The sequence below is a fragment of the Pseudomonas sp. GW823-FHT02C02 genome (assembly GCF_058797635.1).
The window spans coordinates 295,616-352,481 of sequence record NZ_JBXAJV010000005.1 but is presented as its reverse complement, the minus strand read 5'-3'; the positions used below and the strand labels follow the sequence as shown (position 1 = coordinate 352,481).

The 56,866-nt window shown below is 59.4% G+C and carries 53 protein-coding genes (2 of these 53 cut by a window edge); 20 read left to right on the top strand and 33 right to left on the bottom strand.

The window, feature by feature from the left end; translation table 11 throughout:
- The 13 genes from lpxA to rpsB all read right to left on the bottom strand — a co-directional run.
- Window positions 1-722 carry the 5' portion of an acyl-ACP--UDP-N-acetylglucosamine O-acyltransferase gene (lpxA, locus tag AC1ROI_RS11605; protein ID WP_010462807.1) on the bottom strand. 55 nt of this gene lie to the left of the window's left edge, so 722 of the gene's 777 nt are visible here — the first part of the coding sequence; it begins with the start codon at window positions 720-722; the stop codon falls past the left edge of the window.
- The gene (fabZ, locus tag AC1ROI_RS11600; protein WP_008154051.1) at window positions 719-1,159 is read right to left on the bottom strand and encodes a 3-hydroxyacyl-ACP dehydratase FabZ; all 441 of its coding nucleotides are present in this window, start codon (window positions 1,157-1,159) and stop codon (window positions 719-721) included. The genes lpxA and fabZ overlap by 4 nt, the downstream gene beginning before the upstream one ends.
- A 108-nt stretch (window positions 1,160-1,267) precedes the next feature.
- Window positions 1,268-2,323 carry a UDP-3-O-(3-hydroxymyristoyl)glucosamine N-acyltransferase gene (gene lpxD, locus AC1ROI_RS11595; protein ID WP_010462810.1) on the bottom strand — a complete coding sequence of 352 codons (1,056 nt, stop codon included), beginning with the start codon at window positions 2,321-2,323 and terminating at the stop codon, window positions 1,268-1,270.
- Window positions 2,324-2,326: 3 nt separating this feature from the next.
- A complete protein-coding gene (locus AC1ROI_RS11590; RefSeq protein WP_010462812.1) occupies window positions 2,327-2,830 on the bottom strand; it encodes an OmpH/Skp family outer membrane protein in 504 nt (167 codons plus the stop codon).
- A gap of 45 nt (window positions 2,831-2,875) precedes the next feature.
- Entirely contained in the window at window positions 2,876-5,266 is a 2,391-nt protein-coding gene (gene bamA, locus AC1ROI_RS11585) for an outer membrane protein assembly factor BamA (RefSeq protein WP_010462814.1), read from the bottom strand.
- A 74-nt stretch (window positions 5,267-5,340) separates the two neighbouring features.
- Entirely contained in the window at window positions 5,341-6,693 is a 1,353-nt protein-coding gene (rseP, locus tag AC1ROI_RS11580) for a sigma E protease regulator RseP (protein WP_102595522.1), read from the bottom strand.
- 53 nt (window positions 6,694-6,746) lie between these two features.
- On the bottom strand, window positions 6,747-7,937 hold the full coding sequence (gene ispC / locus AC1ROI_RS11575; protein ID WP_102595523.1) for a 1-deoxy-D-xylulose-5-phosphate reductoisomerase: 1,191 nt from the start codon (window positions 7,935-7,937) through the stop codon (window positions 6,747-6,749).
- On the bottom strand, window positions 7,934-8,740 hold the full coding sequence (locus AC1ROI_RS11570; RefSeq protein ID WP_010462821.1) for a phosphatidate cytidylyltransferase: 807 nt from the start codon (window positions 8,738-8,740) through the stop codon (window positions 7,934-7,936). The genes ispC and AC1ROI_RS11570 overlap by 4 nt, the downstream gene beginning before the upstream one ends.
- Complete coding sequence (gene uppS, locus AC1ROI_RS11565) at window positions 8,740-9,495, bottom strand: polyprenyl diphosphate synthase (protein WP_010462822.1); 756 nt, start codon at window positions 9,493-9,495, stop codon at window positions 8,740-8,742. Before uppS ends, AC1ROI_RS11570 begins: the two co-directional genes overlap by 1 nt.
- Before the next feature lie 13 nt (window positions 9,496-9,508).
- Entirely contained in the window at window positions 9,509-10,066 is a 558-nt protein-coding gene (frr, locus tag AC1ROI_RS11560; RefSeq protein WP_010462824.1) for a ribosome recycling factor, read from the bottom strand.
- Complete coding sequence (gene pyrH, locus AC1ROI_RS11555) at window positions 10,063-10,806, bottom strand: UMP kinase (protein ID WP_003172271.1); 744 nt, start codon at window positions 10,804-10,806, stop codon at window positions 10,063-10,065. The genes frr and pyrH overlap by 4 nt, the downstream gene beginning before the upstream one ends.
- Window positions 10,807-11,015: 209 nt before the next feature.
- Complete coding sequence (gene tsf / locus AC1ROI_RS11550; protein ID WP_010462832.1) at window positions 11,016-11,879, bottom strand: translation elongation factor Ts; 864 nt, start codon at window positions 11,877-11,879, stop codon at window positions 11,016-11,018.
- Between the two features lie 190 nt (window positions 11,880-12,069).
- Entirely contained in the window at window positions 12,070-12,807 is a 738-nt protein-coding gene (gene rpsB / locus AC1ROI_RS11545; RefSeq protein WP_007907989.1) for a 30S ribosomal protein S2, read from the bottom strand.
- A gap of 373 nt (window positions 12,808-13,180) precedes the next feature.
- Between rpsB and map the strand changes: the two genes are divergently transcribed.
- The 4 genes from map (at window position 13,181) to AC1ROI_RS11525 (ending at window position 19,153) form a co-directional block, all read left to right on the top strand.
- The gene (map, locus tag AC1ROI_RS11540; RefSeq protein ID WP_010462836.1) at window positions 13,181-13,963 is read left to right on the top strand and encodes a type I methionyl aminopeptidase; all 783 of its coding nucleotides are present in this window, start codon (window positions 13,181-13,183) and stop codon (window positions 13,961-13,963) included.
- A gap of 50 nt (window positions 13,964-14,013) precedes the next feature.
- On the top strand, window positions 14,014-16,716 hold the full coding sequence (locus tag AC1ROI_RS11535; RefSeq protein ID WP_010462838.1) for a [protein-PII] uridylyltransferase: 2,703 nt from the start codon (window positions 14,014-14,016) through the stop codon (window positions 16,714-16,716).
- A gap of 122 nt (window positions 16,717-16,838) precedes the next feature.
- Window positions 16,839-18,038 carry a succinyldiaminopimelate transaminase gene (gene dapC, locus AC1ROI_RS11530; protein ID WP_102595804.1) on the top strand — a complete coding sequence of 400 codons (1,200 nt, stop codon included), beginning with the start codon at window positions 16,839-16,841 and terminating at the stop codon, window positions 18,036-18,038.
- A gap of 371 nt (window positions 18,039-18,409) precedes the next feature.
- Window positions 18,410-19,153, top strand: a complete 744-nt coding sequence (locus AC1ROI_RS11525; RefSeq protein WP_102595803.1) for a M12 family metallopeptidase — start codon at window positions 18,410-18,412, stop codon at window positions 19,151-19,153.
- Between the two features lie 23 nt (window positions 19,154-19,176).
- Here AC1ROI_RS11525 and AC1ROI_RS11520 read toward each other — a convergent pair whose 3' ends face one another.
- On the bottom strand, window positions 19,177-20,811 hold the full coding sequence (locus AC1ROI_RS11520) for a Na+/H+ antiporter (protein WP_102595805.1): 1,635 nt from the start codon (window positions 20,809-20,811) through the stop codon (window positions 19,177-19,179).
- A gap of 211 nt (window positions 20,812-21,022) precedes the next feature.
- On the opposite strand from AC1ROI_RS11520, the gene AC1ROI_RS11515 reads away from it, so the two are divergent.
- From AC1ROI_RS11515 to AC1ROI_RS11500, 4 genes are all read left to right on the top strand, one after another.
- Window positions 21,023-21,385, top strand: a complete 363-nt coding sequence (locus tag AC1ROI_RS11515) for an ArsC family reductase (RefSeq protein WP_010462846.1) — start codon at window positions 21,023-21,025, stop codon at window positions 21,383-21,385.
- Window positions 21,386-21,418: 33 nt separating this feature from the next.
- A complete protein-coding gene (dapD, locus tag AC1ROI_RS11510) occupies window positions 21,419-22,453 on the top strand; it encodes a 2,3,4,5-tetrahydropyridine-2,6-dicarboxylate N-succinyltransferase (RefSeq protein WP_102595802.1) in 1,035 nt (344 codons plus the stop codon).
- 161 nt (window positions 22,454-22,614) lie between these two features.
- Window positions 22,615-23,820, top strand: a complete 1,206-nt coding sequence (locus AC1ROI_RS11505; protein ID WP_102595801.1) for an aminotransferase class V-fold PLP-dependent enzyme — start codon at window positions 22,615-22,617, stop codon at window positions 23,818-23,820.
- On the top strand, window positions 23,817-24,221 hold the full coding sequence (locus AC1ROI_RS11500) for a SufE family protein (protein ID WP_102595800.1): 405 nt from the start codon (window positions 23,817-23,819) through the stop codon (window positions 24,219-24,221). Before AC1ROI_RS11505 ends, AC1ROI_RS11500 begins: the two co-directional genes overlap by 4 nt.
- Before the next feature lie 88 nt (window positions 24,222-24,309).
- On the opposite strand, the gene tcdA is transcribed toward AC1ROI_RS11500, so the two are convergent.
- Entirely contained in the window at window positions 24,310-25,122 is an 813-nt protein-coding gene (gene tcdA / locus AC1ROI_RS11495; RefSeq protein ID WP_010462854.1) for a tRNA cyclic N6-threonylcarbamoyladenosine(37) synthase TcdA, read from the bottom strand.
- 217 nt (window positions 25,123-25,339) lie between these two features.
- Between tcdA and AC1ROI_RS11490 the strand changes: the two genes are divergently transcribed.
- From AC1ROI_RS11490 to AC1ROI_RS11475, 4 genes are all read left to right on the top strand, one after another.
- The gene (locus tag AC1ROI_RS11490) at window positions 25,340-27,931 is read left to right on the top strand and encodes a glycosyltransferase (RefSeq protein WP_010462855.1); all 2,592 of its coding nucleotides are present in this window, start codon (window positions 25,340-25,342) and stop codon (window positions 27,929-27,931) included.
- A 196-nt stretch (window positions 27,932-28,127) separates the two neighbouring features.
- A complete protein-coding gene (dapE, locus tag AC1ROI_RS11485; protein ID WP_010462857.1) occupies window positions 28,128-29,279 on the top strand; it encodes a succinyl-diaminopimelate desuccinylase in 1,152 nt (383 codons plus the stop codon).
- Window positions 29,279-30,088, top strand: coding sequence for a putative RNA methyltransferase (locus AC1ROI_RS11480; RefSeq protein WP_010462859.1), 810 nt, complete (start codon window positions 29,279-29,281; stop codon window positions 30,086-30,088). The genes dapE and AC1ROI_RS11480 overlap by 1 nt, the downstream gene beginning before the upstream one ends.
- A 75-nt stretch (window positions 30,089-30,163) precedes the next feature.
- Entirely contained in the window at window positions 30,164-30,541 is a 378-nt protein-coding gene (locus AC1ROI_RS11475) for a hypothetical protein (protein WP_010462860.1), read from the top strand.
- Between the two features lie 121 nt (window positions 30,542-30,662).
- Here the strand turns inward: AC1ROI_RS11475 and AC1ROI_RS11470 are convergent, their stop codons facing one another.
- On the bottom strand, window positions 30,663-30,872 hold the full coding sequence (locus AC1ROI_RS11470; protein WP_010462862.1) for a cold-shock protein: 210 nt from the start codon (window positions 30,870-30,872) through the stop codon (window positions 30,663-30,665).
- A gap of 167 nt (window positions 30,873-31,039) precedes the next feature.
- Here AC1ROI_RS11470 and plsB point away from each other — a divergent pair, with 167 nt between their 5' ends.
- Genes plsB through AC1ROI_RS11455 form a run of 3 tightly spaced genes read left to right on the top strand, consistent with a single transcriptional unit; the run spans window position 31,040 to window position 34,712 of the window.
- Window positions 31,040-33,541 carry a glycerol-3-phosphate 1-O-acyltransferase PlsB gene (gene plsB / locus AC1ROI_RS11465; protein ID WP_102593517.1) on the top strand — a complete coding sequence of 834 codons (2,502 nt, stop codon included), beginning with the start codon at window positions 31,040-31,042 and terminating at the stop codon, window positions 33,539-33,541.
- 54 nt (window positions 33,542-33,595) lie between these two features.
- Complete coding sequence (locus tag AC1ROI_RS11460) at window positions 33,596-33,994, top strand: YbaY family lipoprotein (RefSeq protein WP_010462866.1); 399 nt, start codon at window positions 33,596-33,598, stop codon at window positions 33,992-33,994.
- A 28-nt stretch (window positions 33,995-34,022) separates the two neighbouring features.
- Window positions 34,023-34,712 (top strand): DUF4197 domain-containing protein, encoded by a 690-nt coding sequence (locus AC1ROI_RS11455; RefSeq protein ID WP_010462869.1) that lies wholly within the window; start codon window positions 34,023-34,025, stop codon window positions 34,710-34,712.
- A 69-nt stretch (window positions 34,713-34,781) separates the two neighbouring features.
- On the opposite strand, the gene AC1ROI_RS11450 is transcribed toward AC1ROI_RS11455, so the two are convergent.
- The 3 genes from AC1ROI_RS11450 to AC1ROI_RS11440 form a co-directional block, all read right to left on the bottom strand.
- Window positions 34,782-35,171 carry a DUF6124 family protein gene (locus tag AC1ROI_RS11450; protein WP_077748318.1) on the bottom strand — a complete coding sequence of 130 codons (390 nt, stop codon included), beginning with the start codon at window positions 35,169-35,171 and terminating at the stop codon, window positions 34,782-34,784.
- Between the two features lie 546 nt (window positions 35,172-35,717).
- Window positions 35,718-38,783, bottom strand: coding sequence for an efflux RND transporter permease subunit (locus AC1ROI_RS11445; RefSeq protein WP_010462873.1), 3,066 nt, complete (start codon window positions 38,781-38,783; stop codon window positions 35,718-35,720).
- Window positions 38,784-38,789: 6 nt separating this feature from the next.
- Window positions 38,790-39,890, bottom strand: coding sequence for an efflux RND transporter periplasmic adaptor subunit (locus AC1ROI_RS11440; RefSeq protein ID WP_102593519.1), 1,101 nt, complete (start codon window positions 39,888-39,890; stop codon window positions 38,790-38,792).
- Window positions 39,891-39,983: 93 nt separating this feature from the next.
- On the opposite strand from AC1ROI_RS11440, the gene AC1ROI_RS11435 reads away from it, so the two are divergent.
- Entirely contained in the window at window positions 39,984-40,628 is a 645-nt protein-coding gene (locus AC1ROI_RS11435; protein ID WP_102593520.1) for a TetR/AcrR family transcriptional regulator, read from the top strand.
- Between the two features lie 108 nt (window positions 40,629-40,736).
- On the opposite strand, the gene AC1ROI_RS11430 is transcribed toward AC1ROI_RS11435, so the two are convergent.
- Window positions 40,737-41,519, bottom strand: coding sequence for a class I SAM-dependent methyltransferase (locus tag AC1ROI_RS11430; protein WP_010462878.1), 783 nt, complete (start codon window positions 41,517-41,519; stop codon window positions 40,737-40,739).
- A gap of 93 nt (window positions 41,520-41,612) precedes the next feature.
- On the opposite strand from AC1ROI_RS11430, the gene AC1ROI_RS11425 reads away from it, so the two are divergent.
- Window positions 41,613-42,233: an energy transducer TonB gene (locus tag AC1ROI_RS11425; RefSeq protein WP_077748315.1), complete on the top strand. Its 621-nt coding sequence runs from the start codon at window positions 41,613-41,615 to the stop codon at window positions 42,231-42,233.
- Window positions 42,234-42,249: 16 nt separating this feature from the next.
- On the opposite strand, the gene AC1ROI_RS11420 is transcribed toward AC1ROI_RS11425, so the two are convergent.
- The 7 genes from AC1ROI_RS11420 to ppc form a co-directional block, all read right to left on the bottom strand.
- On the bottom strand, window positions 42,250-42,945 hold the full coding sequence (locus AC1ROI_RS11420; protein WP_102593521.1) for an extensin-like domain-containing protein: 696 nt from the start codon (window positions 42,943-42,945) through the stop codon (window positions 42,250-42,252).
- A 2-nt stretch (window positions 42,946-42,947) separates the two neighbouring features.
- Window positions 42,948-43,769 carry an isocitrate lyase/PEP mutase family protein gene (locus AC1ROI_RS11415; protein WP_102593522.1) on the bottom strand — a complete coding sequence of 274 codons (822 nt, stop codon included), beginning with the start codon at window positions 43,767-43,769 and terminating at the stop codon, window positions 42,948-42,950.
- Between the two features lie 33 nt (window positions 43,770-43,802).
- Complete coding sequence (locus AC1ROI_RS11410) at window positions 43,803-44,663, bottom strand: DUF72 domain-containing protein (protein ID WP_102593523.1); 861 nt, start codon at window positions 44,661-44,663, stop codon at window positions 43,803-43,805.
- Window positions 44,663-44,968, bottom strand: coding sequence for a hypothetical protein (locus AC1ROI_RS11405; RefSeq protein WP_010462890.1), 306 nt, complete (start codon window positions 44,966-44,968; stop codon window positions 44,663-44,665). Before AC1ROI_RS11405 ends, AC1ROI_RS11410 begins: the two co-directional genes overlap by 1 nt.
- Window positions 44,969-45,246: 278 nt before the next feature.
- Entirely contained in the window at window positions 45,247-45,921 is a 675-nt protein-coding gene (gene tsaB / locus AC1ROI_RS11400; protein ID WP_010462892.1) for a tRNA (adenosine(37)-N6)-threonylcarbamoyltransferase complex dimerization subunit type 1 TsaB, read from the bottom strand.
- 93 nt (window positions 45,922-46,014) lie between these two features.
- Entirely contained in the window at window positions 46,015-46,662 is a 648-nt protein-coding gene (gene adk, locus AC1ROI_RS11395; RefSeq protein WP_010462894.1) for an adenylate kinase, read from the bottom strand.
- Window positions 46,663-46,951: 289 nt separating this feature from the next.
- Entirely contained in the window at window positions 46,952-49,582 is a 2,631-nt protein-coding gene (gene ppc, locus AC1ROI_RS11390) for a phosphoenolpyruvate carboxylase (RefSeq protein WP_077748312.1), read from the bottom strand.
- Between the two features lie 214 nt (window positions 49,583-49,796).
- On the opposite strand from ppc, the gene AC1ROI_RS11385 reads away from it, so the two are divergent.
- From AC1ROI_RS11385 to lptF, 3 genes are all read left to right on the top strand, one after another.
- Complete coding sequence (locus tag AC1ROI_RS11385) at window positions 49,797-50,141, top strand: pilin assembly protein (protein ID WP_102593524.1); 345 nt, start codon at window positions 49,797-49,799, stop codon at window positions 50,139-50,141.
- Between the two features lie 376 nt (window positions 50,142-50,517).
- Window positions 50,518-50,931 (top strand): DUF4398 domain-containing protein, encoded by a 414-nt coding sequence (locus AC1ROI_RS11380; protein WP_010462902.1) that lies wholly within the window; start codon window positions 50,518-50,520, stop codon window positions 50,929-50,931.
- Between the two features lie 55 nt (window positions 50,932-50,986).
- Window positions 50,987-51,775, top strand: a complete 789-nt coding sequence (gene lptF, locus AC1ROI_RS11375) for a lipotoxin F family OmpA-related lipoprotein LptF (protein WP_102593525.1) — start codon at window positions 50,987-50,989, stop codon at window positions 51,773-51,775.
- Between the two features lie 196 nt (window positions 51,776-51,971).
- On the opposite strand, the gene AC1ROI_RS11370 is transcribed toward lptF, so the two are convergent.
- From AC1ROI_RS11370 to lysS, 6 genes are all read right to left on the bottom strand, one after another.
- Window positions 51,972-52,301 (bottom strand): PA3694 family proteiin, encoded by a 330-nt coding sequence (locus tag AC1ROI_RS11370; protein WP_010462905.1) that lies wholly within the window; start codon window positions 52,299-52,301, stop codon window positions 51,972-51,974.
- Window positions 52,298-53,212, bottom strand: a complete 915-nt coding sequence (locus tag AC1ROI_RS11365; RefSeq protein WP_102593526.1) for an alpha/beta hydrolase — start codon at window positions 53,210-53,212, stop codon at window positions 52,298-52,300. Before AC1ROI_RS11365 ends, AC1ROI_RS11370 begins: the two co-directional genes overlap by 4 nt.
- A 146-nt stretch (window positions 53,213-53,358) precedes the next feature.
- A complete protein-coding gene (locus AC1ROI_RS11360; protein WP_010462909.1) occupies window positions 53,359-54,636 on the bottom strand; it encodes a flavohemoglobin expression-modulating QEGLA motif protein in 1,278 nt (425 codons plus the stop codon).
- Window positions 54,637-54,672: 36 nt separating this feature from the next.
- On the bottom strand, window positions 54,673-55,233 hold the full coding sequence (locus AC1ROI_RS11355) for a hypothetical protein (protein WP_102593527.1): 561 nt from the start codon (window positions 55,231-55,233) through the stop codon (window positions 54,673-54,675).
- 157 nt (window positions 55,234-55,390) lie between these two features.
- Window positions 55,391-56,107, bottom strand: coding sequence for a TetR/AcrR family transcriptional regulator (locus AC1ROI_RS11350; protein ID WP_010462913.1), 717 nt, complete (start codon window positions 56,105-56,107; stop codon window positions 55,391-55,393).
- 102 nt (window positions 56,108-56,209) lie between these two features.
- A protein-coding gene (gene lysS / locus AC1ROI_RS11345; protein ID WP_010462916.1) for a lysine--tRNA ligase crosses the window boundary here: on the bottom strand, window positions 56,210-56,866 show its end. It continues 846 nt past the right edge of the window; only the last 657 of its 1,503 coding nucleotides appear in the window; its start codon lies off the right edge, out of view — the gene reads right to left on this strand; the stop codon is at window positions 56,210-56,212.

The following is a 56,866-nucleotide window of genomic DNA, read 5'->3' as shown; positions in this document are numbered from 1 at the left end:
TCCGGGAACTGGTCCGAAGGTTCGGCCAATTCGGTGAGTGCCTGCTCAACCGTCAGGCCTTGGCGGTAAACCACCTTATAGGCACGACGCAGGGCGTGGATCGCGTCTTCGCTGAAACCACGACGGCGCATGCCTTCGAAGTTCATGCTACGGGCTTCGGCCGGGTTGCCGAACACCGTGACGTAGGCGGGAACGTCCTTGCCAATGGCGGTACCCATGCCGGAAAAGCTGTGGGCGCCGATGTGGCAATACTGGTGAACCAGGGTAAAGCCGGACAGGATAGCCCAGTCTTCAACGTGCACATGGCCAGCCAACGCAGTGTTGTTGACGAGGATGCAGTGGTTACCGATGACACTGTCGTGGCCGATGTGGGCATAGGCCATGATCAGGTTGTGATCGCCCAGGGTCGTTTCCGAACGGTCCTGAACCGTGCCACGGTGAATCGTCACGCCTTCACGGATGATGTTGTGGTCACCGATGACCAGACGTGTTTCTTCGCCTTTGTATTTCAGATCGGGCGTGTCCTCACCTACCGAGGAAAACTGGTAGATGCGGTTGTGCTTACCGATTCGGGTCGGGCCCTTGAGAATCACATGCGGCCCGATCACTGTCCCCTCGCCGATTTCCACACCTGCGCCGACGATCGACCATGGGCCGACCTCGACACCTTCAGCCAGAACGGCCGTCGGATCGATGATTGCGCGAGGGTCAATCAAACTCATAGTTTGCGTTCCGCGCAGATGATTTCAGCGGAGCAGACTGGCTTGCCATCGACCGAAGCCTGGCACTCGAACTTCCAGATCTGACGCTTGCAGCTGATGAAACGGGCTTCGAGGATCAATTGATCGCCTGGAGTGACGGGCTGGCGAAAACGCAGCTTGTCGGAGCCGACGAAGTAGTAGAGCGTGCCGTCGGCAGGCTTCACGTCGAGCATTTTGAAACCAAGGATACCGGCAGCCTGAGCCATCGCTTCGATGATCAGTACGCCCGGCATGATTGGATGCGCGGGGAAGTGACCATTGAAGAACGGTTCGTTGATGCTGACATTCTTGTAGGCGCGAATGCGCTTGCCTTCCACATCCAGATCCACGACCCGATCCACCAGCAGGAACGGGTAACGGTGAGGCAGGTATTCGCGAATCTCGTTGATGTCCATCATTTCGGGGGGAAGCCTATGTAAAGATTGGGAGCGCGCGACTGACGCGCACCCCTCTAGCAAATCAAGGAGGCAGTCTAGCGGCTGTGCACACTTGATATGGAAATGGTATCAGCCATCTGATGAAGCATTACCGTCAGGGGTCACGTCCCCTACACGCTTTTCCAGCTGTCGCAGACGTCGCGCGATGTCATCGAGCTGACGGATACGGGCCGCGCTTTTGCGCCATTCGGCGGCTGGTTGCATCGCCGTACCGGAAGAATAGGAACCCTTTTCGGTAATCGAATGGGTCACCATGGTCATCCCGGTGATAAAAACGTTGTCGCAAATTTCGATATGCCCCACCAGCCCAACGCCCCCGGCGAGCATGCAATGCTTGCCGATTTTGGTGCTGCCGGAGATCCCCACACACGCGGCCATGGCGGTGTGATCACCAACCTGTACGTTGTGGGCGATCTGAATCTGATTGTCGAGCTTCACACCGTTACCCAGTACGGTATCGGCCAGCGCACCGCGATCGATAGCGGTATTCACGCCAATCTCCACATCATCACCGACCAATACACCGCCGATCTGGGCGATTTTCTGCCAGACACCTTTCTCGTTGGCAAAGCCGAAGCCTTCGCCACCCAGCACGGCACCGGACTGAATCACTACCCGCTTGCCGATGCGCACGTCGTGGTACAGCGTGACCCGCGGGGCCAGCCAGCCGCCTTCGCCGACTTCGCTACGGGCACCGATGAAGCAATGCGCCCCCACGGTCACACCGGCAGCAATACGCGCGCCGCTTTCGATCACCGCAAAGGCACCGATGCTCGCAGCCGGATCAACCACTGCGTCCGCGGCCACTACCGCTGTCGGATGAATACCGGCCGGCGCCTTGGGCTTGGGATCGAACAGATGGGAAATACGCGCATAGGCCAGATACGGATCAGGCACCACCAGCGCATTACCGGCATAACCTTCAGCGTCAGCGGCCTTCAGCAACAGCGCTGCAGCCCGGCAGTCCGCCAGGTATTTTCGGTATTGGGGGTTTGCGAGAAAGCTCAACTGAGCTGGGCCAGCCTCTTGCAAAGTGGCTAGCCCAGTAATTTCTTTCTCCGGGTCGCCACGTAGCGTGGCGCCGAGGAACTCGGCCAACTGGCCGAGCTTTATAGTCGCTGTCATGGATTACTTCAGCTGATTCATGCGCTCGATAACCTGGCGAGTGATGTCGTACTGAGGTTTGACATCAATCACTGCGCCACGCTCGAAGACCAGGTCAAAAGCACCTTTCTTGATGACTTCTTCCACAGCGCTGTCCAGTTTCGGCTTGAGCTGCTTCAGCATTTCACGGTCGGCAACGGCTTTGGCTTCGTTCAGCTCCTTGGACTGGAACTGGAAGTCGCGGGCCTTTTGCTTGAACTCGAGCTCAAGGCGTTCACGCTCGCCTTGCTGCATCTTGTCGCCGCCAGCCATCAGACGGTCCTGGATGCCTTTGGCGCTGCTTTCCAGCGTCTTGAGCTTGGACAGTTGCGGACCAAACTTCTTCTCGGCGTCCACGGCGTATTTCTTGGCCGCGTCGGATTCCAGCAGGGCCATCTGATAGTTCAGAACGGCGATTTTCATGTCGGCAAAAGCCGGACCTGCTACCAGTACGGTCGCCAGGAGAACCAATTGAGTCAACTTACGCACGATGTACTCCTACAAAATCCATTGTCGTTATTTTGGGGCAGACGCTTAGAACGTCTGGCCGAGAGAGAATTGGAACACTTGAGTCTCAGCGTCATCCGGTTTCTTGATCGGCATGGCCAACGCGAAGCTCAGAGGACCCAGTGCGGTGACCCAGGTCACACCCACACCGACAGAGCTCGCAACGTTGCTCAAGCTGATGTCGTTGCACTCTGTTTGAGAGGTCGAACCGACATTGGCGTTTGTCGTTTTGTCGCACTTGGAATCGAATACGTTACCCACGTCCCAGAATACCGAAGTACGCAGGGAACGCTGATCCTTGACGAATGGCAGCGGGAACAGCAACTCGACACCACCCTGGATCAGAACGTTACCACCGAACGGCAGCGGATCCTGGTCCGGGTCGGCGAGTGTACCGGCGTTACCCGTTACAGCCTGACCACGGCTAGGTGTACTGCGCGGCCCCAGGGTACTGTCCTTAAAGCCACGAACCGAGTTGAAACCACCAGCATAGTAGTTTTCATAGAACGGCAAGCCGTCGGTCGAACCGTAACCGTCGCCGTAGCCCAGTTCGGTGTGAAGACGAACGGTGTAGTTTTCGGTGATTGGCTGGAACAGCTGACCACGGTAATCCAGTTTAAAGAACGACAGGTCGCTACCCGGCGTCGTGGTTTCCAGAGTCAGACTCTGGGAATGGCCACGGGTCGCCAGCACACCTTTGTTCAAAGTCGACTCGGACCAACCGGCCGACGCTTTGAAGTTCAGGTAGCTGTCGCCTTCACGGTTAACGAAGTCGAAAATCTCGTCAACGGTGTACTGACCGGTCTTGATCTTGTCCTGTTGCGCGCTCAGGCCAAAGGTCAGTCGCGACGTCTCGCTGATCGGGTAGCCGACGTTGACGCCAGCACCCAGGCTGTCTACGGCATAGCTGGCTACGTCGACATCAAGGTCTTTGTAGTCAGTGGTGCGATAGAAAGCGTTGTAGCCCAGGCTCACGCCATCTGCAGTCCAGTACGGGTCGACATAACCGAAGTTATAACGGCTCTGGTATTCACTGCGGGTCAAACCGATGCTGACCTTGTTACCGGTACCCAGGAAGTTGTTCTGGGTGATCGAACCACCGAGGATCAGACCGGCGCTCTGAGCGAAACCGACGCTGGCGGTAATGGAACCGGAAGCCTGTTCTTCAACGCTGTAGTTCACGTCAACCTGGTCGTCGACACCCGGTACAGCCGGGGTTTCGACGTTGACTTCTTTAAAGAAGCCCAGACGCTCAAGACGGGTCTTGGATTGGTCGATCAGGTAGGTCGAAGCCCAGCCGCCCTCCATCTGACGCATTTCACGGCGTAACACTTCGTCTTCGGACTTGGTATTGCCACGGAAGTTGATGCGGTTGACGTAAGCACGCTTGCCCGGATCGACAGCAAAAGTGATGTCGACCGTGTGGTCTTCATCGTTCGGCTGAGGCACGCCGCTGACGTTGGCGAAGGTGTAACCCTCGTTACCCAGGCGACGGGTGATCAGCTCGGACGTGGTGGTCATCAGCTTGCGCGAGAACACCTGGCCTTTCTGAACCAGCAGCAGGGACTTGACCTGGTCCTCAGGGACTTTCAGGTCGCCGCTCAGCTTGACGTCACGAACGGTGTACTTCTCGCCTTCGTTGACGTTGACGGTGATGTAGACGTGTTTCTTGTCTGGAGTAATGGACACCTGGGTCGAAGCGATATCCATGTTGATATAGCCACGGTCCAGGTAGTAGGAGCGCAGACGCTCCAGGTCACCGGACAGTTTTTCACGGGCGTACTTATCATCGTTCTTGAAGAACGACAGCCAGTTGGTAGTCTTCAATTCAAACAGGTCGATCAGGTCTTCGTCAGGGAAGACCGTGTTACCCACCACGTTGATGTGCTGGATTGCCGCAACGGTGCCTTCGTTGATGTTGACCTTCAGGCCGACGCGGTTACGCGGCTGCGGCACCACTTCGGTGTCGACGGTGGCGGAGTAGCGACCCTGGGCGACATATTGGCGCTGCAGTTCGTTACGTACACCTTCGAGGGTGGCACGCTGGAAGATCTCGCCTTCGGCCAGACCGGATTGTTTGAGTCCCTTCATCAGGTCTTCAGTAGAGATCGCCTTGTTACCTTCGATCTCGATACTGGCGACTGACGGGCGCTCGACTACCGTGATGACAAGGACGTTGCCATCGCGGCCCAGCTGGATATCTTGAAAGAACCCGGTTTTGAACAGCGCACGAGTGGATTCCACCAGGCGACGATCATCCGCCTGTTCACCGACGTTTAACGGCAAAGCACCAAAGACGCTACCCGCGGAGACCCGCTGGAGGCCATTGACGCGAATATCAGAGATAGTGAAGGACTCGGCGTGAACTTCGGCGATCATCAATACGGTGAGAACCGCAGTTAGCAGCAGACGTTTCATGAAGTCCTTTCTTATTCCAACTGGCAATAAACAAACTGCCGCAAAATGCGGCAGATTCGCAATTCAGCGAAGTGTTACAGACGGCCCAAATCATTGACCAGAGCAAGCAACATCACCCCGACCACCAAACTGATACCGATCTGTATCCCCCAACCCTGCACCCGATCCGACAAGGGACGACCACGCGCCCACTCGATCAGATAAAACAACAAATGTCCCCCATCCAGTACAGGAATGGGCAACAAATTCAGAACCCCCAGGCTAATACTCAGATAAGCAAGGAAATTCAGGAAATCAGCGACACCCGACTGGGCAGAAGCGCCCGCCACTTTAGCAATGGTTATCGGTCCACTCAAGTTTTTTACCGAGAGCTCGCCGAACAACATTTTCTTGAGCGAATCGAGGGTCAGCACGCTCATGGTCCAGGTGCGTCGTGCACCCTCGCCAATTGCGGCCACGGGGCCATAACTGACCTCGCGAATCATCTCTGGTGGCCAATCGACCGCTTTCACCCCCGCGCCCAGATAACCGGTGGGCGCTTTGCTTTCGCCGCGAGCGGCCAAGGTCACAGGGACGTCGATTTGAGCACCATCACGCTCAACGCGCAGCATGATTTTGGTATCCGGATGCATACGGACCGTGTCGACCACCTGCTGCCAGTCATCAAGTGACTTGCCATCAAGTGCCAACAACCGATCACCGGTCTTCAGGCCCGCTGCCTGTGCCGGCCCTTTCGAATCAAGCTCAGCCAGCACGGGCGGCAACGCCGGACGCCAAGGGCGAATACCCAGCGAACGAATCGGATCCGGTTCGTCAGCACCCTTGAGCCATTTATCCAGCATCAGCTCACGGGGTGAATCCGCCGTGGAGCCCTGCTCACGCACCAGCAATTGAATAGAACCGCTCTCGCCAAGACGACGGATCAGCTGCAGATTCACTGCGGCCCAGCCAGAAGTTGGCTCGCCATCGATGGCAATAATTTCCTGACCAGCACCCAGACCGGCCTTGGCGGCGATACTGCCGGACTCGACCGCACCGATGACCGGCCGCACCTGCTCGCTGCCGAGCATGGCCAATACCCAGAAAAAAACCATTGCCAATAAAAAGTTGGCGATCGGTCCGGCAGCCACGATAGCAATGCGCTGGCGGACCGATTTGCGATTGAAGGATTGATCGAGCTGATCGGCTGGCACATCACCTTCGCGCTCGTCGAGCATCTTCACGTAGCCGCCCAACGGAATGGCAGCCACCACGAACTCTGTGCCTTTCTTGTCGTGCCAGCGCAGCAGCGGCATGCCGAAGCCTACGGAGAAACGCAGCACTTTGACCCCACAGCGACGTGCGACCCAGAAATGGCCAAACTCGTGGAAGGTGACCAGCACGCCCAGTGCAACCAGGGTGCCGACAATCATATAGAGCGCGCTCATCTACTTTCTCCGCAATCCTGTCCAATGCCGCATGGGTCAACGTATTGCAGCACTTACCGCCCGTGACGACTCAACCATTGTTCGGCGAGTACCCGCGCTTTCGCGTCGGCGGTAAACACCGCCTCGAGATCATCCACCGCAACGACCGGCTCAAGGCTTAACACTTCCTCGATGATACTCGCGATTTCCGGGTAGCGAACCCGCTCGTCGAGAAACGCCGCGACAGCCACTTCATTCGCCGCATTGAGCATGGCCGGCGCGCTATTGCCGGCTTCGGCAGCCTGACGCGCAAGGCGCAGGCAAGGGAAACGCTCTTCATCGGGCGCCTGGAAGTCCAGTCGCGCGATGGCAAACAGATCCAGTGGCGCCACACCAGAATCGATGCGCTCTGGCCAGGCCAGGGCGTTGGCGATCGGCGTGCGCATGTCAGGATTGCCCAACTGGGCCAGTACCGAGCCATCGATATAGTCGACCAGCGAATGAATCACGCTCTGAGGATGAATCACCACTTCGACCTGGGATGGCTTGGCGTCGAACAGCCAGCAGGCCTCGATCAACTCGAGCCCTTTGTTCATCATGCTGGCCGAATCAACCGAAATCTTACGCCCCATGGACCAGTTCGGATGAGCGCACGCTTGCTCAGGGGAAACATGCACCAGTTCGGCCATCGGTGTCTGTCGGAACGGACCACCAGAAGCTGTCAGCAGAATCCGACGCACGCCCACCGCGCCAAGTCCGCGGGCGAAATCCTGTGGCATGCATTGAAAAATCGCGTTGTGCTCGCTGTCGATCGGCAGCAGCACTGAACCGCTTTTGCGCACGGCCTGCATGAACAGCGCACCCGACATGACCAGCGCTTCTTTATTGGCCAGCAGAATCTTCTTGCCCGCCTCGACTGCCGCCAGGGTCGGACGCAAGCCCGCCGCGCCGACGATGGCCGCCATGACCGCATCGACCTCAGGGTCGGAAGCCACCTGACACAGCCCCTCCTCCCCAACCAGCACGCGGGTCGAGAGGCCTGCGGCGCGCAAGTCGACCTGCAAGGCTCGGGCAGCGCCCGCTTCCGGCACGACGGCAAACTGCGGCGTATGACGCACGCACAAAGCCAGCAGCTCACTCAGGCGAGTAAAACCGCTCAAGGCGAACACCTGATAACGCTCGGGATGGCGAGCGATCACGTCCAGGGTGCTCAGACCGATGGAGCCGGTCGCCCCCAGAACGGTAATTTGTTGTGGGCGGTTCACGGTGCAGCCATCCACAACAACACGGCAAAGACCGGGATCGCGGCCGTCAGGCTGTCGATGCGATCCAGCACCCCGCCGTGGCCCGGCAGCAAGTTACTGCTGTCCTTGATCCCCGATTGACGCTTGAACATGCTCTCGGTGAGGTCGCCCACGACCGAGATGAAAACGATCACTGCCGCACCGATCAGGCCCATCAGCATTTGCACGAAACTCCAGTCGCGCACAAAACCAACGATCGCCGTGATCACCAGACTCAACAGCAAGCCGCCGTACACGCCTTCCCAGCTCTTGCCAGGACTGACCTGCGGCGCCAGCTTGCGCTTGCCAAAGGCCCGGCCGGAAAAATACGCGCCGATATCGGCACCCCAGACCAGGACCATCACCGCCATGATCAACCAGTTACCCAAAGGTTGCTGCTTGATCTGGACCAGACCCTGCCAGGCCGGCAGCAGGATCAGCAAACCGATCACCAGCTTGCAAGCGGCGCTGGACCAGTGCTCGCTGGAACGCGGGTAGGTCAGCACCAGATACGTCGCCACACCCCACCAGAGCACCGAAGCGCCCAATACCCAGGGCGCGAGCCCCGGCAGGATGTGCATGACAAATAACATCAAGGCGACCACAACCGCGTAGGCCACGCGAATCGGCTGGGCGTTGAAGCCTGCCAGGCGAGCCCATTCCCACGCGCCGAGGGTCACGACCAGCCCGATGAACAGCGCAAAGCCTGTGCCTTCGAGCAGGAAAAACCCGCACAAAGCGATCGGCAGCAGGATCAGCGCGGTGATGATTCGTTGTTTGAGCATTAAACCCGGGCTCCAGCCTCGACCTGCTCGCTCGTTTTACCGAAGCGGCGCTGGCGAGAAGCGAAATCGGCCAGCGCGTTACGCATGGCGTCGTGTTTGAAGTCCGGCCAGAACAGGTCGGAGAAGTACAACTCGGCATAAGCCAGTTGCCAGAGCAGGAAGTTACTGATGCGGTGCTCGCCACCGGTGCGGATGCACAAGTCTGGCAACGGCAGATCGCCGGTGGCCAGACAGGTCTGCAACAGCTCCGGGGTGATGTCCTCCGGACGCAGGTGTCCGGCCTGAACCTCCCGCGCCAGACGCTGCGCGGCTTGCGCAATGTCCCACTGGCCGCCGTAATTGGCGGCAATCTGCAGGACAAAGCGGTTGGCACCAGCAGTCATCGCCTCGGCTTCACGCATGGCCACTTGAAGCTCGGGATGAAAGCGCGAACGATCACCGATGATGCGCAGACTGATGTTGTTGTCATTGAGGCGCTTGGCCTCGCGACGCAATGCCTTGAAGAACAGATCCATCAAGGCACTGACTTCATCGGCCGGGCGCTGCCAGTTCTCACTGGAGAAGGCGAACAAGGTCAATACCTCGACCCCGGCCTCGGCACACACCTCAATCACTGCGCGAACTGCATCCACGCCCGCTTTATGCCCGGCGACACCCGGCATAAAGCGTTTTTTCGCCCAGCGATTATTACCATCCATGATGATCGCGACATGGCGCGGCACCGCGGACGGCGCAGTCTGCTTAGTCTTTTCCATGAAAACGCGACCCTTATACGGCCATCAGGTCTTTTTCTTTCTGTGCCAGATGTGCGTCGATTTCAGCCACATACTTCTTGGTCAAATCGTCGATCTCGCCAGTGGCGCGACGCTCTTCGTCTTCGCTGATTTCTTTTTCCTTGACCAGATCCTTCAGCGAGCTGTTGGCATCGCGACGGATGTTGCGCACGGCAACACGGGCATCTTCAGCGACGTCGCGAGCCTGCTTGGTGAAACCCTTGCGGGTTTCTTCGGTCAGGGCCGGCATGGAGATCAGCAACAACTCGCCCAGGTTGGTCGGGTTGAGGTTCAGACCCGCACTACCGATGGCCTTGTCGACAGCACCCAGCATGTTGCGCTCAAAGGCCACGACTTGCAGGGTACGGGCGTCTTTGACGGTGATGTTCGCCACCTGCTTGATCGGGGTGTCGGAACCGTAATACGGCACCATCACGCCTTCAAGAATGCTTGGGTGCGCCTGGCCGGTACGAATACGGCCGAAGTTGTGCAGCAGCGATTCCACGGATTTTTTCATGCGCTCTTGAGCGTCTTTCTTGATTTCATTGATCATTGTTGGCCTTCCTCGATCAGGGTCCCTTCAGCGCCGCCATGCACGATGTTCAGCAGGGCGCCGGGCTTGTTCATGTTAAAGACGCGCAACGGCATCTTGTGGTCGCGGCACAGGCAAATGGCCGTCAAATCCATCACGCCCAGCTTGCGATCCAGCACTTCATCGTAAGTCAGATGATCGAACTTCTCGGCATGCGGGTCTTTGAATGGGTCAGCGGTGTAGACGCCATCGACCTTGGTCGCCTTGAGCACGACATCGGCGTCGATTTCGATTGCTCGCAAGCAGGCTGCCGAATCCGTAGTGAAGAACGGATTCCCGGTACCGGCGGCGAAAATCACCACTTCCTTGGCGTTCAGGTGACGCATGGCTTTGCGACGATCGTAGTGATCAGTCACGCCTACCATGGAAATGGCCGACATCACGATGGCCGAGATATTGGCACGTTCCAGCGCATCGCGCATGGCCAAGGCGTTCATCACAGTGGCCAGCATGCCCATGTGGTCGCCCGTTACCCGATCCATGCCGGCCGCGCTCAGCGCTGCACCGCGGAACAGGTTGCCACCGCCGATCACCAGACCGACCTGAACACCGATGCCGACCAGTTGGCCGACTTCAAGCGCCATGCGATCCAGAACTTTCGGATCGATCCCGAACTCTTCCGAGCCCATCAGGGCCTCGCCGCTAAGCTTGAGTAGAATGCGTTTATAGCGAGCCTGATAACCACTGCCCTGCTGAGCCATTGCGAATCTCTCCTGCGGCGTATTTTTAAAAATTCTTTGCGAGCTGTTTACAGCTGGCGTTCACTCTAGCTTGGCGCTGCTTCAGCGCCATCGGAACATGGCTTTGTAAGCCAGTTCCAAAGGGAAACCAATAAAAATTGGTGCCCCATCTGAAAAGAGGCTGCGCGCGTAAGCGGGCAGCCTCTTCAGGGCGACAGTTAAAAACCGTCTTATTGCTTGGCGGCAGCCAGCTGGGCAGCAACTTCTTCAGCGAAGTTGTCGACCGGCTTCTCGATGCCTTCGCCTACTTTGAAGTAGGTGAAAGAAACGATTTCAGCACCGGCTTTCTTGGCCAGTTCGCCGACCTTGATTTCAGGGTTCTTGACGAACGCCTGCTCAACCAGGCTTGCTTCAGCCAGGAACTTGCTGATACGGCCTTTGACCATGTTTTCAACGATGTTTTCTGGCTTGCCAGCGATCTTGTCAGCGTTGAGGGTCAGGAAAACGCCTTTTTCGCGCTCGACCGCTTCAGCGGAAACTTCCGATGGCAGCAGGAATTCAGGGTTGGTGGCCGCTACGTGCATGGCGATGTCTTTGGCCAGCTCAACGGTGCCGCCTTTGAGAACAACCGCAACACCGATCTTGTTGCCGTGCAGGTAACCACCAACAACATCACCTTCAACGCGAGCCAGGCGACGGATGTTGACGTTTTCGCCAACCTTGCCGACCAGGACCAGGCGATCGGCTTCTTGAGCTTCGATCAGCGGAGCGACATCAGTCAGCTTGTCAGCGAACGCTTTTTCAACGCTGGAAGCAACAAATGCCTTGAAGTCGTCTTGCAGGGCCAGGAAGTCAGTCTGCGAGTTAACTTCCAACAGAACGGCGGTTTTACCGTCTTCTTTAAGAGCGATAGCGCCTTCAGCAGCTACGTTGCCTGCTTTCTTGGCAGCCTTGATGGCGCCGGAAGCACGCATGTCATCAATGGCTTTTTCGATGTCGCCGCCGGCCTTGGTCAAGGCCTTTTTGCAATCCATCATGCCTTCGCCGGTACGCTCACGCAGTTCTTTAACCAACGCTGCAGTAATCTCTGCCATTTCAAAATCCTCTTGGATAGGTTTTCAACCATTCCACCCGATCAAACGGGCGATCAATTCTTCCCGACCCCATTTGTTAGCGGCTGCACGTTACAAAGGCTGTAGCTGCGCTGCCCACAAACGGTTTTCGAGGTGGCAAAAAGGGGGCCAAGCCCCCTTTTTGCTTACTGAGTCAACGCCAGGGCGTCAATTACTCAGCTGCAGCCGCCGGAGCTTCTTCAACGAACTGCTCGGTGCCGCCAGCAACGTGGTTGCGACCGCGGATGACTGCGTCAGCCATCGAACCCATGTACAACTGGATAGCGCGGATTGCGTCATCGTTGCCTGGGATGATGTAGTCAACGCCTTCCGGGCTGCTGTTGGTATCGACTACGCCGATAACCGGGATGCCCAGCTTGTTGGCTTCGGTGATCGCGATGCGCTCGTGATCAACGTCGATAACGAACAGAGCGTCTGGCAGACCGCCCATGTCCTTGATACCACCCAGGGAACGATCGAGCTTCTCAAGATCGCGAGTGCGCATCAGCGCTTCTTTCTTGGTCAGCTTGGCGAAAGTACCGTCTTCGGCTTGCACTTCAAGGTCACGCAGACGCTTGATGGAAGCACGGATGGTTTTGAAGTTGGTCAGCATGCCGCCCAACCAGCGGTGATCGACGTACGGCGAACCGCAACGTGCTGCTTCTTCAGCAACGATCTTGCCAGCGGAACGCTTGGTGCCGACGAACAGGATCTTGTTTTTGCCCTGGGCCAGACGCTCTACGAAAGTCAGAGCTTCGTTGAACATTGGCAGGGTTTTTTCAAGGTTGATAATGTGAATCTTGTTACGCGCGCCGAAAATGTACTTACCCATTTTCGGGTTCCAGTAACGGGTCTGGTGACCGAAGTGCACACCGGCCTTCAGCATATCGCGCATGTTGACTTGGGACATGATAGTTCCTTAATAAGTCGGGTTTGGCCTCCACGTATCCCAATGACCAACCAGCAGCATCAGCTGAAGGCACCCAGGTCATCGTGTCGACACGTGTGTGGATTTAAGCCTTTCGGGGTATCCCCGGAAAGCGGCGCATTTTATATCACAGGGATGCAAAAAACGGAACCCGGATTCTCAATTCCTGATGCGTGACTTCAACCGCGCACTTGGAATCGCCCAAGAATGCGCCAATCTATAGAGAGAAGCGATGCACAGAGGCTCAGATTTGCGCTGATCGTCTGTTAGAATTGCGTTTTTCAGGGCCGCGAAGATCGAACGCGCAATGCCCATTTCGTTTTAGCAAGCGCCATTGAGCGCAGAGAGAGCCTGTATGACCGTCACCCTCAAAACCCCCGAGGACATCGCAAAGATGCGTGTCGCCGGCAAACTGGCCGCCGATGTGCTGGAAATGATTGCCGAACATGTCAAGCCGGGGATCACCACCGAAGAGCTGGACCGCATCTGCCACGACTACATCGTCAACGAGCAGAAAGCCATCCCTGCCCCGCTCAACTACAAAGGCTACCCGAAGTCGATCTGCACCTCGATCAACCACGTGGTCTGCCACGGCATCCCGAACGAGAAGCCGCTGAAGGATGGCGACACCCTGAACATCGACGTGACCGTCATCAAGGACGGTTTCCACGGCGACACCAGCCGCATGTTCCACGTCGGCAGCGTGCCGGTCTGGGCCGAGCGCCTGTCGCAAGTGACTCAGGAATGCATGTACAAGGCCATCGAGATCGTCAAACCCGGCTGCCGCCTGGGCGACATCGGTGAAATCATCCAGAAACACGCTGAAAAGAACGGTTTCTCGGTGGTTCGCGAGTTCTGCGGCCATGGCATCGGCAAGGTGTTTCACGAAGAGCCGCAAATCCTGCATTACGGCCGCGCTGGCACCGGCATGGAGCTGAAAGCGGGCATGACCTTCACCATCGAGCCGATGATTAACCAGGGCAAGGCTGACACCAAGGTATTGGGCGACGGCTGGACCGCGATCACCAAGGACCGCAAGTTGTCGGCCCAGTGGGAGCACACCCTGCTGGTGACCGAGACCGGTTACGAGATCTTCACCTTGCGCGCCGATGACACCATCCCGCGCGTTTCGGCCTGATCCGAACCCAGGCAGCTCCCAGCCTTATAGATAGATAGGAAAGCCAATCGATGCCGCAGGTGGATCCCGAACTCTTCGACCGCGGCCAGTTCCAGGCTGAACTGGCCCTGAAGGCAAGCCCGATCGCGGCCTTCAAGAAGGCGATCCGCCAGGCCCGCGAGGTGCTCGACGGGCGCTTTCGCAGCGGCCGGGACATTCGCCGACTGATCGAGGATCGCGCCTGGTTCGTCGATAACATCCTGCAAAAGGCCTGGGAGCAGTTCAACTGGAGCGAAGACGCCGACATCGCGCTGGTCGCGGTCGGTGGCTACGGTCGCGGTGAGTTGCACCCTTATTCCGACATCGACCTGCTGATCCTGCTGGACAGCGCCGATCACGAAGTTTTCCGCGATTCCATCGAGCGTTTTCTGACGCTGTTGTGGGACATCGGCCTGGAAGTCGGCCAGAGCGTTCGCTCGGTGGACGAATGCGCCATTGAAGCCCGCGCCGACCTGACGGTGGTCACCAACCTGATGGAAAGCCGCACCATCTGCGGTCCCGAGCGCTTGCGCCAGCGCATGCTTGACGTCACCAGCACCGCGCACATGTGGCCGAGCAAGGAGTTCTTCCTGGCCAAGCGTGCCGAGCAAAAGGCCCGTCACCACAAATACAACGACACCGAATACAACCTGGAACCCAACGTCAAAGGTTCGCCCGGCGGCCTGCGGGACATTCAGACGATTCTGTGGGTGGCCCGTCGCGAATACGGCACCCTGAACCTGCGAGCACTGGCCGGCGAAGGTTTTCTGGTCGAAAGCGAAAACGCCCTGCTCGCCTCGTCCCAGGAGTTTTTGTGGAAGGTCCGGTACGCGCTGCACATGCTCGCCGGTCGTTCCGAAGACCGCTTGCTGTTCGACCACCAGCGCTCGATTGCCGGGCTGCTGGGTTTCGAGGGCGATGACGCCAAACAAGCCATCGAAAACTTCATGCAGCAGTATTACCGGGTGGTCATGAGCATTGCCCAGCTCAGCGACCTGATCATTCAGCACTTCGAAGAAGTCATCCTCGCCCCGGAAGACGAAGCGCCGCCGCAGCCGATCAACTCGCGGTTCCAGCTACACGATGGCTATATCGAAGCGCGCAACGACAACGTGTTCCGTCGCACGCCGTTCGCCATGCTCGAGATCTTCGTGCTGATGGCCCAGCAACCGGAAATCAAAGGCGTGCGCGCCGACACCATTCGTCTGCTGCGCGAGCATCGTCACCTGATCGACGACGATTTCCGCAACGACATTCGCAACACCAGCCTGTTCATCGAGCTGTTCAAGTGCAAGATCGGTATCCACCGCAACCTGCGCCGGATGAACCGCTACGGCATCCTCGGGCGTTACCTGCCGGAGTTCGGCTTCATTGTCGGGCAGATGCAACACGACCTCTTTCATATCTATACGGTCGACGCCCACACCCTGAATCTGATCAAGCACCTGCGCAAGTTGCAGTACACCCAGGTATCGGAAAAATTCCCGCTGGCCAGCAAGCTCATGGCCAAGCTGCCCAAGCCCGAGCTGATTTACCTGGCAGGCCTGTACCACGACATCGGCAAAGGCCGGCATGGCGACCACTCGGAAATCGGCGCGGTGGATGCCGAAGCCTTTTGCCAGCGCCACCAATTGCCGGTATGGGACACTCGCCTGATCGTCTGGCTGGTGCAGAATCACCTGGTGATGTCGACCACCGCCCAGCGCAAGGACTTGTCCGACCCGCAGGTGATCCACGATTTCGCCCAGGCCGTCGGCGACGAAACCCGTCTCGACTACCTGTACGTATTGACCGTGGCCGACATCAACGCCACCAACCCGACCCTGTGGAACTCATGGCGCGCCAGCCTCTTGCGCCAGCTCTACACCGAGACCAAGCGCGCCTTGCGACGCGGCCTGGAAAACCCGGTGGACCGCGAAATGCAGATCCGCCAGACCCAGAGCGCCGCCCTGGACATCCTGGTGCGCGGCGGTACCGACCCGGACGATGTCGAACAGCTGTGGTCGCAACTGGGCGATGACTACTTCCTGCGTCACACCGCCGGCGACGTCGCCTGGCACAGTGACGCGATCCTCCAGCAACCGGCCGATGGCGGGCCGCTGGTGCTGATCAAGGAAACCACCCAGCGTGAATTCGAGGGGGGTACGCAGATCTTCATCTACGCACCTGACCAGCATGACTTCTTCGCCGTGACCGTGGCCGCGATGGACCAGCTCAACCTGAACATTCACGACGCTCGGGTCATCACCTCCAGCAGCCAGTTCACCCTCGACACCTATATCGTGCTCGACACTGACGGCGACTCGATCGGTGATAACCCGGCGCGGGTCAAACAGATCCGCGAGGGTCTGACCGAAGCCCTGCGCAACCCGGACGACTACCCGACCATCATCCAGCGCCGCGTGCCGCGTCAGCTCAAGCATTTCGCGTTTGCGCCACAGGTGACGATCCACAACGACGCTCAGCGTCCGGTGACGGTGCTGGAGCTCAGTGCTCCGGACCGCCCGGGTCTGCTGGCGCGGATCGGCACGATCTTCCTCGAGTTCGACCTGTCGCTGCAGAACGCCAAGATTGCGACCTTGGGCGAACGCGTGGAAGACGTGTTCTTTATCACCGACGCGAACAACCAGCCATTGTCCGACCCGCTGCTGTGTACCCGCTTGCAAGATGCGATCGTTGAACAGCTGACCGTCAGTAACGAACCCGATATCAAATTGTCACGCATCAGTATCTGAACTCACAATTTTCCCCTGTGGGAGCGAGCCTGCTCGCGATAGCGGAGGGTCAGTCAACATCATCGTTTCTGACACACCGCCTTCGCGAGCAGGCTCGCTCCCACAATGAACGAGGCCCCCTCATGAACAACGCTCTGAACCAGTTGCAGCCCTATCCGTTCGAGAAGCTCCGCGCCCTGCTCGGCAGCGTCACGCCAAACCCGGAAAAGCGCGCCATCGCGCTGTCCATCGGCGAGCCGAAGCACCGTTCGCCAAGCTTTGTCGCTGAAGCCCTGGCAAGCAATCTGGATCAGATGGCCGTGTATCCGACTACCCTCGGAATCCCGGCCCTGCGTGAAGCTATCGCTGCATGGTGTGAACGCCGCTTCAGCGTTCCGACCGGCTGGCTCGACCCGGCGCGCAACGTGTTGCCAGTCAATGGCACCCGAGAAGCACTGTTTGCCTTCACCCAGACCGTGGTCAACCGTGGCGAAGACGCGCTGGTGGTCAGCCCGAATCCGTTCTATCAGATCTACGAAGGCGCGGCGTTCCTCGCCGGGGCCAAGCCGCACTATCTGCCGTGCCTGGACGAAAACGGCTTCAACCCGGATTTCGACGCTGTCTCGCCGGACATCTGGAAACGCTGCCAGATCCTGTTCCTGTGCTCGCCAGGCAACCCGACCGGCGCGCTGATTCCGCTCGACACCCTGAAAAAACTGATCGCCCTGGCTGACGAATACGACTTCGTGATCGCCGCTGACGAATGCTACAGCGAGCTGTATTTCGACGAACAGACACCGCCGCCGGGCCTGCTCAGCGCTTGCGTGGAACTGGGCCGCAAGGACTTCAAACGCTGCGTGGTGTTCCACAGCCTGTCCAAGCGCTCCAACCTGCCGGGCCTGCGTTCAGGTTTTGTCGCCGGTGACGCCGACATCCTCAAGGGCTTCCTGCTCTATCGCACCTACCACGGCTGCGCCATGCCCGTTCAAACCCAACTGGCCAGCGTCGCCGCGTGGAATGACGAAGTACATGTGCGCGCCAACCGTGCGCTGTACCGCGAGAAGTACGATGCGGTGCTGGCAATCCTCAGCCCGGTGATGGATGTGCAGCGTCCGGACGGTGGTTTTTACCTGTGGCCGAATGTTGAAGGCGATGACGAGGCGTTCTGCCGTGATCTGTTTGTGGAAGAACACGTGACCGTGGTGCCGGGTTCTTATCTGTCCCGTGCGGTTGATGGCTTCAACCCGGGCGCAGGCCGTGTACGCTTGGCGCTGGTTGCGCCACTGGCAGAATGCATAGAAGCCGCAGAACGCATCCGCGCCTTTATCACGCGCAATAAATAACACTGACACCCCGCGCCATACCCCATGGCGCGGGGCTTGTTTATAAAGCCGAACTCACCCCGTTACAGACATTCAAATTACTTGAATGCACTTCTTACCAGTAGCACTTCTGCATACTCGAAATAAAAGAAACCACCCAGTATATATAGCCACTCCTAAATATATAACCACGCAAAAAAACCTTTAACATTCACAACACACAACACAACACCATCAAACCAAAACATACTGAAACACCACAATATTCGCTACTTGTCTTTATATCGATTACTACTTATCGAACGCAGAACACATGTAACTGCCATGCGAGCAGTTTTTTTTGCGCCTTAAAAACATCAAAATATTTAAACACCCACAAGTAGCAATAATATATGAATATCCCAAAACCCTGCTGCCGCACTTACGGCCTCATCGATGCCGGCTCTACTACTAACACCTCCGAAGCACTCGATCACGAGGCTATTGGCAACTCCCTTTCCCGCACTACACGAAGCGTCGCGGCGCCCGCCAAATTCTGGACCAACGGCCAAACGCTGCGCATTGCTATCACACGCTATGACGAAGCCATGTTCCAGGCCGTCGTCGCCGCCATCAACCAATGGGCGCCCCACGTAAACCTGAACTTTGAATTCATCGAGCTGGACGATAACGACGAGTTGTATGACGGGGACATACGAATATTACTGTCTCACTTCAAAGATGGCGCAGGCAGCTCTGTCATTGGGACAGACGCACGAAACATTCTCCCGCACCTGCCCACAATGGTGCTGGGCACCGACTACCAGTCTTCTTTTTTCACGGTAGCTGCCATGCATGAGTTCGGCCATGCACTAGGGGTTGAACATGAACATCAGCATCCCGACGCGCCACTGGACTGGAATTTATCCGCTCTCTATCGCGAATTCAAAGAACACGGCTGGACCGAAGAAGAGATTTACCGGAATGTCCTGGAAAAATTTGATTACAGCCACACCCGGCAAACACCCTACGACCCGAAATCAATCATGCACTACGCCTTTCCTGCGAGTGTCATGTGGGACAAGGTCGAAGTCCCTCAAAACAACCAACTGTCCGAGCAAGATATCAAGTTCATCAGCTCGGTTTACCCACGCTGAAAACCGTCAGGTCGACCCTTCGCTCATGCCTTCACTTGACCCAGGTTGGCCTCACTCAAATCCAGCTCACCCAACACTTCTCGCAACACGTCATCACCAATCTGGTGATGACGACTGAGTTTGTACAACTCCAGGCGCTGCGCTCGCAGCGCCTTCAACCGCAGACGCCGCTCCAGCAAGTCCATCTGAAATGCCAATGCCTGGGCCTCGGCCGAGTCATTGAAGACCTCCAGTTGATGCCGATATTCGGACATGATCCGCGCTTTGAGTTCGACGGCCAACGCGGCCTCGGCCGCATCCGCAGGCTTGGCTTCCTCGACTTCCAGCGCATGAATCGCCGCTTCAGCGGTTTTGCGCCAGGCATCACGCACTTCATTGCGGCGCTTGTCGTCAGGGCTTTTTTCGATGCCGCGCAGCAACAGCGGCAAAGCGATGCAGGCGGAGATCAGGGACAGCAGAATCACCCCGGCGGCGATGAAAATCAGCAGGTCCCGCTCGGGAAACGCGTCGCCGCCCATCAGCAACGGCACCGACAGTACCCCCGCCAGCGTCACGGCGCCGCGCACGCCGCCGACCGTCAGCAGCCAGCAGGAGCGCGCGGTCGGCACTTGAGTCACTTCGCCTTTACCGCGCAGGCGTCGCAGCAAAACAGACAAGCGCCAGATGCTCTGCACCCAGACAAACCGCAACAAAAGCAGCACCAGAAAAATCGCCACTACGTCCAGACAGCGATACAGCAACGTCGGCCATAGCGAGGTTTCGTGGCTGACCACCGCCTTGATGATGTCCGGCAGTTGCAATCCCAGCAGCAGGAAGATCAAGCCGTTGAAAGCAAACTCAAGCAACGACCAGACGCTGCGGTTGAGCAATCGAGTGCTGGTCTGGCGCGGGAGCAGGTCGAGCCAGCTCTGCATCATCCCCGCAGCCACGGCGGACAAGATGCCGGAAGCGCCAAGACGCTCAGCCAGCACATAAGCCGCGAACGGCAGCAGCAACATGAACACCACATGCGTCGCCGGATCATCCCAGCCGCGAGCGATCATCCAGGAACGCAGGCGTCCCACCAGCCAGCTCAAGGCCACACCGACGGCCAGGCCGCCGAGCGCCACCAGCACAAAGGTCACACTGGCATTCGCCAGCGAAAACACCCCGGTCACCGCTGCGGCCAACGCAAACTTGAACGTCACCAGGCCCGTGGCATCGTTCATCAACGCCTCGCCTTGCAGCATGTGCATCAGCGGCGTCGGCAAACGGTTCTGGGAAATCGCCGAGACCGCCACGGCATCCGTCGGCGACAGCACGGCCGCCAGCGCAAAGGCCACCGGCAGTGGAATACTCGGTAACAACCAATGTATGAAATAGCCAGCGCCGACCACCGTAAACAACACCAGCCCCACCGCCAGGGTAAGGATCGGCCCGCGCAGGCGCCACAGTTCACGTTTGGGCATACGCCAGCCGTCGGAGAACAGCAGCGGCGGCAGGAACAGAAAGAGAAACAATTCCGGATCCAGCGCCACATGCAGACCCAGGGTCGGCCAGGCGAGCAACGCACCCGCGGCAATTTGCACCAAGGGCAACGGCAGCGGGATCACCCGTCCGATCAGGCGTGAAACGCCCACCAGCATCAGCAGGATCAGGACGGTGTAGGCGGTTTGCATAAAGCGCGGTTCCCAGGTAATCGACAGCATTGAAGTGCCATATTAGCCGCTTAGACTGCGGGCTGACCGTTGCACCAATGTCGCATCACCCTGAAACAGCGCAAACCCAGCGGGCTTACGATGACTAAACGACCGCGGCCGCCGCGAAACCGTCCGGTCATGGCATAATCCTTCACCTTTTATTTCCAGCACCTGCAAAGGGGGCAATTCCTTGACCGTTTCAAGCAAAACGTTGCACCTTTTCGGCATCAAAGCCTGCGACACCATGAAAAAGGCGCGCACCTGGCTCGATGAACACGCTGTCAGCTATGACTTCCATGATTACAAGACGGCCGGAATCGACCGTGAACACCTGACCCAATGGTGCGACGAGCACGGCTGGCAAGTGGTGTTGAACCGTGCAGGCACGACCTTTCGCAAGCTCGACGACGAACGCAAAGCCGATCTCGACCAAGCGAAAGCGATCGAACTGATGCTCGCACAACCCTCGATGATCAAGCGCCCGGTGCTCGATCTCGGTGACCGAACCCTGATTGGCTTCAAGCCAGATATCTACGCGGCGGCGCTCAAGTAAGCCTGCCCGTTCAATTTTGTTAGAGGTATTTACATGTCCACTACCCTGTTCAGCCTGGCCTTTGGTGTCGGCACTCAAAACCGTCAAGGCGCATGGCTGGAAGTGTTTTACGCACAGCCACTGCTTAACCCGTCGGCCGAACTGGTCGCGGCCATCGCGCCGGTTCTGGGCTACACCGAAGGCAATCAGGCCCTCGCATTCAGCACCGCCCAAGCTTCGCAACTGGCTGAAGCGTTGAAAGGCGTCGACGCTGCCCAAGCCGCCCTGTTGACCCGTCTGGCCGAGAGCCACAAGCCGCTGGTCGCGACCATCCTGGCCGAAGACGCCCAATTGACCTCCACGCCTGAGGCCTACCTCAAGCTGCACCTGCTGTCCCATCGTCTGGTCAAGCCGCACGGCCTGAACCTGGCGGGCGTGTTCCCGCTGCTGCCGAACGTAGCCTGGACCAGCCAGGGTGCCATCGACCTGGCCGAGTTGGCCGAGCATCAACTGGAAGCCCGTCTGCGCGGCGAGCTGCTGGAAGTGTTCTCGGTAGACAAGTTCCCGAAAATGACCGACTACGTGGTTCCGGCCGGCGTGCGTATCGCTGACGCGGCACGAATTCGTCTGGGCGCCTACGTCGGCGAAGGCACCACCGTGATGCACGAAGGTTTCGTCAACTTCAACGCCGGCACCGAAGGCCCGGGCATGATCGAAGGCCGCGTTTCCGCTGGCGTCTTCGTCGGCAAGGGTTCTGACCTGGGTGGCGGTTGCTCGACCATGGGCACCCTGTCGGGCGGCGGCAACATCGTGATCAAGGTGGGCGAAGGCTGCCTGATCGGCGCGAACGCCGGTATCGGCATTCCGTTGGGCGATCGCAACACCGTCGAGTCGGGCCTGTACGTGACCGCCGGCACCAAAGTCGCACTGCTGGACGAAAAAAACCAGCTGGTGAAAGTCGTGAAGGCCCGTGAACTCGCTGGCCAGCCTGACTTGCTGTTCCGTCGCAATTCGGAAACCGGTGCCGTGGAATGCAAAACCCACAAATCGGCGATCGAACTGAACGAAGCGCTGCACGCTCACAACTAAGCGGCGTCACACGGATTACCCTGTAGGATCGAAGCTTGCTCGCGGAGGGGCCCTTGAGGCCGCCAAAAGCTTCGCGAGCAAGCTTCGCGCCTACAGGTTCGGCGTAGACCAGACCATCAGGTCAGGTGTTCACCCGCCCATGTTGACCAGGGCCCGACAGCATGATGATTCTCTCTCCCTGGCGCGCCGACTTTCCGGCTATCGCCGCGCTCCAACGGCAAGACCAGACCTATCTGGATAACGCCGCCACCACGCAAAAACCTCAAGCCTTGCTGGATGCGCTGACGCATTACTACACCAACGGCGCGGCCAACGTACATCGGGCGCAACACTTGCCCGGCGCCCATGCCACCCAGGCATTCGAGGCCAGCCGCAGCAAAGTCGCGCAATGGCTGAATGCCGGCGATTGCGGGCAGATCATCTTTACCCACGGCGCGACCTCCGCGCTGAACCTCCTGGCCTATGGCCTTGAGCATCTATTCAATCCGGGCGATGAGATTGTCATCAGCGCCCTGGAGCATCACGCCAACCTGCTGCCGTGGCAGCAACTGGCGCACCGGCGCGACTTGAAACTGGTGGTCCTGCCGTTGGACGCCGACGGGGTGATCGACCTCGACGCCGCCACACAATTGATCGGCCCAAGAACCCGTTTGCTGGCGGTCAGTCAGCTGTCGAATGTGCTCGGTGTCTGGCAGCCGTTGCCCGCCTTGCTGGCGATGGCCAAGGCGCACGACGCGTTGACCGTGGTCGATGGTGCGCAAGGCGTGGTTCATGGTCGGCATGACGTGCAGGCGCTGGGTTGCGACTTCTATGTATTTTCCAGCCACAAACTCTATGGCCCCGACGGTCTGGGCGTGCTGTTCGGTCGCCATGAGGCGCTGAAACAACTGCGCCATTGGCAATTCGGCGGTGAAATGGTGCTGGATGCGGATTTCCAAAGCGCACGCTTTCGCCCCGCGCCTCTGGGTTTCGAGGCCGGTACTCCGCCGATTGCCGGTGTGATCGGCCTGGGGGCGACGCTGGATTATCTCGCGGGGCTTGATCAGGACGCGGTCTCGGCCCATGAAGCGGCGCTGCATGACTATTTATTAAAGGGGCTTGAAGCGCGTAATGGCATTCGACTGCTGGGCAAACCGCAATTGGCGTTGGCCAGTTTTGTCGTCGAGGGTGTGCATAACTCTGACCTGGCGCATTTGCTGACCGAACAGGGCATCGCCGTGCGCGCCGGTCATCACTGTGCGATGCCGTTGCTCAAAAGCTTCGAACTGGCCGGGGCGATCCGGGTGTCGTTGGCGCTGTACAACGACTCCGAAGACCTCGAACGGTTCTTTGAAGCGCTGGATCAGGCGCTGGAGTTGTTGCGATGAGCTTACCGGCTGATGCCGTCATGGCACTCGACACCTTTCAGGCTGCCGCCGGTTGGGAGCAGCGGGCGCGGCTGCTGATGCAATGGGGCGACCGTCTGCCTGCGTTGAGTGCTGTGGATAAAGTCGACGCCAACCGCGTGCATGGCTGTGAAAGTCAGGTGTGGCTGGTGGGTTCGTTGAATGACGGTCACTGGCAGTTTGCAGCGAGCAGCGATGCGCGGTTGATTCGCGGGTTGGTGGCGTTGCTGCTGGCGCGGGTCAACGGCTTGTCGGCGGATGAGTTGCGCCAGGTGGATTTGCCGGAGTGGTTCAATCAGCTTGGGCTTTCGCGGCAACTGTCGCCTTCGCGCAGTAATGGCCTCAATGCAGTGCTTCAGCGGATGAATGAGTTGGCTGGTTAATCGCCATCGCGAGCAGGCTCGCTCCCACATTGGAACGCGTTCACCTGTGGGAGCGAGCCTGCTCGCGATGAGGCCGACAACTGCAACCTTAAACCTCAGGCTTGACCCGATCCGCCGGCCGCCGTACACCCGCCACAATTTTATCCACAGCCTTGGTCGCCGCGACCATGCCGAACGTCGCCGTCACCATCATCACTGCGCCAAACCCGCCGGCGCAGTCGAGCTTCACGCCATCGCCGACAAAACTCTTCTGCAAACAGATGCTGCCATCCGGTTTCGGGTAGCGCAGTTGCTCGGTCGAAAACACGCACGGCACGCTGTAATGACGCGTCACGGTGCGCGAGAAGCCGTAGTCACGGCGCAGGGTCGAGCGCACTTTCGATGCCAACGGGTCATTAAAGGTGCGGTTCAAGTCGCAGACCTGGATCAGTGTCGGGTCGATCTGCCCGCCTGCCCCGCCGGTAGTAATGATCTGGATCTTGCGGCGCTTGCACCAGGCGATCAGCGCTGCCTTGGCATTCACGCTGTCGATGCAATCGATCACGCAGTCGATGTTTGGCGTGATGTACTCGGCCATGGTCTCGCGCGTCACAAAATCCGCCACCGCGTGCACCGTGCAGTCCGGGTTGATCCCGCGTAACCGCTCTGCCATCACTTCGACTTTGGGTTTGCCGACAGTGCTGTCCAGCGCGTGCAGTTGGCGGTTGGCGTTGCTGACGCAAACGTCGTCCAGGTCAAACAGCGAAATCTCGCCGACGCCACAACGGGCAATGGCTTCCGCTGCCCAGGAACCGACGCCACCGACACCGACGATGGCCACATGGGCTGCGCGCAGACGCTCCAAGCCTTCGATGCCATACAAACGGGCGATGCCTGCAAACCGCGGATCTTCTGTACTCATGACCATAACCCCAAAAACCGGCGCGCATTATAGGGCCAGACAGCGACAAGATCTAAGTTCCCGCGACAAGTGTAAGAACTTATGCGAAACGGGATTGCCAAACGTAGGGCATTTCCCTGTCAGCTATACGCTCAGGGAATGCCCGGTGTAGGATGCGCGCCCCTTGGCACACGCCGACCGGTCCTTCGTTCCACAGCCTTTGGAACCTGAAATAGCTATGTCATCGCGTAAATTTGGACTCAACCTGGTTGTGGTGCTCGCCATCGCCGCCTTGTTTACCGGCTTCTGGGCGCTGATCAATCGCCCGGTCACCGCCCCCAACTGGCCCGAACAGATCTCCGGCTTCTCGTACTCGCCGTTCCAGCAAGGCCAGTATCCGCAGAAGGAGCAGTACCCGACCGACGATGAAATGCGTCGCGACCTGGAGATCATGAGCAAGCTGACGGACAACATCCGTACTTACTCGGTCGACGGCTCCCTGGGAGACATTCCCAAACTGGCGGAAGAATTCGGCTTGCGGGTCACCCTCGGTATCTGGATCAGCCCGGACGAGGAACGCAACGAGCGTGAGATCCTGCGCGCCATCGAACTCGCCAACACCTCCCGCAGCGTGGTTCGCGTGGTTGTAGGCAACGAGGCGATCTTCCGTAAGGAAATTACCGCCGCGGAACTCAGCATCATTCTGGATCGCGTCCGCGCGGCAGTGAAAGTGCCGGTGACCACGTCCGAGCAATGGCACGTATGGGAAGAAAACCCGAGCCTGGCCAAGCACGTCGACCTGATCGCTGCCCACGTCTTGCCGTATTGGGAACATGTGCCGATGGAGCAATCCGGGCAGTTCGTACTCGACCGTGCCCGTGATCTGAAAAAGATGTTCCCGAAAAAACCGCTGTTGCTGTCGGAAGTCGGCTGGCCGAGCAACGGCCGTATGCGCGGTGGCGCCGATGCGTCGCCGGCAGACCAGGCGATTTACCTGCGCACGCTGGTCAACAAGCTCAACCGCCAGGGTTTCAACTACTTCGTGATCGAAGCGTTTGACCAACCCTGGAAGGCCAGCGACGAAGGTTCGGTGGGCGCTTACTGGGGTGTTTTCAACGCCGCGCGCCAGCAGAAATTCAACTTCGAAGGCCCGGTTGTCGCGATTCCGCAATGGCGCGTGCTGGCGGTCGGTTCGGTGGTCCTGGCGCTGCTGTCCCTGACCCTGCTGATGATCGACGGCTCGGCGCTGCGTCAACGCGGCCGTACCTTCCTGACCTTTATCGCCTTCCTCTGCGGATCGGTGCTGGTGTGGATCGGTTACGACTACAGCCTGCAATACAGCACCTGGTTCAGCCTGACGATAGGATTTCTCCTTGCCTTGGGCGCACTCGGGGTCTTTATCGTATTGCTGACCGAGGCGCATGAACTGGCCGAAGCGGTCTGGACCCACAAGCGTCGGCGCGAATTCCTGCCGGTGGTGGGCGAATCGGACTACCGACCGAAAGTGTCGATTCACGTCCCTTGCTACAACGAGCCGCCGGAGATGGTCAAACAGACCCTCAACGCCCTGGCCAACCTCGACTATCCGGACTTCGAAGTCCTGATCATCGACAACAACACCAAGGACCCGGCGGTCTGGGAACCGGTGCGCGATTACTGCGCAACCCTGGGCCCGCGTTTCAAGTTCTTCCACGTCGCGCCACTGGCCGGCTTCAAGGGTGGCGCGCTGAATTACCTGATTCCGCACACCGCCAAGGATGCCGAAGTGATTGCGGTGATCGACTCGGACTACTGCGTCGACCCGAACTGGCTCAAGCACATGGTGCCGCACTTCGCCGACCCGAAAATCGCCGTGGTGCAGTCGCCGCAGGATTACCGCGATCAGAACGAAAGCACGTTCAAGAAGCTCTGCTACGCGGAATACAAAGGCTTCTTCCACATCGGCATGGTCACCCGCAACGACCGTGACGCGATCATCCAGCACGGCACCATGACCATGACCCGACGTTCGGTGCTCGAGGAACTGGGCTGGGCCGACTGGTGCATCTGTGAAGACGCCGAGTTGGGTCTGCGGGTGTTCGAAAAAGGCCTGTCGGCGGCGTATTACCACACCAGCTACGGCAAAGGCCTGATGCCCGATACCTTTATCGACTTCAAGAAACAGCGTTTCCGCTGGGCTTACGGTGCGATTCAGATCATCAAGCGTCATACCACCAGCCTGCTGCGCGGCAAAGGCAGCGAGCTGACCCGTGGCCAGCGTTACCACTTCCTCGCGGGCTGGTTGCCGTGGGTAGCGGACGGCATGAACATCTTCTTCACCGTGGGCGCCCTGTTGTGGTCGGCGGCGATGATTATCGTGCCGCAGCGGGTCGATCCGCCGTTGCTGATTTTCGCCATCCCGCCGTTGGCGCTGTTCGTGTTCAAGGTGGGCAAGATCATCTTCCTCTACCGTCGTGCGGTGGGGGTCAACCTCAAGGATGCGTTCTGCGCGGCGCTGGCCGGGCTGGCGTTGTCGCACACCATCGCCAAAGCAGTGCTGTACGGTTTCTTCACCAGCAGCATTCCGTTTTTCCGCACACCAAAGAACGCCGATAACCACGGCTTCTGGGTGGCGATTTCGGAGGCGCGCGAAGAGGTGTTCATCATGCTGCTGTTGTGGGGTGCGGCGCTGGGGATTTACCTGGTGAACGGCATGCCGAGCAACGACATGCGCTTCTGGGTGACCATGTTGCTGGTGCAGTCGCTGCCGTACCTGGCGGCGCTGATCATGGCGTTCCTGTCTTCGCTGCCGAAACCGGTGGCCGAAGCCGCGACCGCACCGGCTGTCTAAATCAGTACAGATGCACTAAACGGCGGCCAATGGCCGCCGTTTTGCTTTAAGATAACCGCCATTTTGCGCGCCTTGCCTCAATTCCTGTAGGAGCGAGGCTTGCCCGCGAATGAAGCGACTCGGTGTAACAGATACACCTCACTATCGTTCTTCGCGGGCAAGCCTCGCTCCTACAAATAAAGCTCCGGAGTCTTACATGACGGCCCACGCCGACCTTTCGCCGACCCTTCAACTCGCCATCGACCTGATCCGCCGTCCGTCCGTGACGCCGGTCGACGCCGATTGCCAGAAGCAGATGATGCAGCGCCTGGGCGATGCCGGTTTCACCCTGGAGCCGATGCGCATCGAAGATGTGGATAACTTCTGGGCGACCCACGGTAAACACGACGGCCCGGTGCTGTGCTTCGCCGGACACACCGACGTGGTGCCGACCGGCCCGGTGTCTGCCTGGCAGATCGACCCGTTCAACGCGCTGATCGACGAACACGGCATGCTCTGCGGTCGTGGCGCGGCCGACATGAAAGGCAGCCTGGCCTCCATGACCGTGGCCGCCGAGCGCTTCGTCGCCGACTACCCGGATCACAAGGGCAAGGTCGCGTTCCTGATCACCAGCGACGAAGAAGGCCCGGCGCACCATGGCACCAAGGCCGTGGTTGAACGCCTCGCCGCGCGCAAGGAACGTCTGGACTGGTGCATCGTCGGCGAACCATCGAGCACTACATTGGTGGGTGACGTGGTCAAGAACGGCCGTCGCGGTTCACTCGGTGCCAAGCTGACCGTTCGCGGTGTGCAAGGTCACGTGGCGTATCCACACCTGGCGAAGAACCCGATCCACCTCGCTGCCCCGGCCCTGGCCGAACTGGCCGCCGAGCATTGGGACCACGGCAACGATTTCTTCCCGCCGACCAGTTTCCAGATTTCCAACGTCAATTCCGGCACCGGCGCGACCAACGTGATTCCGGGCGACCTGGTGGCGGTGTTCAACTTCCGCTTCTCCACCGAGTCCACCGTTGAAGGCCTGCAAAAGCGCGTCGCCGACATCCTCGACAAACATGGCCTGGACTGGCACATCGACTGGGCATTGTCCGGCCTGCCGTTCCTGACCGAGCCGGGTGCATTGCTGGATGCCGTGGCGTCGAGCATCAAGGACATCACCGGGCGCGAAACCAAAGCCTCCACCAGCGGTGGCACCTCCGACGGGCGCTTCATCGCAACCATGGGCACCCAAGTGGTTGAACTGGGCCCGGTCAACGCGACGATTCACCAGGTCAACGAGCGTGTACTGGCCGCCGACCTCGATGTGCTGACCGAAATCTACTACCAGACCCTGATCAAGTTGCTCGCCTGATGCTCGCCTGCCCGATCTGCAGCGAACCGCTCAACGCGGTGGACAACGGCGTGGCCTGCCCCGCCGGGCATCGTTTCGACCGTGCGCGGCAGGGTTACCTGAATCTGCTGCCAGTGCAGCACAAGAACAGCCGCGACCCTGGGGATAACCTCGCCATGGTCGAGGCCCGTCGCGACTTCCTGAACGCCGGCCATTACGCGCCGGTGGCCAAGCGCCTGGCCGAACTGGCCGCGCAGTACGCGCCCCAGCGCTGGCTGGACATCGGTTGCGGCGAGGGTTACTACACCGCGCAAATTGCCGAAGCCCTGCCCAATGCCGATGGTTACGCGCTGGACATCTCCCGGGAAGCGGTCAAACGCGCCTGCAAACGCAATCCGCAGCTGACCTGGTTGATCGCCAGCATGGCCCGGGTGCCGTTGGCCTCGGGGAGCTGCCAGTTTCTCGCCAGCGTCTTCAGTCCGCTGGATTGGGAAGAAGCCAAACGCCTGCTCAGCCCCGGCGGCGGTTTGATGAAAGTCGGGCCGACCAGCGGCCACCTGATGGAATTGCGCGAGCGGCTGTACGACGAAGTCCGTGAATACACCGACGACAAGCATCTGGCCCTGGTGCCGGAAGGCATGGCGCTGCAACACAGCGAAACCCTGGAATTCAGACTGACACTTTCAAATGGCCAGGATCGCGCCAACCTGCTGGCCATGACGCCACACGGCTGGCGTGCCAGTGCCGAACGCCGGACGGCGGTCATCGAGCAGGCGGAGCCGTTCGAGGTCACCGTGTCGATGCGCTACGATTATTTCGTACTTCAATAATTTTTGGTCTTGAGCAACAGCTTGAGGCCGGCTAAATCCGCGAATGGATTTTTCAAGACCGCAGTGAGGACATCCATGCGCCAACCCGATATCGAGATTTACCTGAAAGACGCTGACGTCGACTACAAGGCCGTTGCAGACTGGCTTAGCGAAGCGTTGGGCCAGTGCAGTGAATGGGTCAAGAAGGGCCAGACCTACAAGTGCAAGGCCGGCAACGTGTCGGTCACCTGGCTGCCGAAAGCCGTGGGCAAATGGAACAGCCTGTTCCTGGACAGCGACCAGACCCCGTGGGAAGACGACATCGCCTGCGCCCGCGCCGCGTTTGCCGCACTGAATGTCGAAGTGCGTTGCGCACCGGGCAGCTGGGTTGAGGAAGAAGGTGAAGAAACGGCCGATCGCTGGATGCGCATCAGCGCTGACGGTGAAGAAGAAATCATCTGGAAAACCGCGTAATCCACGTTCCCACAAAACTTGTAGGAGCGAGGCTTGCCCGCGAAGCTTTTAGCGCCAGTGATGACGCCTTCGCGGGCAAGCCTCGCTCCCACAGGTTTTATGTGTGATCTGAGGAGTGGGGTTACAAACCCACCACATCCTCTGCCTGCAAGCCTTTCTCGCCGGTCACCACGGCGTATTCCACCTGCTGACCTTCAGCCAGCGAGCGATGCCCTTCGCCGCGGATCGCGCGGTAGTGCACGAACACGTCCACCCCGTCCTCGCGCTGAATGAAGCCGTAGCCCTTGGCGTCGTTGAACCACTTCACATTGCCGGTTTCGCGCGTAGCCATGAATCGATACCCCCTTCTTTTTATTGTTGAGGCGCCGAGTATATGACAGGCGCCAAAACTCTCAACTCAACTTTACTTACCCGCTTTTTTGCCGATTTTCGACGAATACGGCACACTATCGGCCGCCCGAGCAATTGCTTGGTTTTACTCACTCACGCAGAAGCCGTATGACCCGTTCCCCGTTCCGCCGTCTTGTTTTTGGCACCCTGCGCCGACTGCTCTATCTCTGGGTTCGCTCGGAGACGATCAACCAGTCGTCGTTCACCCTCAACCTCGACCGCAGTCGTCCGGTGTTCTACGTCCTGCAAAACCCTTCGCTGACCGACCTGGCCGTGGTCGACTCCGAATGCAGCAAAGCCGGCCTGCCCCGTCCGGTGCTGCCTGTGTCGGTGGGTAATCTGGTGGAACCCGCCGCATTTTTCTACCTGACACCGGAGCCCGACTGGCTCGGCCGACAGGACAAACGTGGTGCGCCGCCCGCCCTGACCCGCCTGGTCAGTGCCCTGAGCCAGAACGCCGCCGAAGACGCGCAGATCATTCCGGTCAGCGTGTTCTGGGGGCAGTCACCCGACAGCGAATCGAGCCCGTGGAAATTGCTCTTCGCCGACAGTTGGGCCGTTACCGGTCGCCTGCGTCGGTTGCTGAGCGTCATCGTGCTGGGGCGCAAGACCCGCGTGCAGTTCTCGGCACCGATTCACTTGCGAGAGCTGATCGACCACAACAAAGGCCACGAACGCACGGTGCGCATGGCCCAGCGGATCCTGCGGGTGCACTTCCGCAACCTGAAAGCCGCGGTGATCGGCCCAGACATTTCCCACCGTCGCAACCTGGTCAAAGGCCTGCTCAATCAACCACTGGTCAAGCAAGCGATCCTCGACGAAGCCGAGCGCGAGAACATCTCCCCGGAAAAAGCCAAGGCCCAGGCCCTGCGCTATGGCAACGAGATCGCTTCGGACTACACCTACACCGCGATCCGCTTCCTGGAAGTAGTGCTGAGCTGGTTCTGGAACAAGATCTACGACGGCATCAAGGTCAACCACATCGAAGGCGTGCAGAAAGTTGCCCAAGGCCACGAAGTGATTTACGTGCCGTGCCACCGCAGCCACATCGACTACCTGTTGCTGTCCTATTTACTGTTCCGCAATGGCCTGACCCCGCCGCACATCGCCGCCGGGATCAACCTCAACATGCCGGTGATCGGCAGCCTGCTGCGCCGTGGCGGCGCGTTCTTCATGCGCCGCACCTTCAAGGGCAACCCGCTGTACACCTCGGTATTCAACGAATACCTGCACACTCTGTTCACCAAAGGTTTCCCGGTCGAGTACTTCGTCGAGGGCGGCCGCTCGCGCACCGGGCGCATGCTGCAACCGAAAACCGGGATGCTGGCAATTACCCTGCGCAGCTTCCTGCGTTCATCGCGCATGCCCATCGTGTTCATTCCGGTCTACATCGGCTACGAGCGTGTGCTGGAAGGCCGAACCTACCTCGGCGAACTGCGTGGTGCGAGCAAGAAGAAAGAATCGATCTTCGACATCTTCAAAGTCATCGGTGCGCTCAAGCAGCGTTTCGGCCAGGTGGCGGTGAACTTCGGCGAACCGATCAAACTCGCGGAATTCCTCGACAGCGAACAGCCCGACTGGCGTAAACAGGAACTCGGCCCGCAGTTCAAACCGGCCTGGCTCAACGAAACCACCAACCGTCTCGGCGAAAAAGTCGCACAGCATCTGAACGAGGCGGCGGCGATCAACCCGGTCAACCTGGTGGCCCTGGCGTTGCTGTCCACCACCCGCCTGGCGCTGGATGATCGCGCCATGGCGCGGGTGCTTGATTTGTATCTGGCGCTGTTGCGCAAGGTCCCGTATTCGCCGCACACCACGCTGCCGGACGGTGACGGCCGGGCGTTGATCGAGCATGTGAAGGACATGGACCTGTTGTCCGAGCAAAGCGATGCCCTGGGCAAGATTTTGTATCTGGACGAGCAGAACGCCGTCCTCATGACCTACTACCGCAATAACGTGCTGCACATCTTCGCCCTGCCCGCCTTGCTCGCGAGTTTCTTCCAGAGCGCCTCGCGCATGAGCCGCGAACAGATCCTGCGCTACACCCGGGCGTTGTATCCGTACCTGCAATCGGAGCTGTTCATTCGCTGGTCGCTGGACGAGCTGGATGGCGTGATCGATCAATGGCTCGAAGCGTTCGTCGAGCAAGGGTTACTGCGTTTCGAGAACGACGTGTACCTGCGCCCGGCGCCGAGTTCGCGGCATTTCGTGTTGCTGACGTTGTTGTCGAAGAGCATCGCCCAGACACTGCAACGCTTCTACATGACCGTGTCCCTGCTGCTCAACAGCGGCCAGAACAGCATCAGCGCCGAAGAACTGGAAGACCTGTGCACCGTCATGGCCCAGCGCCTGTCGATCCTGCACGGGCTGAATGCCCCGGAGTTCTTCGACAAGAGCCTGTTCCGCCACTTCATTCAAACCATGCTGGATCTTGACGTGCTCAAACGCGACGAAGCCGGCAAGCTGAGTTATCACGAACTGCTGGGCGAACTGGCGGAAGGCGCGGCGAAACGGGTGTTGCCGGCGGAGATTCGTTTGTCGATCCGTCAGGTGGCGTTGCATCGCAGCGAAGATGCGGCGGATCAGGTCGCCCCTCAGCCCGAGGCTTAATGTAATCCCTGTGGGAGCGAGCTTGCTCGCGCCCACATTGACCGGAGATCGGCGATGAAAAAACTCTCTTTGTTGGCAATGACCACTTTATTGGGCGCCTGTCAGACGATGCAACCCGCCGCTAAAACCGCCCTCGATGGCGAAGTCTTCTACCTGCAACGCATTGCCCTGCCACCGAGCGCCACCTTAAGCGTCAGCTTGCAGGACGTGTCCCTGGCCGATGCACCTGCCGTGGTCCTCGACGAACAGAAAGGTCCGGTCAAAGGCCAGGTGCCGCTGCCGTTTCATCTGAGTTACGATCCGGCCCAGGTCAAACCCGGCCATCGCTACTCCGTCAGCGCGCGCATCGAAGTCGGCGGCAAACTGATGTTCATCACCACCGAACACCACGCCGTACAGCTGGATGGCAGCGATCCGCAGCCACTGAAAATCCGCGTCGACGCCATTCGCTAATGTCTCTTTTTTGAACAAGGAAGCCGCCATGCTCCGCCCTACCCTTCGCTTTGCCGGCCTGTGTGCAGGCTTGATGATCTCCGCCAGCGCACTGGCGCTGTCGCTCAATGACCTGTCGCAAAAAGACGCCACCGGTGGCCTCAAGGATGCCCTGACCCAAGGCGCGCAACTGGCCGTCAAACAACTCGGCACGCCGGGCGGCTTCAGCAACAATCCGGACGTGAAAATCGAACTGCCGGGCAAACTGGGCAAAGTCGCCAGCAAAATGAAACAGTTCGGCATGGGCGATCAGGTCACTGAGCTGGAAACCAGCATGAACAAAGCGGCCGAAACCGCCGTGACCCAGGCCCAGCCAATACTGGTGGATGCCGTGAAGAAGATGAGCGTCGATGACGCCAAAGGGATTCTCAGCGGCGGCAACGACTCGGCCACCCAGTACCTGAGCAAAACCAGCCGCGAACAGATTCGGGTCAAGTTTCTGCCGATCGTGAAACAAGCCACCGACCAGGTCGGCCTGGCCAAGCAATACAACACCTTCGCAGGCCAGGCAGCGACCATGGGCGTGCTGGATACCAAGAACGCCAACATCGAAAGCTACGTGACCGAGCAGGCACTGAACGGCTTGTTCGAGATGATCGGCAAGCAGGAAGAAGCCATTCGCAAGAACCCTGCGGCGGCGGCGACGAGTCTGGCGAAGAAGGTGTTTGGTACGCTTTAATTCCAGGCAATTGAAACTCGCAAAAAAGCCCACTGGTCTTTACAGGTCAGTGGGCTTTTTCCGTTTGCGCTACTGGTGCGGATCAACCTGATCCAGAACGCGATTTACCGATAACTCCGCCAGCGAAATCATCTGTTGAACCGCCAACATAAGATTGCATGTCGGTCCGTTCAGACCGAAGGCTAACTCACTGGCCATCACATTTGCCGAAGCGAGGGTTTCGCAGGCGTGAGCCAAAAGGGTTTCGGAATCAACGTTGGGGGCGATGACGAAAACCGAGCTGGGACGACGGTCAGCTTTAGCCTTTTTTTCGGGTGGTGGCGCCAAATAGTGATCAAGAGCGCGAATTGCCGCGTCGTGGAGTTTTTTGGAATCGAGAAAGGCGTAAGGGGAAACCGGGTCGGTTTCTTTTTCCAGTTCTGCTTCCGTGTCTGGAGGATTTGGGCTGTCTTTAATCATCGTGTAACTCCTGAAGTAGTGGAGCTGTCACCGTTCGCTGCGAAACGAACATAAGGTGGCAGCTGTACGCAGGTTCGCAGACCGGGACTTCAGGAACCCGGCAGACCCGAAGATCTCCCGCGCACAGCCGCCATAACACAGGCATAAAAAAACGCCCGCTTTCGGATGGTGGACGCTGTGCGTCTGAAGTTTAACCGGGCTGCGAAACCCGGTCGCTGCTTTTTGCAGCGACACCCAAAAGCCTAGAGATCGCGCTTCCGACAGACAACCTGAAAATTTCGTGGGAAGGTTCTGATGTTTTGGCAGATCTTTAAACATAGTCGCCTGCCAGATCGCCATCGCGGGCAAGCCCGCTCCCACAGGGTTTTGTGTCGTACACGGTATTTGTATTCAGAAGATTAACTGTGGGAGCGAGCCTGCTCGCGAAAGCGGTCGTCCATTTGCGAAATGTATTGCCTGACACGACGCCATCGCGAGCAGGCTCGCTCCCACAATTTAGAGCGGTGAACGTCAGCAAGAGAGCGGGCGGCCCGAAGGCCGCCGAGATTACACCGACTCTTTCTTGATCCTGAACCACGCCGCATACAACGCCGGCAAAAACAGCAATGTCAGTGCCGTCGCCACGATCAACCCACCCATGATCGCTACCGCCATTGGCCCAAAGAATACGCTGCGAGACAGCGGAATCATCGCCAGTACCGCCGCGAGCGCGGTCAGCACAATCGGTCGGAAGCGTCGCACCGTGGCTTCGATGATTGCTTGCCACGGTTTGAGCCCGGCGGCGATGTCCTGCTCGATCTGGTCCACCAGAATGACCGAGTTACGCATGATCATCCCGGACAGTGCGATGGTCCCGAGCATCGCGACAAAACCGAACGGCTGACGAAACACCATCAGGAACAGCGTCACGCCAATCAGACCCAACGGTGCAGTCAGGAACACCATCACCGTGCGCGAGAAACTGCGCAGTTGCAGCATCAGCAAGGTCAGCACCACCACAATGAACAGCGGCACGCCGGCCTTCACCGAGTTCTGGCCACGGGCCGAGTCTTCCACCGTGCCGCCGACGTCCAGCAAGTAACCGTCCGGCAATTCGGCGCGGATCGGGTCGAGGGTCGGCAAGATCTGCTGCACCAGCGTCGCCGGCTGTTCCTTGCCGTAGATGTCGGCGCGGATCGTCACGTTCGGCAGGCGATTACGGTGCCAGATGATGCCTTCCTCAAAGCCATATTCCAGCGTCGCGACCTGCGACAGCGCGACGCTGCGGCCGTTGTCGGTCGGCACCGCCAGGCTCGGCAACAACGACAGTTCGGTGCGCTCATGCAGGGTGCCGCGCAGCAGGATCTCGATCAACTCGTTATCTTCGCGGTACTGGCTGACACTGGACCCCGTCAGGGAGCTTTGCAGGAACTTCGACAGGTTCGCCGTGCTCACGCCCAACGCCCGGGCGCGGTCCTGATCGACGTTCAGGTAGACGACTTTGCTCGGTTCTTCCCAGTCCAGATGGACGTTCGCCACGTGCGGGTTCTCGCGAACCTTGGCCGCCACTTTGCGGGCCAATGCGCGGACTTCCTCGATGTGCTCACCGGTCACCCGGAACTGCACCGGATAGCCAACCGGCGGACCGTTTTCAAGGCGTGTGACCCGAGAGCGCAAGGCCGGGAATTGTTCGTTGAGGGTTTCGATCAGCCAGGTGCGCAGGGTTTCACGCTCCTCGATGGTCTTGGCCAGGACGACAAACTGAGCAAAGCTGGCCGCCGGCAGTTGCTGATCCAGCGGCAGATAGAAACGCGGCGAACCGGTGCCGACGTAGGCCACGTAGTTGTCGATACCGGCGTGATCCTTCAGCAAGGCTTCAAGGCGTTTAACCTCGTCGGCGGTGTTGCTCAGGGACGCGCCTTCGGCGAGTTTCAGATCGACCATCAATTCGAGCCGACCCGAGGCCGGGAAGAATTGTTGCGGCACAAAGCGGAACAACACGATCGAGCCGATGAACAACACCACGGTCAGCACGATGACAGTTTTACGCCAGCGCACGCACCACTCCACCAAGCGCCTGACCCGTTGATAGAACGGCGTGCCATAAGGGTCGGGCTGACCCGTGCCATGTTTGGCGGCATGAATCTTCGCCAGGTCCGGCAGGAGTTTTTCCCCCAGGTACGGCACAAACACCACCGCCACAATCCACGAAGCCAGCAACGCGATGGTCACCACCTGGAAGATTGAGCGCGTGTATTCCCCAGTGCCCGATTGCGCCGTGGCTATGGGCAAGAATCCGGCGGCGGTAATCAGGGTGCCGGTAAGCATCGGGAACGCGGTGCTGGTCCAGGCATAACTGGCGGCCTTGATACGGTCGAAGCCCTGCTCCATTTTGATCGCCATCATTTCCACGGCGATGATTGCGTCGTCGACCAACAAGCCCAAGGCCAGCACCAACGCGCCGAGGGAAATCTTGTGCAGGCCGATGCCTAGGTAATACATGCAGGCGAAGGTCATCGCCAACACCAGCGGAATCGCCAGCGCCACCACCATGCCGGTGCGCACACCTAGGGAGAAAAAGCTCACCAGCAACACAATCGCCAGGGCTTCCACCAACACCTGAACGAACTCGCCGACACCGGTTTTCACCGCTGCGGGCTGATCGGAAACCTTGCGCAGCTGCATGCCGGCCGGAAGGTTTTTCTGGATGCGGTCAAACTCGATCTCCAGCGCCTTGCCCAACACCAGAATATCGCCGCCGTCCTTCATCGCCACGGCCAGACCGATGGCGTTTTCCGCCATGAAGCGCATTCGCGGCGCCGGTGGATCGTTGAAGCCGCGACGCACGTCCGCCACATCGGAAATACGGAAAGTGCGATCACCGACGCGAATCGGGAAGTTCTTGATCTCATCGACTGTCTGAAAATTCCCCGAGACCCGTAGCTGCAATCGCTCGCTGGTGGTTTCAAAGAACCCGGCCGTGGACACCGCGTTCTGCTCTTCAAGGGCTTGCTGCACGGCGGCCAATGGCAGACCGAGCGTGGCAAGCTTGACGTTGGAGAGTTCGATCCAGATCTTCTCGTCTTGCAGCCCGAGCAGATCGACCTTGCCCACATCCTTCACCCGTTGCAGCTGGATCTGAATGCGGTCGGCGTAATCCTTGAGCACCGCGTAATCAAATCCCTCGCCGGTCAGCGCATAGATATTGCCGAAGGTGGTGCCGAATTCATCGTTGAAAAACGGCCCCTGGATGCCCGGCGGCAACGTATGCCGAATGTCACTGACCTTTTTGCGAACCTGATACCAAAGGTCCGGTATTTGCACCGAATGCAGGGAGTCACGAGCAATGAACGTCACCTGGGATTCGCCCGGGCGGGAGAACGACACGATGCGTTCGTATTCCCCGGTTTCCATCAGTTTCTTTTCAATGCGCTCGGTGACCTGGCGCGAGACTTCCTGCGCCGTGGCGCCCGGCCAGTTGGTGCGGATCACCATGGCCTTGAAGGTGAACGGCGGGTCTTCGCTCTGGCCGAGCTTGGTGTAGGAAAGCGCGCCGACGACGGCCAGCAAGAGCATCAGGAACAGTACGATCTGGCGATTGCGCAGCGCCCATTCGGAAAGATTGAAACCCATCGGGGATTACTCCTTGTCCGCCAGATTGACCACGCGGTTGGAGCGATCCACCGGGCGCACTTGCTGCCCTTCAAGCAAAACATGGACGCCAGCGGCCACCACCCAGTCGCTGGCATTCAGGCCTTCGAGCACCGGGACGGTTTTTTCGCCGAAGGCACCGACCCGGACCGGGGTTTTCTTCAAGGTATTGTTGGCACTGACGACCCAGACATAGGTCGCGCCGTTTTCCGCCGTCAGTGCCGATAGCGGTACGGACAGCGGTATCACTTCAGTTGTCTGGACGAACACCCGGGCGCTCTGGCCGAGTTCGGCCGGGACCTTGCCGCCGGTGAATGAAATCCGGGCAGCGAAGGTGCGGGACTTTGGATCGGCAGCCGGCGACAGCTCACGGATGCGCCCGGCAAAACGCTGATCGGGCTGGGTCCAGAGTTCTACCGAGACGGGCTGACCAACCTTGAAGCGGCCGAAGCTCTGCTCCGGCAAGCTGATCAACACTTCACGCTCGCCATCGGTGGCGAGGGTGAACACGGTTTGCCCGGCCGCCACCACTTGCCCGACTTCCACCGCACGCTTGGCCACCACGCCATCCTGGGGCGCTCGCAGCACCGCGTAGCTGGCCTGATTGGTCGAGACGTTGAATTCGGCTTTGATTTGCTTGAGGCGTGCTTCACCGGATCGGTAAAGGTTTTCGGCGTTGTCGTACTGCGAACGGCTGACCATCTGACGGTCCATCAGCGTCTTGTAGCGATCACGTTCGGCGCGCACCAGGCTCAGATTGGCCTCGGCGGCGGCCACTTGGGCACGGGTGGCTTCCAGTTGCAGGCGCACGTCCTGGGGATCGAGTTCGGCCAAAGGCTGATCGGCCTTGACCCGCTGCCCTTCTTCTACCAGTCGTCGACTTACCTTGCCGCCGATGCGAAACGCCAGGTCCGGCTCATAACGAGCCCGCACTTCACCCGGATAGCTTTCCATTGCCTGGGCCGAAGGCTCTGGCTGTACCACCATGGCCGGGCGGACAGTGGTTTTCGGCGCCTCTTCGTGGCCACACGCAGACAATAGAAACGCCAGACACACTGGCAACGCGAGGGGCAAGGCATAGCGGAACATGGTGAAGGACCTTTCGCTAATGGTGCTTGGAATAATTATACTGGCGAGTATGTTATTAATAGCAAACTCACCAGTCCAGTATTAAAGCGAAGAATGTCGAACAATCTTTCAGCACCCAACGGCCCGGGCCGCCCCAAGGATCTGGCCAAGCGCCAGGCCATCCTCGATGCGGCGAAAATTTTGTTTCTGAGTAATGGTTACGCCAGCACCAGCATGGATGCCGTGGCGGCTGAAGCCGGCGTGTCGAAGCTGACGGTCTACAGCCATTTCAACGACAAGGAGACGCTGTTCTCCGCCGCCGTGATCGCCAAGTGCGAAGAGCAGTTGCCCACACTGTTTTTCGAGTTGCCGGACGGCATTTCGGTAGAAACGGTGCTGCTGAACATCGCACGCGGCTTCCACCAGCTGATCAACAGCGATGAATCGGTGAACCTGCATCGGCTGATAATGGCCTTGGGCAGCCAGGACCCGAAACTCTCACTGATCTTCTTCGAGGCCGGGCCGCAACGCATGTTGCATGGCATGGAACGGTTGCTGACCAAGGTTGATCAGAGCGGCGCGTTGAGCATCGATAAACCGCGCAATGCGGCCGAGCATTTCTTCTGCCTGCTCAAGGGCGCGGGCAATTTCCGCTTGCTGTATGGCTGCGGGGAGCCGGTGACAGGCGATGCGGCCGAGGAACATGTGCGGGAAGTGGTGGGGTTGTTTATGCGGGCTTATCGACCAGAGACAGCCTGATAAGGCTTGGTTGTCTGGTCTGGCGCCTTCGCGGGCAAGCCTCGCTCCGACAGGTTTAACGCAGGCCCTGTAGGAGCGAGGCTTGCCCGCGAATGGTGCAACGCGGTCTTACGGCTTGAGCGCTTTCTTCGGATAAATGTCATACCGACTGGATTTGCCGTCCAGCGCATGACTGGGCTTGGGTCCGGCAATACACGGTGCCTTGCGCGGACGCTTGACCACCACCCGATGGCTGGCCAGTGCCAATGCGGCCTCGAGCAGTGCCGGCGCATCGGGATCATCGCCGACCAACGGCCGGAACAGACGCATTTCCTTCTTCACCAACGCCGTTTTCTCACGGTGCGGAAACATCGGGTCGAGGTAGATCACTTGCGGCGGCTCGCCTTCCCAGTTGCGCATGACCTCGATTGAGTTGCCCTTGAGCAACTTCATCCGCGCCACGATTGGCGCCACGTCGAAATCCTCCGCGCCACGGGCCAGTCCATCCTCAAGCAACGCGCCAATCAGCGGCTGACGCTCGATCAGGCTCATCTCGCAGCCAAGGCTCGCCAGCACGAACGCATCCTTGCCCAGCCCCGCCGTGGCATCCAGCACACGCGGACGCACGCCCTGGGCGATGCCCACCGCCTTGGCGATCATTTGCCCAGTGCCACCGCCGAACAACCGCCGATGCGCCGCGCCACCCTCGACGAAGTCCACCCGCACCGGCCCCGGTGCGTCCGGCCCCAGTTGTTGCAGCTGCAAACCTTGTTCGCCTACCTGCAAGGCAAACTCGCCGTCATCCACGTGCAAAGGCAAGCCCAGGCGTTCGGCCCACTGCTCGGCTTGTGGCTGAAACGCCGGGGCGGAGGCCTCGACATGGATGCGGCAGGCCGCAGGTTGCTCAATCATGGGAAAACACGCTCAAAAAATTAATGATCGGCAAAAACGGCCGATAACAAAACTAACGAGCATTTTGCCAGAGCTGAGCGTCGACCGAGAAAAATGTCAGGCATTCAATCCACATCCGTAGGCTACATATCGCGTCATGGCGATTATGGCCTGCGAAATTCCCAGGCACTGAGCGGCGTCAGTCACCTGTGGCAGGATTTTTTTGCCCAGGCCCTGGCCGAACAGTCGACGGATGTGGTGCCGGCGTGTGGCACGTTTCCTCCGGTTGATCTCGAAAGCCCGGTGGAGCCGACCGTCGGCAGCGAACTGCTGGCGCACATCGTCAGCCAACGCGAATGCGATGTGAAAGAAACCGAAGTCAAACCACCCGAGCCGCTGTTCCTGCCGATTGCCGAGTTCGAAATGGACCTGGCCGACAAGCCTTTCCCGCCGTTCCCGGCTGAAGAAATCGTCGCCCAGCAGAAGCAACAAGACTTTGAAAGTGGCTGGGTGCGGCCGATCGTGCTCACCGCCGGCCAGCCTGCGCCAGAAGCCGGCCCGGCACCACAACCGCGTCCTCTGCACTTGCCGATCGCCGAATTCGAACTCGACCTGCTGGACAAACCGTTCCCGCCGTTCTCCCCCGAAGAATTGGTCGAGCAACAAAAACACTTCGATTTCGATACCGGCTGGGCTCGCCCGATCGTCCTGCAAAACCTGCGCATCGCCGCCTGACCTTCAACAAAAGCCCTCAGCGACACACCCACCACGGCCCGACATCGACATGAAAGTGATTGCGATGGGCGTCGTTGTAGTCCGGGCTCAACACCACACTGAACACGCCACAGGCGCCATCGCGGACCTGGCGCAGAAACTGGGCGTCCTGATTATCCTTGGGCCAATCCCTGAGCACGCTGATGGAGCGACCATCCGCCAGGCGGAAACCGGCGATGTCCAGCGCATCGGCGCTGGCGTGCTGGCTTCGCCTGCCGTTTTCGCGGCCATAGACGTTGCGACAGGCGAAGCTGCCAAGATGATCGACCCGGCTGACAGGCTGCCCATACACCGCTTGCGCGGCGGGTTGCAGGGCGTGGTGCTCGAACAGGGCAAACGACACCGCCAAACGGCAACTGGCGAGAAAGCTGCTGCTCAACCCCACATCGCCGCCCTGGACACGCAAGGTGTTGATCAACGGGCACGTCGCGCCGGGGCTGTCGGCCTGATGCGCAACGCGTAAACCGGAGCTGCTCAAGGCCTGATCACACAATTGCGGATCATCGCGCAGGCGCATCAGTTTATAGCGCGTCAGAAAGTTCGGGGCGGCCTTCACGTCCAGCGGCGCCCAAGGGTTCCACTGGGGTGGCGGCGAGATCCAGCCGCGCCAGACGCTCACGCCCGCCGCACCGATCATTAACAGCATCAACAACAGCCACCACCGAAACCGCATCGTCAGCCTTTGAACAATTGATTGGCCTTGGCGTATGGCATCGACCGTGACGTGAACCCGAAGGTGCCCGACGTCTTGATCTCTTCGGCCGCGCGGTAAAACTCGCCGTAGGCCGCCAAGGCCAGGGCCGAGCCGACGCTGATGCGTTTGACGCCCATCTCGCTCAATTGCTCCACCGTCAATTTGAGCCCCCCGGACATCAACACGTTGACCGGTTTCGGCGCCACGGCGCGGACCACCGCCAACACATCTTCAGCGCTGCGCAGCCCCGGCGCGTACAACACGTCCGCGCCCGCTTCGGCGAACGCCTGCAAACGGCGAATGGTATCGGCCAGGTCAGGATTGCCGTGCAGAAAATTCTCGGCACGGGCGGTCAGCATAAAAGGGAAAGGCAGGCTGCGAGCCGCTGCGACGGCGGCTTCAATGCGCGCCACGGCATGTTCGAAACAGTAGATCGGCGCGTCTTCACGACCGGTGGCATCTTCGATCGAGCCCCCGACCGCACCGGCCGCCGCGGCCGCCAAAATGCTTTGTGCGCACTCATCCGGGTCGTCCGCGAAACCGTTTTCCAGATCCACTGCCACCGGCAGATCGGTGGCCGCGACAATCGCCCGCACGTTCGCCAGCGTATCGTCGAGCGTCAACCCTCCATCAGGGCGTGCGTTGGAAAAGGCATAACCGGCACTGGTGGTCGCCAGCGCCTCGAAACCCAGGCTGGCGAGCATCTTCGCCGAGCCGGCGTCCCACGGATTGGGAATGACAAAAGCGCCCTCGCGTTCGTGCAGTGCTTTGAACACCTGGGCTCGAAGGGTTTGCGCATCCATTGGCAGGCTCCTGAAAAGGGGAACGAATCCGCCTCAGAGCAGGCCAAGTTGCTCGGCGGCGGGTTCTCTGTATAGCTCAGGCAACGGCGGCAAGCCAGGCAAACGCACCATCAGTTTTGCGTGAAAACGTTGCGCCAGTTTGGCCGCCAGCAAGTTATCGGCAGTGTGCAGGAAGATGTAGGGTGTGCGGCCCTCTTCGATCCACAAAGCGATTTTCTCGACCCACGGCTCCAGAAACGGATCGTTCGCCTCAAGCTGCGGATGGCCGATGAAACGCACCTGCGGAAACTGGGTAAACGCTGCCGGACGTGGCGGCACCCTGGGCTTTTTCGACTGGGCGTGGAGGACCGAAGGATCGGTCGACGTGCAGCTGAACAGGGCTCGCGGATCAAGGCAGATGCGTTCTACGCCCCGATCCAGCAGCAGACGATTGAGCCGGCGCTCGCTATCGCCTTTGGCAAAGAACTCGTCATGCCGCACTTCAACGGCCAGCGGTCGCTCAAGTGCATCGATGAAGCCGGCCAGTTCGGGCAATCGGTGTGGCGTGAAGCTTTTCGACAGTTGCAGCCACAGGGGCGAAACCCGTTCACCGAGCGGGCTGAGCAATTGCAGGAAGGTGTCGGCGGCGGTCAGTTGCTCGCGCAGGTCACCGCCGTGGCTGATGTCGCCGGGAAACTTGGCGGTGAAGCGAAAGTGTTCGGGCATGATTTCGGCCCAGCGCTGCACGGTGCTGGCAGCCGGGCTCGCGTAGAAGGTCGTATTGCCTTCTACGGCGTTGAATACTTGGGAATAGAGATTCAGGAAGTCAGCGGGCTTGGCATCTGGCGGATAAAGATAATCGCGCCAGGCGTTTTCACTCCAGGACGGGCAGCCGAGGTAATAAGGCAGCCGCATCAGATGTACAGGTCGAGGCCCATTACATCGGTATCCCAATCGACAAAACCGGCAGTGCTCAGGTAGCTGGCGAGTGCCGTGGCGACGCTTTTGCTCATGGCACGGTGGTAGATCATGTCTTGCTGACGGGCCGGGAGATTGCTCAGGCGTTGCGCGGAAGCCTTGGCGGCACGGGCGGCCATTTGCTCTTCGGATGGGATTTCCAGCTCGCCGTCGATATCGACGTAGTCGTCATCCGCCACAGGGCCTTTGCGAGGCTTGCGCTTGAGGGGGTAGGACTGGGAGGAAAGGCCGTCTATACGCATAAGTACATGTCCGGTATCAGTAATGGCAGTTTAGTGGCACATAACCCACTTCGCAAACCACCGAGTGATAACTAGAACACAGAAATACGAAAAGGTTTAAAAGCCGGGGGATAAATCGACGATTGGCTGCAGTTGGAATGTCCATTGTGGCGAGGGAGCTTGCTCCCGTTCGGCTGTGCAGCCGTCGCAAAACCTGCCGGCTCGGCGTTGCTGATGGAATCCTGGGGTCGCTTCGCAACCCAACGGGAGCAAGCTCCCTCGCCACAACAGCATTGGGATTAACGCGCTTTCGGCGTCGCCACTTTGTCGCGCAGATAAACCGGCTGAGCCTCGTCCGCCACGATTGCCTCTCCACGCGCCCAGGCAAACCGCGCCAGCGTCAGCAGGTCTTCGGCGTGCGGCAGCATGCCTGCATCCTGCCCACTCAGATTGACAGCGATGCGCTCGGCATACCCCCACCCCGTGCCGGCGCCGAACCATTCACCGCTGGCATCAGCCGGCAATGCGGCCACTTCCGGCGCCAACACCGCTTCATTGCCGACCAGGCGCATCTCCCCCGCCGTTTCGCGGTAGCACCCCCAATACACCTCATCCATGCGCGCATCGATGGCGGCTGCGACCTGGCTGACGCCGTGTTCGCGATAAGCCCGTTGTGCCAGTACCGCCAGGTTGGAGACCGGCAACACCGGGCGATCCAGCGCAAACGCCAGGCCCTGCACCACACCAATGGCGATCCGCACGCCGGTGAATGCGCCCGGCCCACGACCGAAGGCAATGGCATCAACCGCTTGCAGGGTGGTCCCGGCGTCGGCGAGCAACTGCTGGATCATCGGCAACAGCTTTTGCGCATGCAGGCGCGGGATCACCTCGTAATGGCTCGTGACCTTGCCGTCATGCAGCAAGGCAACGGAGCAAGCTTCAGTCGCGGTGTCCAGGGCCAGCAAGGTGCTCATCGATGTTTCCGTAAGAGAGGTCAGAAAAAGTGCGCCAGTATAAACAACTACGGCCCGCAAGCGGGCCGTAGAAGATGAAGCGATTCAGACTTTTCAGTTCAGCGCTTCAAGCACCTTGCCGGTGATCGCTTCAACCGAGCCAACACCTTCGATGTGGCTGTACTTCGGTTTGCCTTGAGCGGTGGACAGCTCCTGGTAAAACTTCACCAAAGGCTCGGTCTGAGCGTGGTAGACGGAGAGACGATGACGCACGGTTTCTTCGGTATCGTCTTTGCGCTGTACCAGCTCTTCGCCAGTGATGTCGTCCTTACCGGCAATTTTCGGCGGGTTGTAGACGATGTGGTACACGCGACCTGAAGCCTCATGCACGCGACGACCGGCGATACGCTGGACGATGTCCTCGTCCTTGACGTCGATCTCAACCACGTGATCCAGCTCGACGCCGGCTTTCACCAGGGCTTCAGCCTGGGGAATGGTGCGCGGGAAACCGTCAAACAGGAAACCGTTGGCGCAATCGGCCTGGCTGATGCGTTCCTTGACCAGATTGATGATCAGGTCATCGGACACAAGGCCACCGCTGTCCATGACGCTCTTGGCGATCAGGCCCAGCTCGGTGCCGGCCTTGACTGCGGCACGCAGCATGTCGCCGGTGGAGATTTGCGGGATGCCGAACTTTTCGGTGATGAACTTAGCCTGAGTACCTTTACCGGCCCCGGGAGCTCCCAGCAGAATGACGCGCATCGATGTGCTCCTCAATTTTTTATATAGATAACAACGGATTCGCCTCGTGGGGCCAATCTCAAAAACAGGGTCGTGACCGCCCAAACGGCCAAAGGCTGATCAAGATACACAGCAGGCCCGGACCATACAAGCCGCCGAAAGTCGGAGAAACCCGCGCCTTGCGTGACCTTGGGACGGGGTACTCCTAGTCGCAACCCCGTCATTAACTGTCGCTTGTCAGACCTTTTCAGCCCCTTGTCCACTGGCACCCGAAGCTCGCGCCGGGTGCCTTCCCCCCACGACGAAAACCTTAGCCGGTATTTCGCAAACCGGCAGCAATCCCCGCCACAGACACCAGCAGCGCCTGTTCTACCGGGCTGCCCTGCGCCACTTCCTGTTGCCGCGAACGCGCCAACAGTTCGGCCTGCAATAGATGAAGCGGGTCGAGATAGGTGTTGCGCAAGCGGATGAATTCGAGGGTGTCTGGGCTATGTGCCAGTAGCTGAGACTGACCGGTCAACCCGAGGACCACAGCGCACGCCTGCGACAATAGGTCGCGTAAATGCGCACCCAAAGGGAGCAAATCAGGCTCGACCAGACGCTCATCGTAGGATCGGGCGATGTCGGCATCGGCTTTGGCCAGGACCATTTCCAGCATGTCGATGCGCGTGCGGAAAAAAGGCCACTGTTCGCGCATCTGCCCCAGCAGCTCGCCCTCGCCACGTTCCAGCGCCTTGCTCAGCGCCGCTTCCCAGCCGAGCCAGGCCGGCAACATCAGGCGCGTCTGGGTCCAGCCGAAGATCCATGGAATGGCGCGCAGGCTTTCAATCCCGCCGGCGCGGCGCTTGGCCGGGCGGCTGCCCAACGGCAAGCGACCCAACTCCTGCTCCGGGGTGGATTGGCGGAAGTACTCGACGAACTGCGGATTTTCCCGCACCACGGCGCGGTAAGCCTTGACGCCGTCGGCGGCCAATTCGTCCATCAAATGGCGCCACGCCGGTTCCGGTGGCGGCGGTGGCAACAGTGTCGCTTCCAGCACCGCCGCCAAGTACAGATTGAGGTTCTGCTCTGCGATGTCCGGAAGGCCGAATTTGAAACGAATCATTTCCCCCTGCTCGGTGGTGCGGAAACGTCCCGCCACTGAACCGGGCGGCTGCGACAGAATCGCCGCGTGCGCCGGACCACCACCGCGCCCCACGGTGCCGCCGCGACCGTGGAACAACAGCAGCTCGACTTGCTGCTCGCGGCAGATGTCGACCAAACGCTCCTGCGCCCGATACTGCGCCCAGGCCGCGGCGGTGGTGCCTGCGTCCTTGGCCGAGTCGGAATAGCCGATCATCACTTCCTGCGGCCCTTGCAGGCGCGAGCGATAGCCCGGCAGCAGCAACAGCTTTTCAATCACCGGGCCGGCGTTGTCGAGGTCGGCGAGGGTTTCGAACAACGGCACCACGCGCATCGGCCGCAATACGCCGGACTCTTTGAGCAACAGTTGCACGGCGAGCACGTCGGATGCGGCACCGGCCATGGAGATCACATAAGAGCCGAGCGAGGCCCCCGGGGCGGCAGCAATTTCCCGGCACGTCGCCAGCACTTCGGCGGTGTCGGCCGACGGCTTGAAGTACGCTGGCAGCAACGGCCGCCGATTGTTCTGCTCACGCACCAGGAAGGCGATGCGCTCTTCCTCGCTCCAGTCTTCGTAGCGACCGAGGCCGAGGTAGTCGGTAATTTCAGTCATCGCCGCCGTGTGACGGGACGAATCCTGGCGCACATCGAGCCGCACCAGGAACAGCCCGAAGGTCACCGCCCGACGCAGGCAATCGAGCAATGGACCGTCAGCGATCACGCCCATGCCGCACTCGTGCAAGGAGTGGTAACACAACTCCAGCGGATCCAGCAGGTCGCGGTTGTTTTGCAGCACATCGGCCGGTGCCGGGGTGGTGGCCGTCAAAGAGGCATGCGCCCAATTACGCGTCGCCCGCAGACGTTCACGCAACTGCTTAAGCACCGCGCGATAAGGTTCGGCGCTGTCCCCTGCCTTGGCTTTCAGTGCATCGCTGGCCTGTTGCATCGACAGTTCAGCAGCGAGGTGATCGATGTCGCGCACGTACAAATCCGCAGCCATCCAGCGCGCCAGCAGCAACACCTCGCGGGTCACGGCGGCCGTCACGTTCGGGTTGCCGTCACGGTCGCCGCCCATCCACGAGGCAAAGCGAATCGGCGCGCTTTCCAGCGGCAGATGCAGGCCGGTGGCGGCGTGCAGGGCTTTATCGGCCTTGCGCATGTAGTTGGGGATCGCCTGCCACAACGAATGCTCGATCACCGCGAAACCCCATTTGGCTTCGTCGACTGGCGTCGGGCGGGTGCGGCGGATTTCTTCGGTGTGCCAGGCTTCGGCGATCAGGCGCTGCAACTTCGCCTGGATCTGCTCGCGTTCGGCTGTCGTCAGGTCGCGATGATCCTGGGCGGCCAGTTGCGCGGCGATGGCGTCGTACTTCTGGATCAGCGTGCGGCGCGCCACTTCGGTCGGGTGCGCGGTGAGGACCAGCTCGATTTCCAGCCGTCCCAGTTGCCGGGCCAGGGATTCGGCGCTATGTCCCTCGGCACGCAGGCGCGCGAGCAGTTCCGGCAACACCCGTGCTTCAAACGGCGCCGGTTGCGACTCTTCCCGGCGGTGAATCAGCTGATACTGCTCGGCGATATTGGCCAGGTTGAGAAACTGGTTGAACGCCCGCGCCACCGGCAACAACTCGTCTTCGCTCAATTGGTTGAGGCTGGCGCTCAGCTCGGCGTCCATCGAACCGCGACGGTCGGCTTTGGCGCCCTTGCGGATCTGCTCGATCTTGTCGAGAAAGCCGTCCCCGTACTGTTCACGAATGGTGTTGCCCAACAGCTCACCCAACAGGTGAACGTCCTCGCGCAAGCGTGCATCAATATCGGTCATCAGCAGTTCTCCAGCGAAAATCCGGGTGTCTATGAATGCCATGCTCTGTTAACAGAGAGTGCCGCTCTAAAGCGCTTCTTACAAGCAGACGACGAAGGGGCGGTAAACCTTATGGGTTCGAGCTAGTCTGAAGAGTAAGCCGTACAACGGCTTGCCGCCGGCCACTGGCGGACACTCACACGCCTGCCACGAGCAGGAGCGAAATGAGGTTTTTATGAAAATCCGCGAACTTGCCCAGCATTGGGAAGAAAACGCCAAGGGTCGCCTGACCGACACCGGTTACAGGATTCATCTGGACATGGAAGCGGCCGCACGGCTGGCGGCGATTACCGAGATGTATCCCAAACGCCAACCCGAAGAACTGCTTGGCGAACTGATCGGCGCCGCGCTGGAAGAGCTCGAAAAGAGCTTTCCATACGTGAAGGGATCGACCGTGGTGGCCACCGATGAAGAAGGTGATCCGCTGTACGAAGACGTCGGCCCGACCCCGCGTTTTCTCGCGTTGTCACGGCGTCACTTGCACGATTTGTCATCGAGCGATGACAAGCAGAAACACTGATCCTCCCGCCAAACCCTGTGGGAGCGAGCCTGCTCACGAATGTGGTTGAACATTCAACGTTTCTGTTGGCTGATACACCGCTAGCGAGCAGGCTCGCTCCCACATTTAGCCTGCGTATCCCTTCGATAATTGCGTGTTCCCGAGCCTTGAAAAGGTCGGGCATACCGCTGCACAGCGCCAAAGTTCCCGATTTAGAGCCTTGTCCGTTCGGTCAAAGTATTTTCGGGCGATAGGCCATCTTCTCTGAACTTTTGAAAAACCCCTCGGGTCACAGCCATTAACCACGCCTGGGACGGCCGTTTCAAAACACCCCCGGAAATTGACGGTTACGGCTCCTTGCCCAGCATGGATTTTAAGTTTTTCAGGAGTTACACCAATGGAGTTGAAGACCATGAAGACCCGAACTGCCAAATCCTCGTTCACCCACCTGCGCAGTCTGAAACTGGCTGCCCTGGCAATCGGCAGCAGCTTCGTACTGGCCGGTTGTGCTGGCAATCCGCCGACCGAGCAATTCGCCGTGACCCAATCGGCTGTGAATGGCGCCGTCAGCGCCGGCGGCACCGAGTTCGCCGCCGTGGAAATGAAGTCCGCGCAGGACAAGCTCAAGCAAGCCGAAATCGCCATGCACGACAAAAAGTATGCCGAGGCCAAAGTGCTGGCCGAGCAGGCTGAGTGGGACGCTCGCGTAGCCGAACGCAAAGCTCAGGCGATGAAAGCCGAACAAGCTGTGAAGGACTCTCAGAAAGGGGTTCAGGAACTGCGTCAGGAAAGCCAGCGCACCGTGCAGTAAGCGCGCATCCCGACACCAGACTTGAAGCTCTTATCGATAGAAAGGACGAATTATTATGCGTACACAATTGATGATCCCCGCTCTCCTGGCCGCAAGCGTTGCACTGGCTGCCTGCTCCACACCGCCTAACGCGAACCTGGAACAGGCCCGCACCAACTACAGCGGCCTGCAAGCCAACCCGCAAGCCAGCAAAGTGGCGGCACTGGAAACCAAAGACGCCAGCGATTACCTGGACAAGGCCGACAAGGCCTATATGGACAAGAAAGACCCGAACGAGGTCGACCAACTGGCTTACCTGACCAACCAGCGTGTTGAAGTGGCGAAGCAAACCATCGCCCTGCGCACCGCTGAAGCCAACCTGAAAAATGCTTCGGCGCAACGTGCCCAGGCGCGTCTCGACGCTCGCGATCAGCAGATCAAGCAGCTGCAGGACAGCCTCAACGCCAAGCAGACCGATCGCGGTACGCTGGTGACTTTCGGTGACGTGCTGTTCTCCACCGACCGTGCCGACCTGAAATCCAGCGGTCTGGTGAACATCAACAAACTGGCGCAGTTCCTTCAGGAAAACCCTGATCGCAAAGTGATCGTCGAAGGCTACACCGACAGCACCGGTACGGCTTCGCATAACCAGTCGCTGTCCGAGCGTCGTGCCGGTTCCGTGCGCATGGCGCTGGTGAAGATGGGCGTTGATCCAGCGCGCGTCGTTGCGCAGGGTTATGGCAAGGAATACCCGGTTGCGGAAAACACCAGCACTTCGGGTCGTGCGATGAACCGTCGTGTGGAAGTGACCATTTCCAACGACAACCAGCCCGTGATGCCGCGTTCGGCGATCAGCTCGAACTAAGCTTCACCCGCTGAAACACAAAAGCCCCGCCTGAGTCGATCAGGCGGGGCTTTTTATGTCTGCAGTTCACACCCCCCTTGTAGGAGTGAGCCTGCTCGCGATAGCGGTTCAGCATTCAACACTTCTGTTGTCTGACACACCGCTATCGCGAGCAGGCTCACGCCTACAAGGGATCTTCAGTGAATGCAGGACCGGGTTACTGCTCCAGCTTCTGCGGAGTTTCTTCGCCCATGCAGCGCACGGCTTTTTTCTTGTTGTTGACCAAGACGCCCGTCAGGCCTTTCTGTTCAGTGTCAAACATCACCAGCACGCCATCGATGCACTGGGCCACTTGCGAGGCAGGCTCCAGGGAGACTTTGTAGTCCTCTCCCGGCACGGTCTTGATCATGGTGAAGTCGCTGAGCAGCAGCGCATCTTCCGGTTTGGCGAAGTGCAGGTAGCCGTAGAACCACAGGGCACCCACCGTGCCGAGGATGCTGCAGATACCGGTGATGATCAGCGGGATGGCGTTACGTTCTTCACTCATTGCGGACTCTCTGATGGTTCATCTTCTGAATTCGGGGGTGCCGGGTAGTTGGGGATTTCACCCAAGCGGCGCAGGCCGTTGAAATGCTGCGGGTCGTCGAGATACCGCAGCATGACCTTGCGCCAGACCGGGTCGGCAAATGTCTGCACATGGCCACCGCGGGTCAATTGCAGCACGCGTGGCGGCGGCGCAGCTTGATACAGACGGATGCCGTTGGAAAGGGGCACGATCGGATCATCGATGCTGTGGTAGATCAGTTTCGGTACGTCGTTGAGCTGCGCCATGGAGTTAATCGCGCTGTCACCGTCCGGCACCAGCCACGAGAGCGGCACCTGGAACGCCCAGGTCAGCCAGGAATTGCTCAGGGCGAACCGGCCGATGCTGCGATAACTGGCGGGCACGCCGTCGAGGACGAAAGCCTTGAGTTGTTTCTGCCGTTCGGGATGTTGGACCAGGTAGTGAACCGCCATGGAACCGCCGAGGCTCTGGCCCAGCAGGATCAACGGCTTGCCTTTGACTTCCGGTGCCTGGTCGAGCCACTTGAACGCGGCGTCGATGTCCTGATATATCGCCGGCAGACTCGGTTCGCCTTCGGACAACCCGTAACCGCGATAATCGATCAACAGCACTTGATAGCCTTCCTCCGGCAACCACCAACTGCCGCCCAGATGCATCGGCAGATTGCCGCCATTACCGTGCAGATGCAGCACCGTGCCCTTGACCTCGACACCCTGTTTCGCCGGCAGCCACCAGGCGTTCAGCCTGAGGCCATCGGCGGTGGTCAGGGTCACTTCGCGGTAGTCGAGCTTGGCTTTTTCCGGGGTGAACAGTTGGCCCGGCTCAGGGTAGAACAGCAGGGAGCTGCAACCGCTCAAGGTCAGGAGAAGGCAAAGGATGCCGAGGATTCTCATCCGTTGAAACCTCGCAAGAATTGGAGTTGAAACACATTGCCCTTTAGGAGTGAGCCTGCTCGCGAAGGCGGTGTGTCAGAACATCAATGTTGAATGTTCGGCCGCTATCGCGAGCAGGCTCACTCCCACAGGGGATTTCGTGATCGTTAGAGAATGTTGGAGTAATCCGCTTCTATCCGGTCCAGGCTCAGGTGGTTGAGGAAGTTGGAGAAGCACATCCACGCCGACAGTGCGTTCAGGTCGCGGAACTGATCCGGCAAATACTTCGGCGGCACCACCAGCCCTTCGTCCACCAACTGACGCAAGGTACGCATGTCTTCCAGCGTGGTCTTGCCGCAAAACAGCAGCGGAATCTGTTCAAGCTTGCCCTTACGCACGGCCAACTGAATGTAGTTGTAAACCATGATAAAGCCCTTGAGGTAGGACAAGTCTTTGGTAAAGGGCAGGCCGGTCGGTATCGAACCACGGAACACCCGGCTGGCATTGCCGTAGCTTTCGGCCATTTCGAAGCCTTGCTCGCGGAAGAATTCGAAGACCTGCAAGAAGTCCGCGCCCTCCTCCACCATGTGAATGGCCCGGGTGCGGTTGGTCAGTTTGCGCAGGCGGCTCGGGTAGGACGCGAAGGTGATGATTTCCATCAGGATCGCCAGCCCTTCCTGGGTCACCGTCGACGACGGCGGGCCTTTGGACAGGAAGGTGCAGATCGGCTGGTTCAGCCCGTTGAGCGTGGTGCCGACGTGGACCAGCCCTTCATGAACTTCCAGGGCGCGCACGTCACGTTCGTTGAACATCGCGTCGGTGCGAATCTTGATGTAGTCGGCGCCGGCCGCCGCATCGGCGACAATGCCGTCGGACTCGAACACCCGAATGGTTTCTTCGGCCTCGCCAAACACTTTGCTCAGCCGGGTTTGCAACAAATGCACGGCATCCTTGGCGGTGAGGATTTTCGGCTCGTCCTTCAGGTCACCCCGGCCATCGATGTTGTTCAGGTAATCGGAGAGCATCAGGCCGAGGTCGGACAGGGTCGGGTCACCGGCATGAAACGCGTCGGACGCAGCGCCGTACAACTCCTGGGAAATCAGGCCGAAATCTTCGGTGCCGCGCGCTTCGAGCATGCGCACCACCATCCGGTATTCCTTGCACATGCGCCGCATGATTTGGCCGACCGGGTTGAACTGGCCGAGCTGACGGGTGATGTCACGCTCGATGTTCTGGAACTCCAGCTTCACTTTGCTGGAATCGAACGACAGCGGCCGATTGAGGTAATAATCGCGATCTACAGCGGGCATTTCCTTGCCCTTGGCCTTGAGGAACCCCTTGCGGATGCTGTCGTCCCACTTGACCGCATCGAGGACGCGAATCGGCGTCTGCGCCAGCACAATGCGATCGGACAAAATGCGTATCGTCTGCTGGTAATCGTCCACCCGAAACTCCTGTAGAAAAACCGTTAGGTGCTGGCTTTATTTAACGTTGGCTTTGGCCAGGCGCTGATAGCGCACGGCCTCGACGAAGACATCGGAATTGGCCGGGTCATCCAGGTAGGCAAAGACCTGATCCATGCTGCTGTTGATCAATACGCCGTCGCCATCATCGGTCTGGAAACCTTCACCGCTCAGGACTTTTTGTCCGAGGGCTTGATTGATCTGTTCGAGATCGAGGTTGTAGACCACCAATTCGTGCTTATCGGTCAGTTCAAACCCGGCGATGATGAAACGCCCGCCGAACTGTGCCGGCACCTTCGCCGACAGGTACCAGCGGCTGCCGTGGCGCGACACCGTAAAGGGGTAGGCCTCGCGCTCTTTGGGTTTGGCCTTGAGGTAGCTGACCGCCTGGTAACGACTGTCGCCCAGACGGGTCAGCTCCAGGTTCATCGGCTCGCCCCAGGCGTTGGTGCTGGTCCATTTGCCGAGCAGACCTTTGGGCGCGGGGTCGCTGGCGGGCAGTGGGTCCCTGAAGGTCACCAGACAGCCACTGAGCAGCAGGAACGACAAGGCGATCACAACGACACGCCAGGCTTTCATTCAACACTCCCTATGAACACACAGCCCCGAATGGTCACCGACCTTGCAGGAGCGAGTTTTGCCCGCGAAGGCGTTGTGTCAGTCAACACATAGGTTGAATGTTATACCGCCTTCGCGGGCAAGCCTCGCTCCTACAGGGTCGAGTGCCCCGCAGGAATTACACCGACGCCAATACCAAATGCATGTAGCGGGTCAGGATGCCGAGCATTTCGGCTTCGGCGACAGGCTCGGCGTCGTTGAGCAGGCCCTGATATTCCATCCGTCCGATAATCGCCGTCAACACTTTGGCATCCTGTTGTGGTTCGCGCGAACCCAATACCTGGAAAAGCTGGCATGTCCCCTGGAGCAGAATCTGCTGATGTGAACGTACCAGCTCAGCAAGGCGGGGGTTCAGCAGCGCTTCCTGGCGGAACGCCTGTTCGGCCATCAAGTGCTCGCGACGGTTGATCAGTTGCCGGTGAACGTAGTCCGACATCAACCGCGCAATGTCGTCCGCCAGCTGCGAGCGCGACTCGGGGCTGCCGTCGCCGCTGACCACCATCTCGCGCAGCAGGCCCTCGTTATTGATCCACAACTTGGCCATGAACGCGGCGCTGCGTTCCACGTATTGGGCGAAGGTATCGGTGAGCAAGTCATCGATATCCTTGAAGTAATAAGTGGTGGCCGACAGCGGCACACCGGCTTCGGCCGCTACCGCTCGGTGACGCACGGCCCGCACGCCATCGCGCACGACAATGCGCATCGCCGCATCGAGAATGTCCTGTCGACGCTGCTCGCTGCCCTGTCGGCTGGCCTTGCGGCCCTGGTACTGAACGCTTTCAGCGACCGCAGTGGCGACGCCCGCTGCACCTTCTTGAGCAATTGCACGGTTCACGACAGGTATTCCTCTCTTACTTCAAAAGTAACCATTTGATACGTTTGTACCAGACAGGCAATAAAAAGCCGCCTGTTATAGGCGGCTTTTTTATTGAAACACTTACGCTTGTGGCCGCATGTGCGGGAACAGGATCACGTCGCGGATCGACGGTGAGTTGGTCAACAACATCACCAGACGATCGATACCGATCCCTTCACCAGCCGTTGGCGGCATGCCGTACTCCAGCGCGCGAACGAAGTCGGCGTCGTAGTGCATGGCTTCGTCGTCGCCCGCGTCCTTGTCGGCCACCTGCGCCATGAAGCGCTCGGCCTGGTCTTCCGCGTCGTTCAACTCGGAGTAGGCGTTGGCGATTTCGCGGCCGCCGATGAACAGTTCAAAACGGTCGGTGACGCTTGGGTTGTCGTCGTTACGACGGGCCAGCGGCGACACTTCGAACGGGTACTGAGTGATGAAGTGCGGCTGCTCCAGCTTGTGCTCGACCAGTTCTTCGAAAATCATCACCTGCAACTTGCCCAGACCTTCGAAGCCCAGCACCTTGGCGCCGGCCTTCTTGGCGATGGCGCGAGCCTTCTCGATGTCCGTCAGGTCGTCAGCGGTCAGCTCGGGGTTGTACTTGAGGATCGAGTCGAACACCGACAGACGCACGAATGGTTCGCCGAAGTGGAACACTTTGTCGCCATACGGCACGTCGGTGCTGCCCAGGACCAGCTGCGCGAGTTCGCGGAACAGTTCTTCGGTCAGGTCCATGTTGTCTTC

What these genes read in the sequence shown, in the direction of transcription:
- uppS (WP_010462822.1), bottom strand. Translation starts at nt 9,495, where the DNA reads ATGGAAAAGACTAAGCAGACTGCGCCGTCCGCGGTGCCGCGCCATGTC.
- AC1ROI_RS11505 (WP_102595801.1), top strand. Translation starts at nt 22,615, where the DNA reads ATGATGATTCTCTCTCCCTGGCGCGCCGACTTTCCGGCTATCGCCGCG.
- bamA (WP_010462814.1), bottom strand. Translation starts at nt 5,266, where the DNA reads ATGAAACGTCTGCTGCTAACTGCGGTTCTCACCGTATTGATGATCGCC.
- AC1ROI_RS11370 (WP_010462905.1), bottom strand. Translation starts at nt 52,301, where the DNA reads ATGAGTGAAGAACGTAACGCCATCCCGCTGATCATCACCGGTATCTGC.
- pyrH (WP_003172271.1), bottom strand. Translation starts at nt 10,806, where the DNA reads ATGGCTCAGCAGGGCAGTGGTTATCAGGCTCGCTATAAACGCATTCTA.
- AC1ROI_RS11490 (WP_010462855.1), top strand. Translation starts at nt 25,340, where the DNA reads ATGTCATCGCGTAAATTTGGACTCAACCTGGTTGTGGTGCTCGCCATC.
- map (WP_010462836.1), top strand. Translation starts at nt 13,181, where the DNA reads ATGACCGTCACCCTCAAAACCCCCGAGGACATCGCAAAGATGCGTGTC.
- AC1ROI_RS11455 (WP_010462869.1), top strand. Translation starts at nt 34,023, where the DNA reads ATGCTCCGCCCTACCCTTCGCTTTGCCGGCCTGTGTGCAGGCTTGATG.
- lpxD (WP_010462810.1), bottom strand. Translation starts at nt 2,323, where the DNA reads ATGACAGCGACTATAAAGCTCGGCCAGTTGGCCGAGTTCCTCGGCGCC.
- lptF (WP_102593525.1), top strand. Translation starts at nt 50,987, where the DNA reads ATGCGTACACAATTGATGATCCCCGCTCTCCTGGCCGCAAGCGTTGCA.
- AC1ROI_RS11420 (WP_102593521.1), bottom strand. Translation starts at nt 42,945, where the DNA reads ATGCGGTTTCGGTGGTGGCTGTTGTTGATGCTGTTAATGATCGGTGCG.
- adk (WP_010462894.1), bottom strand. Translation starts at nt 46,662, where the DNA reads ATGCGCGTCATTCTGCTGGGAGCTCCCGGGGCCGGTAAAGGTACTCAG.
- dapE (WP_010462857.1), top strand. Translation starts at nt 28,128, where the DNA reads ATGACGGCCCACGCCGACCTTTCGCCGACCCTTCAACTCGCCATCGAC.
- ppc (WP_077748312.1), bottom strand. Translation starts at nt 49,582, where the DNA reads ATGACCGATATTGATGCACGCTTGCGCGAGGACGTTCACCTGTTGGGT.
- AC1ROI_RS11445 (WP_010462873.1), bottom strand. Translation starts at nt 38,783, where the DNA reads ATGGGTTTCAATCTTTCCGAATGGGCGCTGCGCAATCGCCAGATCGTA.
- AC1ROI_RS11480 (WP_010462859.1), top strand. Translation starts at nt 29,279, where the DNA reads ATGCTCGCCTGCCCGATCTGCAGCGAACCGCTCAACGCGGTGGACAAC.
- rseP (WP_102595522.1), bottom strand. Translation starts at nt 6,693, where the DNA reads ATGAGCGCGCTCTATATGATTGTCGGCACCCTGGTTGCACTGGGCGTG.
- AC1ROI_RS11525 (WP_102595803.1), top strand. Translation starts at nt 18,410, where the DNA reads ATGAATATCCCAAAACCCTGCTGCCGCACTTACGGCCTCATCGATGCC.
- AC1ROI_RS11425 (WP_077748315.1), top strand. Translation starts at nt 41,613, where the DNA reads ATGTCAGGCATTCAATCCACATCCGTAGGCTACATATCGCGTCATGGC.
- plsB (WP_102593517.1), top strand. Translation starts at nt 31,040, where the DNA reads ATGACCCGTTCCCCGTTCCGCCGTCTTGTTTTTGGCACCCTGCGCCGA.
- dapC (WP_102595804.1), top strand. Translation starts at nt 16,839, where the DNA reads ATGAACAACGCTCTGAACCAGTTGCAGCCCTATCCGTTCGAGAAGCTC.
- AC1ROI_RS11460 (WP_010462866.1), top strand. Translation starts at nt 33,596, where the DNA reads ATGAAAAAACTCTCTTTGTTGGCAATGACCACTTTATTGGGCGCCTGT.
- AC1ROI_RS11570 (WP_010462821.1), bottom strand. Translation starts at nt 8,740, where the DNA reads ATGCTCAAACAACGAATCATCACCGCGCTGATCCTGCTGCCGATCGCT.
- fabZ (WP_008154051.1), bottom strand. Translation starts at nt 1,159, where the DNA reads ATGATGGACATCAACGAGATTCGCGAATACCTGCCTCACCGTTACCCG.
- AC1ROI_RS11440 (WP_102593519.1), bottom strand. Translation starts at nt 39,890, where the DNA reads ATGTTCCGCTATGCCTTGCCCCTCGCGTTGCCAGTGTGTCTGGCGTTT.
- AC1ROI_RS11365 (WP_102593526.1), bottom strand. Translation starts at nt 53,212, where the DNA reads ATGAGAATCCTCGGCATCCTTTGCCTTCTCCTGACCTTGAGCGGTTGC.
- AC1ROI_RS11450 (WP_077748318.1), bottom strand. Translation starts at nt 35,171, where the DNA reads ATGATTAAAGACAGCCCAAATCCTCCAGACACGGAAGCAGAACTGGAA.
- AC1ROI_RS11520 (WP_102595805.1), bottom strand. Translation starts at nt 20,811, where the DNA reads ATGCAAACCGCCTACACCGTCCTGATCCTGCTGATGCTGGTGGGCGTT.
- AC1ROI_RS11355 (WP_102593527.1), bottom strand. Translation starts at nt 55,233, where the DNA reads ATGAAAGCCTGGCGTGTCGTTGTGATCGCCTTGTCGTTCCTGCTGCTC.
- AC1ROI_RS11535 (WP_010462838.1), top strand. Translation starts at nt 14,014, where the DNA reads ATGCCGCAGGTGGATCCCGAACTCTTCGACCGCGGCCAGTTCCAGGCT.
- rpsB (WP_007907989.1), bottom strand. Translation starts at nt 12,807, where the DNA reads ATGTCCCAAGTCAACATGCGCGATATGCTGAAGGCCGGTGTGCACTTC.
- AC1ROI_RS11470 (WP_010462862.1), bottom strand. Translation starts at nt 30,872, where the DNA reads ATGGCTACGCGCGAAACCGGCAATGTGAAGTGGTTCAACGACGCCAAG.
- tcdA (WP_010462854.1), bottom strand. Translation starts at nt 25,122, where the DNA reads ATGAGTACAGAAGATCCGCGGTTTGCAGGCATCGCCCGTTTGTATGGC.
- AC1ROI_RS11380 (WP_010462902.1), top strand. Translation starts at nt 50,518, where the DNA reads ATGGAGTTGAAGACCATGAAGACCCGAACTGCCAAATCCTCGTTCACC.
- AC1ROI_RS11410 (WP_102593523.1), bottom strand. Translation starts at nt 44,663, where the DNA reads ATGCGGCTGCCTTATTACCTCGGCTGCCCGTCCTGGAGTGAAAACGCC.
- AC1ROI_RS11430 (WP_010462878.1), bottom strand. Translation starts at nt 41,519, where the DNA reads ATGATTGAGCAACCTGCGGCCTGCCGCATCCATGTCGAGGCCTCCGCC.
- tsaB (WP_010462892.1), bottom strand. Translation starts at nt 45,921, where the DNA reads ATGAGCACCTTGCTGGCCCTGGACACCGCGACTGAAGCTTGCTCCGTT.
- AC1ROI_RS11415 (WP_102593522.1), bottom strand. Translation starts at nt 43,769, where the DNA reads ATGGATGCGCAAACCCTTCGAGCCCAGGTGTTCAAAGCACTGCACGAA.
- AC1ROI_RS11475 (WP_010462860.1), top strand. Translation starts at nt 30,164, where the DNA reads ATGCGCCAACCCGATATCGAGATTTACCTGAAAGACGCTGACGTCGAC.
- dapD (WP_102595802.1), top strand. Translation starts at nt 21,419, where the DNA reads ATGTCCACTACCCTGTTCAGCCTGGCCTTTGGTGTCGGCACTCAAAAC.
- frr (WP_010462824.1), bottom strand. Translation starts at nt 10,066, where the DNA reads ATGATCAATGAAATCAAGAAAGACGCTCAAGAGCGCATGAAAAAATCC.
- AC1ROI_RS11435 (WP_102593520.1), top strand. Translation starts at nt 39,984, where the DNA reads ATGTCGAACAATCTTTCAGCACCCAACGGCCCGGGCCGCCCCAAGGAT.
- AC1ROI_RS11385 (WP_102593524.1), top strand. Translation starts at nt 49,797, where the DNA reads ATGAAAATCCGCGAACTTGCCCAGCATTGGGAAGAAAACGCCAAGGGT.
- AC1ROI_RS11500 (WP_102595800.1), top strand. Translation starts at nt 23,817, where the DNA reads ATGAGCTTACCGGCTGATGCCGTCATGGCACTCGACACCTTTCAGGCT.
- AC1ROI_RS11405 (WP_010462890.1), bottom strand. Translation starts at nt 44,968, where the DNA reads ATGCGTATAGACGGCCTTTCCTCCCAGTCCTACCCCCTCAAGCGCAAG.
- tsf (WP_010462832.1), bottom strand. Translation starts at nt 11,879, where the DNA reads ATGGCAGAGATTACTGCAGCGTTGGTTAAAGAACTGCGTGAGCGTACC.